We start from the raw sequence: 56651 nt of genomic DNA, 5'->3' as shown, positions 1-56651 counted from the left end.
GCCATTGTTTGCGTATATGCTGGTGGAAGCAATGGAACCAGTCGCACTGCCGATGGAGTAAAAAATCATATAAGCAGCAGTAAGCCGGCTTCTCGCCTCAGGCAGCACTGTGAAAATCATGCTTTGGTTGGTCACATGTACAGCTTGTACAGATAGGTCAAGAATGATAATACCGATGATTAATAAAATGAGTGAATATTCTGTGAAATAGATAAAAACCCATGAAATGAGTAATAGGACAAGAGCTATAAAAGTTGTTAATTGTCCTAAGCCTCGATCAGCAAGCCGTCCAGCCCGGGCAGCGCCTAATGCCCCGGCAACTCCGGCAAGACCAAATGCCCCGATCGCCGTATGTGAAAGATTGTGTGGCGAGCTGCTGAGAGGCAGCACGAGTGAAGTCCACAACGTACCAAACACGATAAAGATCAGAAAACCCAGTATGCCTCGGATGCGAAGAATTCGTTCTTGTCTGAACAATATAAACATTGAAGCGAGCAGCTTCATATAGGATATAGACGCTCTCTTGCTGTGAGCACGCGGGAGATACCGGTATAACACGCCGGTTATAATGAGCATCATAACGGCAGACACGAGATAGACTGACCTCCAGCCAGCGAGATCGGTTAGTACACCAGCAAACGTTCGTGCGAGAAGAATACCAATCACAATGCCACTTTGAACCAAGCCCACGATACGGCCTCGTTCTTCAGGGGCAGCCCATGTCGCTGCGAACGCTACGAGTACCTGAGTGACCACAGCAAGCATGCCGACGGCAGCCAGCCCTATGAACAGGACGGTGGCAGTAGGGGCGATGCCGACTAGAATCAGAGATAACACGAATACTAGCATCTGAGCCATGATGAGCCGCCTTTGATTAAACAGATCACCAAGTGGTACGATCAGTAGCAGTCCTAGTGCATAACAAAGTTGAGTAATCGTAATGACCATGCCAATGGATGAATAGGTGATACCAAACTCGGATGCGAGAGAGTCTAATAACGGTTGCGCAAAGTATATGTTTGCAACTGCCATCCCGCAGGCTGACGCAAACAGCAGAGCCATATAGCGAGTCATCGCTTGTTTCGGTTTGTTTTGTAAGTGAGCCGTTTCAAAATCAAGATGTTCAATGGAAGTGTTTTTTCTTTCACCATGCATGTCATCGTCTCCTTTTGTACTAAAAAGTATAATGTACTGATCGGTATATTATGATTCCTGTTAAGGATAACCAACAAAACATTTTAAAGTCAATACTTTCATTTTGAAAGAGGAAGGCAATTTGACAATCATACATCGATAAAATAAAATTATAATGTACCGATTGGTAATCAAATAGAGAATGATATCAAAAAATAGATGCCTGACTTTGTGAAGAAATTATAATGTTGAAATGAGGAATTGCTGATGGTTCGACAACGGGAATTTGACAAGGAAAAAGCATTGGATGAGGCAATGGTGCTTTTTTGGGAAAAGGGGTATAGGGCCGCTACATTAAGCGATTTGACTGAAAAAATGGGAATACAGCGGCCAAGTTTATACTCAGCGTTTGGAGATAAAGAGGAATTATTTGAGGCTGCATTACGCAAATACACAAAGCAGCATGCTGCCCATATTCGAACAAAACTTCAAAACAATCTTTCTGTCAAGGAAGCATTTCATGCATTATTTGCAGATTTAGTAGAAGAGGAATATAGAGATGGTCCGAGTAAAGGGTGTTTTTGCATCAATACAATAGTGGAACTTGCGCCACACGAAGAGAAATTTGAAATTCTGACAAGAGAGCATCAGATGTATCTTTCCGTCATTTTCGAAGAAAGAATTATTCAAGGTATTCGCTCGGGTGAGCTCAAAAGCAGCCTGAATGCGAAAGCTTTAGCACAAACACTGGTCGTTTCTTTCATAGGACTGACCGTTCTCATGAAATCTCGTCCAGAGCGTTCATTTGTAGATCATTCTGTAGCGACGATACTTTCCATATTAAAATAAAATGGACAACATACTATGGCATCCTCCTTCAATAAGAGTGATAGCGTATTTTGAACTAAATATCAAAATACGCTTTTTCTTTTAGGTCAGTGATGGACAAAATTCGATTTTGTGATATGATAAGAGAACAAACATTCGTATTTGTGGGTGTCACCACATTGTTAGTACAAATCAAAAAAGCGTGGTCATGCTGAAAGAAAGCAGGAGATAATTTGAAACCATTAACAAAAGAAGAAAAAAATCAAATGATGATTGCCATTCAGCGTTATTTTGCCGAAGAACGAGAAGAAGAAATTGGTGAATTAGCAGCCATCAATATACTAGAATTTATCACAAAAAATCTTGGAAGCTACTATTATAATCAAGGGGTTCGTGACAGCCGAAACATCGCTGTTCAGAGATCGCAATTGTTAGAGGAAGATTTATTCGCACTCGAAAAAAGATGATCATCAATGATGTGTGCCTTGCTAACTGATAAAGAGGAAAGAGACCCCCTTAATAAAGAACGCATATTCGTAACATATGTAATGATGAAAAGGTGGAACCAAAGGTCCATCTCAATCGTTATATAAGTAACCATTAATGGAAATCAGCTTTTTTGGTTTTATTTCAACAAAAGAAGGAATAAAACATACAAATAGGCGAAGTGCAGATGATGGAGGTTCTAAATATGGGGAAAATTAAATTGAAAATGGCCATTTTATTTGTTTTACTGCTTTTTTTAGGCGTAGGTTATTTATACATGAATGGCATGAAAATTGAAGATGTGCCAACAGCCATTGGTGAGAGCTTAACAAATAATGATAAAGATTATACCATCTATGAATATACCATTACGAAAATTGACGGAGATGAATATTACGGTCAAGCAAAAAACGGCACGAAAATCATTTTTAATGGAAAGAAATTCGAAGATGATGTGGCCGACTTGAAAAAAGGCGATCGTATTAAAGCCTACTTTAGTAATGAAAAAAGAATAGATGGTCTTATAAAAGTAGTAAAAGTCGTTAATTAACAAGTCTCCTTTCCTATAAGGAGGCTTTTTTTTGTGAAAAATCTTGATTGTTGCATTTGCCAACAAGGATCGCTATAATATCCCCTAAGGACAGCTGAATATCGATTGTATCCTTCGGGGCAGGGTGAAAATCCCGACCGACGGTAATAAAGCAAATGCTTTACAGCCCGTGACCCGTTAATTTATTAACGGTTGATTCAGTGAAAAGCTGAAGCCGACAGTGAAAGTCTGGATGGGAGAAGGATAAAGAAAGCTATGAACGAAAAATATTTGTTGATCATAGTTTTATTTCTAATGCAAAAAAGCCAAAGCCCCGGAATTTTTTCCGGGGCTTTCTGTATGTACATGTAGTGAATAGACCGGCATGCAGTGTTTATTAGGTGATCCCTCATCTACCTTGTATGGACCATAAAAAGCGACGAAGGTGCTCAATCGATCACATGTCCCTAACATCGCTTTTTTTAAAAGTGAGAAATACAAATGAAAAGAAAGGGAGGATCACATGTTTACGGGGATAATTGAAGAAGTAGGCACCGTTCAGTCATTAAGCAAAAAGTCAGCAGATGCCATGGAAATTGTCATTCAGTGCAGCCATGTGTTAGAAGATGTTCACCTTGGAGACAGTATAGCGATCAATGGTGTATGTCTTACAGTCACAAGCTTTACAAAAGCACAGTTCGCAGCAGATGTGATGCCAGAGACGGTCAAAGCGACATCACTGGATCAGCTGACATCAGGCAGTCCAGTGAATTTAGAGCGGGCCATGTCCTCGAATGGACGGTTCGGCGGTCATTTTGTCTCAGGCCATGTTGACGGGACGGCAGTCATTACCCGAATAGAAAAGAAAAGTAATGCCATTTACTATGATTTAGAAATGGACAAGACCCTCACAGATATGCTCACGCAAAAGGGTTCGATCGCAATAGATGGTGTCAGCTTAACCATTTTCGATTTGCAAGATTCACACGTCACAGTCTCTATTATTCCTCATACGCTTGAAGGAACTATTTTCCCGACTAAATCTATGGGAGAGACTGTGAATATAGAGTGTGACATGATCGGTAAATACATCTATCGCTTTTTCACAAAAGAACAAGGCGAAAAGCAGCCATCTCGATTGACCCCATCATTTTTAAAAGAGCACGGATTCTAGGAGGCGATTGTATGTATCATTCAGTAGAAGAAGCAGTAAACGCTCTAAAAGAAGGAGAAATCATTATCGTTGTGGATGATGAAGACAGAGAAAACGAAGGAGATTTTGTGGCACTTGCTGAGCATGCCACGCCTGAAGTGATTAACTTTATGGCTTTACATGGAAGAGGCCTCATTTGTACACCGGTTCAAGCGTCGATTGCTAAACATCTGAACCTGCATCCAATGGTAGAACAAAATACAGATGCACACCATACAGCTTTTACTGTGAGCATCGATCATGTGACAACGACGACTGGTATTAGTGCTTTTGAGCGCTCTATGACCATGCTTGCCATGTTAAATAAAGACGCAACACCAGAAGAATTTGCCCGCCCAGGTCATGTATTTCCGCTCATTGCAAAAGAAGGCGGCGTACTAGAAAGACCAGGTCATACAGAGGCAGCGGTAGATCTTGCGAAACTGGCAGGTTCAGAGCCAGCGGGTGTCATATGTGAAATTATGAATGTAGATGGCTCAATGGCGCGGGTTCCAGAACTAAAAAAAATCCAAAAACAGCACGGTTTAAAAATGCTGACAATAGAAGCATTACAGACATATTTAAATCATAAAGAAACAGCTTCTGTCGAAACAAAATAAAAAATCACAAAAAAGGATGATCAACATATGAATACAATACAAGGGCATGTAGTAGCAGAAGGACTAAAATTTGCAATTGTCGTCGCGAGATTTAATGACTTTATTACAAGTAAACTGCTTGACGGAGCAGAAGATACATTGCTCAGACACGGAGCAAACGGTGACGATATTGATGTTGTGTGGGTACCGGGTGCTTTTGAAATTCCGTACATGGCAAAAAAACTAGCTGAAACAGAGAAATACGATGCCGTCATTACACTTGGAACTGTAATCAGGGGCGCAACAACTCACTACGATTATGTTTGTAATGAAGCCGCTAAAGGAATTGCTCAAAGTGCCATGTCAACAGGTGTACCGATTATCTTCGGTGTACTAACAACAGAATCCATTGAACAAGCCATCGAAAGAGCCGGCACAAAAGCTGGAAATAAAGGCAGCGAATCGGCTGCAGCTGCCATTGAAATGGCGAATCTCAATCGTACCTTTCGTTAATTTAGTGAAAAAGAGTTTAAAAACGGTATAAAAATGTTTATAATGTGTGATGAGCAAATGATTCGTGAGACATTTGCTGGACATAAGGATAATTTGAATATTGAGGGGTATATATGTTAATTCGTTATAAGAGGTCTTTTGAAAAAATTGCCATGGGGCTACTTTCCTTCATGCCGGGTGAGAAAGACGTCAAACAGCTTCAGCAGACGATGAAGTCTTATGAAATGGATGAAAATCGGCAGCTGTTCCTTTGGAAAGATGGCGAGGATATCGTAGGTGCCATTGGTGTGTTGAAAACAGACGACCAAGTACAAATCGAGCATATTAGTGTGAATCCATCCCATCGTGATCAAGGAATCGGCAAGGAAATGGTATTAGCCGTGGAAGAGGTATTCAAAACCAAAACACTCATTCCAAATGAATTAACGCAAGGCTTCTTTCATAAGTGTCACAGCGAAACAAACTAAATATCACACATGTAAAAGCAGAGGCTACAGTCCTCTGCTTTTTTTACGTTCGATTTGCTTTTTTCGTTCAAGTAATACATCTGTCCGGTCGCGCAGTCTATGTTTTTCGATCAAAAATGTGTGGGATAAGTTGCTCTCCTGGCCAAAGGTCAGTCCTTCTTTTTGAGCCATTTCTTGGCATAGAAACAGAAGCGCTTCATCTTTAATCGGGAGCATCACACTTTCGTATGACATATCTTCAGCCATTTTCTTCTTCAGCGTTCTCAGAAGTATGAGAAACGCCTCATCATCCAGACCGAGGTTCGATAATACCGGCCGGTTTGCTTCCAGCAAGTGGAGGCTATTTGAAATGAGCCGTTTTGCTCCTTTTCCATTTCCCCGTCTTTGATGATACAAAGCAACGGCAAGCTGAATAAAGCCAACCCAATATTCTTTGCGCTGCTCAGGCGGGTCTTCTTTCCAATATTCCTCAAGAATTTCATGACACTCAAAATAATCTCTTGTCGTATGAAATTCATGTAAAAAAGCCACGTACGCTTCAGGATACACAGTGGTCATCTCCTTTTCCACTTTCAGTCTAACATATTGAAAAGAAAAGAAGAAAGAGCGCCCTTCGTGAAAGGACGCTCTGTTTCTTTAATAAACCCAAGCCGCGCCAACGATGATCAGCAAGATGAAAAGCACGACAATAAGCGCGAAACCTCCGCCAAAGTTATAGCCATCTCCCATAATGATACGGCCTCCTTTTTCATCAGTTCTGTTTACAATGGTATTCTATGTATAAATGCCCTGAGTGGTATGGGCGAATCCAATGTTTTTCTTATTTTGCCTAGGACATCATGGTCGAAATTATATTGGACGAGAGCTTTATCCTGTCTTATACTAAAGGTTAGCCGGTGAAACGGTACTTAGAAGACAGTAGAAATGGTGAGAAAAAATGCTGGAATATCAGGTGAAAATAGATTCGTTTGAAGGTCCTTTGGACTTGCTTTTACATTTAATCAACCGGTTGGAAATTGATATTTATGATATTCCCGTTGCTAAAATTACGGAGCAGTATTTATTATATGTCCACACCATGAGGGAGCTTGAACTTGATGTGGCAAGTGAATATTTGGTGATGGCTGCAACCCTCCTGAGCATTAAAAGCAGAATGCTCCTTCCGAAACAAGAGGAAGAGCTATTTGATGAAGACCTGCTTGAAGAAGAAGAGGACCCTCGAGAAGAACTGATTGGTAAACTCATTGAATACCGAAAGTATAAAGATGCAGCACAAGAACTAAAGGAACGCGAGGAAGAAAGGCAAAATGCCTTTACAAAACCCCCGAGTGATTTAAGCGAATTTGCAAAAGAATCGGAAGCGAAGGACACAAACTTGCATGTCACGGTGTATGATATGTTAGGTGCGTTCCAAAAGGTATTGAACCGAAAAAAAATAACGAAACCGGCACCATCTAGGATTACAAGACAAGAAATTCCGATTGAAGACAAAATGAATGAGATTATGAACCATTTAAGAAAAACGAAAAAGCGCACCAATTTCATGACTCTATTTCAACATGATCAAAAGGAGCACCTTGTCGTGACGTTTCTTGCTGTTCTTGAATTGATGAAAAGTCATCAAATCATGTTAGAGCAGGAAGGAAACTTTGAAGACATTTATATAATAGGGAGTGAAACGATTCATGACGCTTGATATCGTGAATTGGAAAGCCATCATAGAAGCGCTGCTTTATGCAGCAGGTGACGAAGGCTTAACAAAAAAACAGCTCATGTCTGTTCTTGAAGTAGAAGAGGCAGCGTTACTCGACATGATGTCTGCCGTAAAGGAAGAATATCAAAAACAAGAACGAGGAATTGAGCTCATTGAATATGCAGATTCTTATATGCTGCTGACGAAAAAAGAATACAGCATTTATTTGAAAAAATTAGTCGAGACCCCATCCAAAGGTTTGTCTCAAGCAGCCCTTGAAGTACTCGCAATCGTTTCTTATAAACAGCCGATCACACGCAGTGAGGTAGAAGAAATTAGAGGAGTCAAATCAGAGCGGGTGCTACATAGTTTAGTAGCCAAAGCGCTGCTCTGTGAAGTTGGACGTGCTGATGGACCTGGGCGAGCAATTCTTTATGGGACAACACCGACCTTTTTAGAGCAGTTTGGCTTAAAGGCATTGGATGAATTACCGCCGCTTCCAGAGAATGTAGAAGCAGATGGTGTACAAGAAGAAGCTGATCTATTTTTTGAAAACTTCAATCAAACATTTGAAGAGATAAAATAGTTCAAAAGAATGAAAAAGGTATGATAAAATATAAAAAAGATTTTAGGTCTAACATCTATTGATGTCAGATAAAATGGTCATAAAGCCATGAGGGGAAGGTAAACACAAAACAAATGGCACATATGAATGTAAAGGCTCAAGTTGATCAAGCAGGCGTCTTTTTATCAAAGGTTGCAACTGAAATGAATGGTTTTCTGAATGAAGCTACCTTATCAAGTATGAAACGATTAAACCCTGAAGCGGAAGCCTATTATTGTGACATATTGAATACATTACGGAAGCTTGCAGTGTACAGTGAGGATGCAGCGGCAGTTTGCAGGAAAATCAGCCAGCAGCAGACATTCCCGCAGCAAGCCGCGCAGCAGACGCTTCACCGTATTTATCATCGATGTATTGAAGAGTTTTTCACGCCGAAAAAGGATACATGGTATGAAGACAGCCGTTCCGCGTATACAGGAAAGAGCAGCATTGTTTTCCACCATGAAGTATCCGCTGAGATCAAACGATTATTTTCTTCATTAGAAAAAGATTTTTTAGCGATGAGAGAAGAGCTAGAATATACGACATCTCATCAGCAAATGAAAATGGTATAGCAAGAGGAAAAAGCGTCTCTACATATAGAGACGCTTTTTTTTATGGACGAGGCATCATAACTTTTTCAGCCGCGCATACACTTGTACAAAACGGACAAGGACGTGAATGAACATGCCCTATTTAAAAATTGGAACAGCAGTCCTTCTTCTATTTACACTCTTACTGCCCTTTTCCTCACATGCCAAAGCAGATATGTCATTATCGGTGAGTGCAAGAAGCGCCATTTTAATAGATGGACAGTCAGGCAGAGTCCTATTTGGAAAGGACGAGCATGAAAAAAGAAGAATCGCCAGTATTACAAAAATAATGACGGCGGTATTAGCCATTGAATCAGGGAAAATGAAAGACACCGTCAAAGTATCAAAGCGCGCGATTCAAGCAGAGGGCTCATCGATTTATTTAAAAGAAGGGCAGAAGGTGAGCCTAGAAGACTTGACATACGGGCTTATGCTGCGTTCTGGAAATGATGCAGCTGTTGCCATTGCAGAGCATGTGGGCGGCAGCTTAGAAGGATTTATTTTTATGATGAATCAAAAAGCATCTGAACTAGGAATGGAGAATACGAATTTTCAAAATCCGCATGGACTGGATGATCATAAACATCATTATTCATCAGCCTATGACATGGCCATCTTAACAAAATCCGCCATGGAGCATAAACAATATCAAAAAATTGCGGGCACGACTTTCTATAAAGCAAAAACGATGGAGGGCTATTGGAAAAATAAAAACAAGCTCCTTACTGGTTTATATCAATATTCTACTGGAGGGAAAACGGGATATACGAAGCTTGCGAAACGCACACTTGTCTCTACAGCTGCAAAAGGAGATGCGGCGCTGATCGCTGTGACCATTAATGCGCCAGATGATTGGAAGGATCATATCTCTATGTTTGAATATGCATTTGATCACTATAAAACGTACGTACTTGCTGAAAAAGGAAGACTCGCTTCATTAAAGGGAACCTTTTACGAAAAAAAGGCATTTATCAAACGTGATGTGGACTATTTTTTAAATGAAGATGAGAAAAAGCTAGTAGAAATTGAAACGGAAATGCTTACTCCTCAAAAAAAGTGGAAAAAAAACGCCGAAGCCATCCCGGATGTTGTAGGGAAAATGACGTTTTTACTAGATGGTCAGGTGATCGAGCAAGTACCGATTTTTTATGAAAATAAACGAAATCGAATGCCACAAAAAAGCTTTCAAGAAATGTTTAAGTCTGTCTTTCAGACATCTATAGGCGGATCTTCATGGTCAATCTAATTTGGGTATTCCTCACTGTCATCGGTCTTGTGTATGCGATGTTCAACGGAACGATGGAGGAAGTAAACGAAGCTGTATTTAAGGGATCAAAGGAAGCAGTGACCATTTCAATTGGTCTGATTAGTGTCCTCGTTTTTTGGCTCGGGCTGATGAAGATTGCAGAAGAGGCAGGTTTGTTAAATTTCTTTAGTAAATTGTGCCGTCCCTTTATTTCAAAGCTATTTCCGGAAATTCCGCCTAACCATCCTGCGATGGGATATATTTTGTCCAATCTGATGGCGAATTTCTTTGGTCTTGGGAATGCCGCTACACCGCTTGGGATTAAGGCGATGGAGCAGATGAAAGCATTAAACGGCGGGAAAAATGAAGCAAGTCGGTCCATGATTACATTTTTAGCGGTCAACACATCCTCTATCACACTCGTGCCAACAACCGTCATTGCGATTAGAATGACCTATGGTGCAGATCAGCCAACAGACATTGTAGGGCCAACCATTTTGGCGACACTCATTTCAGGCATTGGTGCCATTCTCATTGATCGCTATTTCCACTATCGCAGAAGCAGGCGGGGGTGATCTCGTGTCATTTATTAACTGGCTGTCACTTGCTTTGATCCCACTGATCATCGCAGGAATTTTAATTGCGGGAACCATTAAAAAGGTACCGACCTATGAAACATTTGTCGAGGGCGGGAAAGAGGGTATTCAAATTGCCTTTTCAATCATTCCTTATTTAGTCGGCATGCTCGTGGCCATTACGATATTCCGCGCGTCTGGTGCGCTTGATTTTGTCATGGGACTGTTAAAACCCGTGTTTACAGCGATCGGCTTTCCGGCAGAAGTGGTGCCGCTTGCGTTTATTCGTCCGATATCAGGCACGGCTGCACTTGGGATGACATCAGACCTCATTGCGACATATGGACCAGATTCTTTTATCGGACAGCTCGCAGCTGTCATGCAAGGGTCAACTGATACCACTCTCTACGTTTTAACGGTCTATTTTGGGGCAGTCGGTATTAAAAAAATGGGAGATGCGCTGAAAGTAGGTCTGTTAGCGGACCTTATTGGAATCATTGCATCTGTCATCATTGTCAGTTTGTTATTTAGCGGCGCCTAAAGAGGCGCTTTTTTGTCTTTCAATGGATGGGAAAATGCTTTTTAGCTGAAATTAAACAGACGAATCGCTTATTTTTCCACGAATGCTTGTTTGTTTTAAGTCAAGCAAGTAAGATAGTACATGAGGTGAAAGACAAAATGGAACGTTTACAGAAAGTAATTGCACATGCCGGCGTCGCTTCAAGACGAAAGGCAGAAGAATTAATTAAAGAAGGACGAGTTACCGTTAATGGTCAAACAGTGACAGAGCTCGGAGTAAAAGTGGGCTCTTCAGATAAAATTGAAGTCAACGGATTAAAGCTTGAAAGAGAAGAACCGGTTTACTTTATGCTTTATAAACCGCGCGGCGTCATTTCAGCTGCCGAGGATGATAAAGGACGTAAGGTGGTCACAGATTTCTTTGATGACATCCCGCAGCGCCTTTATCCAATCGGCCGGTTAGATTATGATACGAGCGGTTTGATTTTAATTACAAATGACGGGGAATTTGCCCATAAGCTCATGCATCCGAAATACGAAATTGATAAAACATATGCAGCGAAGCTAAAAGGAATCCCATCAAAGGAATTGCTGAGAAAGCTAGAAAAAGGGATTATGTTAGATCATAAAAAAACTGCACCTGCCCGTGCGAAAATGCTTTCGATTGATAAACGAAAGCAGACATCTATTGTTCAATTAACCATTCATGAAGGCAGAAACAGACAAGTGCGCCGCATGTTTGAAGCGATCGGTCATGATGTGCTAAAGCTAAAAAGAGAGCAATATGCGTTCCTTCATATTGAAGGCATGAGACCAGGAGACCGCAGAGAATTGTCTCCACATGAAGTGAAGCGTCTGAGAGCGATTGCGGATCACGGAAAAAGCGCTTTTTAATTTTCACATAAACTTCAAAAAATGAAGAAGCATCAAAAGAAGGAGAATGCTATAATTTACCTGAATGTCTATGGGGAAGGGGTACTTCAGATGAAAAAAAGACGGTTTTTCATACGGACGGGCATTCTCCTCGTGATGCTTGCTGCATTATGTTATACCATGTATAACTCAGTATTTGCCAAACAGGATCGGGTGAAAGAAGGATCTATTGCGCCAAACTTTGTCCTTCAATCTGTGGATGGGGAACGGATTGAACTAAAGGACTTAAAAGGCAAAGGCGTCTTTCTTAATTTTTGGGGGACCTGGTGTGGTCCGTGTAAACAAGAATTCCCTTACATGGCAAATCAATATGAAGTGTTCAAGGATCGCGGTGTGGAAATTGTTGCAGTGAATGTTGGGGAATCCAATATTGCCGTGAAAAATTTTATGGAATCCTATGGCGTGAATTTTCCTGTTGCCATGGACAAAGATCGTCAAGTGACAGAGGCATATGATATTACGCCGCTGCCAACCACATTTTTAATTAATCCTGAAGGCAAGGTAATCAAAGTCATAAAGGGAACCATGACAGAACGCAATGTCTATGAATATATGAATTTGATTAAACCAAAGGGGTCATAGAATGAAAGAGGTAAAATGCGAGTGTGGACATATTAATCCAATCGGTACTGTTTTATGTGAATCCTGCGGGAATCCTATTGCGGCTAAAGAGAAAAACTCTTCAAAGCTGCTTGATATGAGATACGACGGCAGTGCGAGGCGCTCGCAAACATACAACAAAACGATTGTTGATAAAGTATGGAACTTTTTTTCTTCCGTTAAGGTGGGTGTGTGGCTGATTGTCATTACACTGCTTGCTTCCTCATTAGGAACGATTTTTCCGCAGGAGCGATTTATTCCGCCAGGTGCATCTGCTTCCACTTACTATGAAGAGCAATATGGGTCGTTTGGCAAGCTGTATTACACACTTGGATTCCATGATCTTTATAATTCTTGGTGGTTTTTAGCTCTAGTTGCATCCATCGGAATCTCCCTTGTCATTTGCAGTCTCGACCGGGTTATTCCTCTTTATCGAGCACTCAAAAACCAAGGGGTTATCAAAAAAGAAGGCTTTATGAGAAGACAGCGTCTGTTCAGTGAGACAGACAAAACGTTAGATCAGCATACATATGAAGGCATCATGAAAGCAATGAAACAAAAGCGTTACCGAGTACGAGAAGAAAACGGACATATTTTAGCGGAAAAAGGCCGCTTCTCACGCTGGGGCCCTTACGTCAATCACATTGGATTAATCATCTTTCTCATTGGATCAATGCTCCGGTTTGTCCCAGGCATGTATGTGGATGAAACGCTGTGGGTTAGAGAGGGTGAAACTGCCCCAATTCCAGGCACAGATGGTCAATATTTTTTGAAAAATAATGCGTTTTCAATTGACCGCTATGAAACTGAAAATGAAAAAGAAGTGTTTGAGAATGCGATTGAAAGAGCTGGCGACGGTCAAGTAGTGAAAAGTTATAAAACCGATGCCACTTTATACAAACGTGAAGGGGAAGTTGTGTTTGGTGAAAAGCCCAAGCTGAAGCAGGTATCAGAACACGATATTAAAGTGAACGAACCGCTCAAGTTTGATCATTTCTCATTATATCAAGTGGATTTTAAACAAAATGAACTCGATCAAATGGTCTTTCAGCTGATTCGTAAAGATACTGAAAAATCTTTCGGAACAGTGAAGATTAATCTGCTGGAGCCTAAGTCAGAATATGATCTTGGTAGCGGTTACAAAGTCAAGGTGATGAGCTATCTCCCTGATTTTTATTTTGACGATGATGGAACGCCGAGTACGAAAACAAGGAATCCGAATAATCCTGCTTTCGTGTTTGAAATGGTTTCTCCTGAAAAGCCTAAAGGTGAAAAAAGCTTTGTGGCGATTCAAGAGACAGTTGAGGGTTCTGATAACAACCTATATAAAATGAAGTTTGATCGAGTGGAAACCAAAAACGTCACGGGATTGACGGTGAGAAAAGATTTAACTCTTGGGGTGCTCATTGTAGGTGGGATCATCTTCATGATTGGTGTCGTGCAGGGGATGTATTGGCAGCATAGAAGAATTTGGCTGTCTGCAAAGGATGGAAAAGTATTCGTGGCAGGACACACAAACAAAAACTGGTTTGGCTTAAAGTCTGATCTTGGTGTGATCCTAAGTGACAGTGGCATCAAACAGCCAGTTGATCAAAAAGAACTGCCTGATACAACAAGTATCAGCAAAAGCAAGGGGGAAGGATTAGATGGCAGCAGTCAGTGAAAACCTGTTATTTGCAGCTTTTCTATTGTATTTAGCGGCAGTTCCTTTTTTTGGTGGTGCCATTAAAGGAAAAAAGAAAGTTGATGGACCGCGCAAAAATAAGGCGGCACTTATCGGTATTACGCTCACCATCATCGGTTTTTTAAGTCAATTTGGCTACTTTATTTCAAGATGGATGGCGTCTGGTCATGCACCAGTCAGTAATTTGTTTGAATTCACAACGGCTTTTGGCATGATGCTTGTGCTCGCATTCATCATTTTATATTTTGTGTATCAAGTGTCGGTACTTGGTTTATTTACACTTCCAATCGCTTTATTGATTATTGCCTATGCAAGCATGTTCCCATCTGATATATCACCGCTAATTCCTTCATTACAAAGTAATTGGCTTTATATTCACGTGACAACAGCAGCACTAGGGCAAGCTATTTTAGCGATCAGCTTTGTGGCGGGTGTCATCTTCTTATTAAAGCATGTCGATCAAACTAAACCAGGTAAGAAGACATTTGGTTTAGAGCTTGTCATGTTTATGATTGTTGTGACACTTGCATTTATCGCAGTCACGTCCATCTTTAGAATGACAGGATACGAAGCGAAATTTAATTGGGTCGATAAAAATAAAGAGGAAAGTGTGATGGTCTATGAGCTGCCAGCTCTAGTTGGACCTCATAAAGGAGAGCTTGTGACGCAAGATCGTTTGGAACCGTTTGTTGATTTGCCGCCTGTTTTTTCAGGAAGAAAGGTCAATACGGTGTTATGGTCATTCGGCACGGGGCTGATCTTGTATGGGCTGATTCGGTTGATCATTCGCAAACGACTGAGCGCTCTACTTCAACCGCTCGTGAAACAGGTGAACCTAGATTTAGTCGATGAAATTGGATACAGAGCTGTTTCCATTGGTTTCCCTGTATTTGCGTTAGGCGGACTCATTTTTGCAATGATCTGGGCGCAAATTGCATGGACTCGGTTCTGGGGCTGGGACCCGAAGGAAGTATGGGCATTGATTACGTTTCTCTTTTATGCAGCCTACCTTCATCTTCGCTTATCCAGGGGCTGGCATGGCGAAAAGTCCGCTTGGTTAGCTGTCATCGGATTCGCCATCATTATGTTTAATCTCATCTTTGTCAATCTCGTGATTGCAGGGCTTCATTCTTACGCGTAATCACATGAAAAAGGCCAACTTTTTATGAATCGATTCGGCTTTTTGCTAAAATGAATGTAACAACGGAGAAAGCAGGAGGATTGTCTAATGGAACACACAACTCAAACGAAAATATTAGTCGTAGATGATGAGGCAAGAATTCGCCGCCTTTTAAAAATGTATTTAGAACGTGAAAATTATGAAATCGATGAAGCTGAAAATGGAGATGAGGCCATTCAAAAAGGACTCCAAACAGATTATGACCTCATTTTGCTCGATTTAATGATGCCTGGCACAGATGGGATCGAAGTGTGTAATCAAATTCGAGACAAAAAAGCAACTCCAATCATTATGCTGACGGCAAAAGGAGAAGAAGCCAACCGCGTGCAAGGGTTTGAAGCAGGAACGGATGACTACATCGTCAAACCTTTTAGCCCGCGTGAAGTTGTTTTACGTGTGAAGGCATTGCTCAGAAGATCTTCTCAAACGTCTTATCTCAATACTGGGACAACAACAAAAGATGTACTTGTGTTTTCTCATCTTTCAATTGACCACGATGCGCATAGAGTGACAGCTGATGGCAAAGAAGTCAGTCTCACGCCGAAGGAATATGAGCTTTTATATTTCCTTGCGAAAACACCGGATAAGGTTTATGACAGAGAGAAGCTGTTAAAAGAAGTATGGCAGTATGAATTCTTTGGAGACTTGAGAACAGTCGATACCCACGTCAAACGACTACGCGAAAAGCTGAATAAAGTGTCACCAGAAGCTGCGAAAAAAATCGTGACGGTATGGGGTGTCGGGTACAAATTTGAGGTCGGCGCTGAATGAAACTGTGGAAAAGTGTCGTTGGAAAGCTATGGTTAACCATTCTCTTCCTCGTCCTCATTGTTTTATCTATTTTAACCGTGCTTCTTTTAGAGTTCATTGAAAATTACCATGTAGAAGAAGCAAAGTCAGATTTAACGCAAATGGCAAATAAAGTGGCGGTCATTTTAGAAAGCCATGACGATCAATCACTCGCAAGGTCGATTACATCAGAGCTTGCTGACAAATTGACGAGTATTGCGATTATCCAAGAGGACGGGCTAGAGTGGTACTCGTCTGAAAAAGACGGGAAGCTTCCTGCGATTACAAAGAAACAAATTGAAGCAGACAGTGATTTGAATCAAGCGCTAAAAAATCGTAAAAAAATCAGTAAACGTGCAGAACCAAATGCAGGCAATCATAAAGATGAACGAATTGTCGTCGGTGTTCCATTTGAGGCAAACGGGAAAAAAGGCATGGTCTTTCTTTCTCAATCATTACTCGCTGTAGAGCAAACAACAAAACATACGACGCGTTATATCTTCCTAGCAGCCGGAATTGCCATTGTTCTGACCACTATATTCGCTTTCTTCTTATCAACTCGTGTCACCTATCCTCTTAGAAAGATGAAAGAGGGAGCACAGGATCTGGCGAAAGGGAAATTTGATACAAAGATTCCTATATTAACGCAAGACGAAATTGGAGAACTGGCCATCGCCTTTAATCAAATGGGCAAGCAGCTTAAATTTCATATCACAGCCTTAAATCAAGAAAAAGAGCATCTGTCCAATATTTTAAGCAGTATGGCTGATGGTGTCATCACCATCAATATTGATGGAACGATCCTCATGACGAATCCTCCTGCAGAACGATTCTTGCAGGCATGGTATTACGAGCAAAATATGAAGATCAAAGATGGAGATGAACTGCCTCCAGAAGCGCGAGAACTGTTTCATACAGCCGTCAGCACGGAAAAAGAGCAAATGATCGAAGTCACGCTGCAAGGGCGTACTTGGGTTCTTCTCATGTCTCCGCTTTATAATCAGCAGGACGTTAGGGGAGCAGTTGCGGTCCTTCGTGATATGACAGAGGAACGAAGACTTGATAAGCTGAGAAAAGACTTCATTGCCAATGTCAGTCATGAACTTCGTACTCCAATTGCTATGCTGCAAGGATATAGTGAGGCGATTGTAGATGATATTGCAGGCTCAGAAGAGGAAAAGAAAGAGATTGCGCAAATTATTTACGACGAATCGCTTCGAATGGGACGTCTTGTGAACGATCTTCTAGACCTAGCGAGAATGGAAGCTGGCCATATTACACTGAATCTTGAATCAACGGATACAGAAGAGCTGATCGAGAAGATTTACCGCAAATTTCTCGGTATTGCAAAAGAAAAGCAAGTTGATCTCACATATGACATTCAAGTGGCTGAACCCCACTTTGTACTCGATCCAGATAAGATTGAGCAGGTGTTTACGAATCTTATTGATAACGCCATTCGTCATACACCAGAGGGCGGAGAGGTTCACTTCTCGGTTCAATCGGTGGAAAGCGGTCTGAAAATGGATGTAAAAGATTCAGGAAGCGGAATCCCAGAAGAGGATCTGCCATTTATTTTCGAACGTTTCTATAAAGCGGATAAGGCAAGAACAAGAGGGCGTTCTGGTACCGGACTTGGTCTTGCGATTGTGAAGAACATCGTAGAAGCGCATCAAGGCTCCATTCATGCACATAGCAAAGCGGGTACAGGTACACACTTTACCTTTTATATTCCGAGAAAAAAGCAGGAACTCGTCTAATCCTGACGAAGAATCTTGTTACATGAGAAACACTTCTTTTCGAAAGAAAAAGAAGTGTTTTTTTTATTTTCATATTTTTAAGGAGAAGTTAAACAAAAAGCCCTTTCAAAATTGTCGAACTTGTAATATATTTGTCATAAAGTTGTAATGTAACGTTTTGTAAGAGTCACTCGACAAAAATAAGTGAACGGAGGGGTTTCCTATGCATGAAACCTTTCAAAAAATATATGATTCGTACCATCAAGATTTGTACCAGTTTTTATTTTATATGGTTAAAGATAAAAATCAGGCAGAGGATCTCGTTCAGGAGGTTTACATCCGGGTACTTCACTCATATAAAACTTTTGAAGGAAGAAGCAGCGAGAAAACATGGCTGTTTTCGATTGCAAGGCATGTGGCAATTGATTGGTTTCGCAAACAGCAAACCATTAGACAACGGGTACTCGGCACGTTTGATTGGGATAAGCAGGATGTAAAGGACCCAGACTTGCTCCCAGACGAACTGGCTGTGCAGGATGAAAATGTAAAAGAAATCTATGCCGCACTTGATCAGTGCACGATTGATCAACGAGCTGTCATCATTTTAAGATTTATCCAGGGCTACTCAATCATGGAGACGGCAAAGGCGCTAAAGTTCTCGGAAAGCAAAGTCAAAACAACCCAGCACCGAGGCCTGAAAGTGCTCCGAAAACATATGGAGCTTTTGAAGGAGGAGCTAGTGAATGAAAACGAACAGGTCCGATTGGAGCGAAGAACGAATCAAGGTGTTACTAAGTCAGCTTCCAAAGGTGGAGGACAACCGTTCATCTAAGCAAATATACCAGAAGATGCTGATGGCAAGCGGGCAGAAAAAGAAAAGTGCCAAATGGATCGGTCCAGCGGTCGCAACCGTTGTGGTTTTATTTATGGCGTTTTTAATTTCTCCTCATTTATTTCAGCCGGCTGCTCAAGATCATCAACAGCAAATGAAAATGGATTCAAGTGCTGACAAAAGTCAGGTGAACGCCACATTAGAGGCGGTCAAGCAGACTGATGGGCCCTCACACGTTGTTTCTTATAAGCAGCAGCAAAAGTATATGACCATTGCATACATAGATGAATCGACCTCTCAAGTGGTTCCAATTAGCATTGAAAAAGAGGATGGGTACGATCATTTGCAGGATATGGTGAACACATATGAACAGGTGCAGCTGCCTGAAATGACAAAGCCCCTTCAATCTTATATGGATATGGTGGACCTTCGCGAAAAAAGAGATACACTTATTTTTCAATTAAAAAGTGATTTGTCCCTTGATACGTTAAAAGAAGCCAACCGGTTTAAGGATATGGTAAAAGAAACGCTAAAATGGAGCAAATATAAGCAGGTGCAAGTCAAGACAGCCAAAGGGTCTCACCTTCAACTGGGAGCAAATGGAAGCATTGGAACAATATCGATTGAAAAACAAACAAAGCACGCTTATTATGTTTTAGAGAATAAGAGCGGGACTTTTTTGGTGCCGTCAAAAGCGCATTATTCATCGTATGAAGATGCGGTAGAAGCCATGAAGCGTACAAGCGATGCAGGACTTGATCCATTAATTAAAGACGAACCGATTAAAGAAGTGACGTCTAAAGGAAAACATGTGACCATTACGTTTGGAGCAACAGCGCGATTATCGGACTCAAATGATCATATTTTACTCATTGAAGGTCTGCTGCTCTCAGCGAAAGATTTTGGTTTTACAGAGGTTACCATTCAACAGGCAGGAACAGATCAAGTGGGGCCGTATGAATTAGAAGAACCGATAGAGGTGCCGGCTCTGCCGAATCCAGTTGTCATAAAAGACCGTTAAAGGACGCGAGAAATTGCGTTCTTTTTTGATGTATAGAAAATAGCTTCCTTGCTGTATACTAAGCTGTCATAAAAAGAACCTCAAAGAAGGGGAGTCACTGATGAAAAGGTATTGCTTCATATGTGCCAGCTGTTTTTTGATGATCTTTTCGCCTTTTGCTCATGCACAGGAAACAAGCGAATGGGTGGAGCCGATAAAAGGAGAAGTCACGGATTTGTTTGGGACAAGAGGCGGCTCGCACATGGGATTAGATATAGCTGCGCCAGAAGGAGAATCCATCTTTGCTGCAAGTGAAGGTGTGGTCTCGCGTTCGTATGTATCTGCTACATATGGCGAGGTTGTGTTTATCCAGCATCCAAATGGATATGAAACTGTCTATGCACATCTACATGAGCGTTTTGTTAAAAAGGGTGACCATGTAGAAACAGGACAGCCAATTGGCATTATCGGCAACACAGGGGCGTCTAGAGGCACTCATTTGCATTTTGAGGTGCACAGGGGTCATTGGTCAGCCAGCAAAGAAGATGCGGTAGATCCACTCACAATCATTGCGATGGATCGCTTCCAAGAGCCGGCTCTACATGTAAACGGACAAGAGAACAATACATATCTCATTAAACAAGGAGATACCCTTTGGTCGATTGCAAAGGCGCATGAGATGACTGTGGAACAATTGAAAAAGATCAATGAGCTGTCTACTCATCTCATCCGAACGGGAGATCGTTTAATGATTTCAAAACAATAAACCTCATGCATTTGCATGAGGTTTATCATGATTTTTTATAGGTCGATCAGACGCACAGAAAGTATATCTTGCACTTCGGTTAATTCTTTGACAATTTCGTCCTCAAGATGCTTGTCGAAAGAAAGCATCATGATGGCTTCGCCGCCTTTTTCTTTACGTCCTACCTGCATTGTCGCAATGTTGACATCATGGTCGCCTAAAATTTGTCCAACCTTTCCAATCACACCAGGTGCATCAGTATGCTGGATGTAGACAAGGTGTCCATCTGGATAAAAATCAATATTAAATCCATTAATGGAAACAACGCGTTCTCCTAAATGCGGGATATAGGTTGCTTTTAGAGTAAAGGTTGAAAGGTCGCCTTTGACTTCAATAGAAATGCTGTTTTCGTAACCAGATTCGCTGGAAGAAATCTTTTCACTAAAGCTAATGCCGCGTTCTTTTGCCACCATTCCAGCATTGACTTCATTTACAGTCGAATCAACACGCTCTTTTAAAAAGCCTGACAGGAGACTTTTTGTAATAAAGGATGTTTCGAGTTTTGAAATAGAGCCTTCGTAAGAGATGCCTACTTCTTTTACCGGTTCTCTCATTGATTGAGAGACAAGACGTCCGAGCTTACCTGCAAACTGATGATAAGGCTGAATTTTTTTGAACTCATCTTTTGTCATCGCTGGCAGATTAATAGATGACATAACAGGGAGTCCTTTTGCAAATTGAAGTACTTCTTCAGATACTTGCGCCGCTACATTTAATTGTGCTTCCTTCGTCGATGCGCCAAGATGCGGAGTTGCAATGACGAGCGGATGATCTACAAGCGGATTATCAGTAGGAGGTTCTACCTCAAATACATCGAGTGCAGCTCCTGCAACATGGCCGCTTTCAAGCGCTTCAAGAAGGTCACGCTCGTCAATAATACCACCGCGTGCACAGTTCACTAGGCGGACGCCTTTTTTCGTTTTTGCAATTGTTTCTTTATTGAGAAGCCCTCTTGTTTCTTTTGTTAACGGGGTATGTACAGTGATGATATCTGATACTTCGAGTACTTCATCAAGTGACTTGGCATTGACACCAATTTTTTCTGCACGTTCCTTTGTCAGAAATGGGTCAAATACGTTGACTGTCATGCCAAATGCTCTTGCGCGCTGGGCAATTTCGCTTCCGATTCTGCCAAGTCCAACAATCCCAAGAGATTTTCCATAAAGCTCAGCACCAACATATGCACCTCTGTTCCATTCTTTTGATTTCACAGAAATGTTGGCTTGTGGAATATGACGCATGAGTGAAGAGATCATCGCAAATGTATGCTCAGCTGTGGAGATCGTATTACCGTTTGGTGCATTGATCACAATGACGCCATGCTTGGTTGCTTCATCAATATCAATATTGTCTACTCCCACACCGGCACGGCCGACAATTTTTAATGAAGTCATTTTTTCATAAAGCTCTTTGGTTACTTTCGTCGCACTTCTGACAAGTAAAGCATCAAATGTGTGTAATTCATCTGCTGCCTCTGTTACATTTTTTTGGACAATTTCAACAAAATCTGATTCTAAAAGTGGTAAAAGACCGTCATTGCTCATTTTATCTGAGACTAATACTCGAAACATCGTAAGATTTCCTCCTAAAATAAACGTCATAAATATCTGATAATTTACCATATTCCTTTTCACTGTGTCAATCAAATTAAAGCAGTAAAGCGAAAAAGAAAACACGAACATTTCTTGGTGTCTTTATCAAGAATGGACACCTTTAAACAAAAGATAACCAATTTTTTCGCATTTGTCATTATAATTTTTAAGTTTTTTGCGATTTCTTAAAACTGATGAAATTGCTCAGGATTTTTATCTGTACAAATGCTCATATATCATATATAATGATGTCGAATTGAATAATGATCAATCTTCGGGGCAGGGTGCAATTCCCTACCGGCGGTGATGAGCATAGTCTCTAAGCCCGCGAGCCTTTTTTGGCAGGATTCGGTGTGATTCCGAAGCCGACAGTATAGTCTGGATGGGAGAAGATGGAGGTTCGTAAACGTTGAAAACTTGGTTTTTCACACGTTTATTTGTCTAGCCTAAATTCCCCGCTCCTGTTTTCATGAGCGGTTTTTTTGTGGCTGAAATTGAACAATCCTCTTTTCGAAAGATTTGATCGAAAAGGAGAGAGAATATTGAATCAAAGTAAAGTAAAACGTTTAGTCGTCACCAGTATGCTTAGCAGTATTTCGTTCGTGTTAATTTTATTGGATTTCCCTTTCCCAGGGCTTCCAGCGTATTTGAAAATTGATTTCAGCGATATCCCAGCGATTATTGCGATTTTAATTTATGGGCCAGGTGCAGGAATTGCCGTTGAGGCATTAAAAAATGTTCTGCATTATCTCATTCAAGGCAGTATGTCCGGCGTTCCAGTTGGGCAAGTCGCGAACTTCATTGCAGGCACACTATTCATCTTACCAGTCGCCTTTATGTTCAAAAAAATTAAATCAGCAAAAGGAATGGCTTGGTCAATGATCATGGGTACATTACTTATGACTGTGATGATGAGCATTTTAAATTACTTCTTATTCCTGCCAGCTTACACATGGTTTTTAAACGCACCAGAACTATCAGATCATGCGCTCAAGACGACCATTACAGCAGGGATTTTACCTTTTAACTTTATTAAAGGAATCATCATTACCATCGTATTTAGCTTCATTTTTGTGAAAATGCGTCCATGGTTTGAAAATAAGCGCCGACTTCAAAATAGTTAATATAAAAAAAGCCCCTGCATAAGGGGCTTTTATACTATTCATGCTTAAGTGGGTCACCCTCGAAAGATTCGTCCGCAACTTTGATTGAGTCAGTTGGACATCCTTCAAATGCATCAAGCATATCTTCTTCAAGTACTTCTGGAACTTCTACAGTCCCTTGGTTGTCGTCAAGCGTAACAAATGCAATGCCTTCATCATCATAATCATAAATGTCTGGAGCAGCTGCACCGCATGCACCGCAAGCAATACATGTGTCTTTGTCTACAATTGTATATTTTGCCATGTTAAAAAAATACCTCCCAAATAGTTCGATGGAACACATGGTTTAACCTTTTTAGTTTCACCGATAAAAAACGATTTCCTCAAACCTTATTGTAATGATTTTAAATTCACATTTCAACTGTAAAGTGATTGAGAATGCTTATCACATAAGGGTTTGTTCATAACTTTCCCCCATAAATTGAGTTTAAACATTTCTTCTTGTATGAAATCTGTTAAAATAAAGGGAGAAAATATTCGAATTTTGTCAGGAAGACAGGTGCTTTGATGAATGACTCTTCATTATTTGGATGTCATGTTAATGGACAGCGTATATAAATTGAACGGCGAACGCTCCATTAGTGCTGTCTACCATCTTTTTAAAGGAAAAAAATCATCACAAACCATACAGGACGCCAGCTTGTTTGAGCTTTCCAGGTACTTCGGCTGTTACCCGGGGTTTACGAGGGATCAGCTGAATCGTTCTGCTTTAAAGCTTGAAGAGAAGCACTACATTAGAAAAACCGATGAGACACTCAGCATCACTGAAGCAGGGAAGCAAATGCTGCACCAGCATTTTTCTGAAAAACCGATGCCTGCTTATTTTCATGGTGCCAAATACCATGATAAAGCAAAGATGCTATGGATGAGGCTCTCTTTACTTGTACAAGTACTTTCTCACCATATGGCTGGATCGCATCAATATGTTCCAATACAAAGAGATGTCTCGGTTCAAAGCTGGACGAAGTCTTTTTTGAAACAGCATCAGCAGAAAAGCAAGCTTTCAGAAGATCTGCATCATGAAATAGAACACCTCCTAATCAACCTAAGTGATCAAGAGGCACTGATTTTTGTTTACTCATTGACCTCAAATGAACGAATCGGGCGTACGTATCAGCAAATGGCGGAGTGGATGAAAGAAGATGTGTGGTATGTGTACATACTTTTTTGGAATGTACTCCATTATTTTATTCAATCTGCCCAAAAAGGTGAGGCGCCGATTTTGCAGCAGCTCGTAGGTGACCTTGAATTCAAACGCGTGTTAACAACTTCTACTCACAAAACACTTGAGCTTGTCCAAAAAGGATTTGATATTGAACAAATTGCTCACATTCGTTCATTAAAAAAGGCAACGATTGAAGATCATATCGTGGAGCTGTCGATACATGAGCCAAGCTTTTCAATAGATCCCTATGTGAGTATAAAAGAGCAGCGGGAGATCCTTGCTGTAGCCAGAGGGCTGCAAACAAATAAAATGAAGCTGATTAAAGAAAAACTCGAGCATCCATTTACTTATTTTCAAATACGATTGGCACTGACAAGGATGGTGAAAGCAAATGGATAAGCTTCATCAGACGCTCATGCGATACTTTGGCCATGACACATTTAAAGCAGGTCAAGAGGACATTATTCGAAGTGTACTGCAACAAAAAGATACGGTTGCCATGCTGCCTACTGGTGGAGGGAAGTCACTTTGCTATCAAATTCCCGGTTATATGACAGACGGGTTGGTTCTGATTATTTCGCCGCTTTTATCGCTTATGGAGGACCAAGTCGAACGAATGAAAATGCGCGGAGAAAAACGAGTGGCGGCGCTTAATAGCACATTGTCTTTTCAGGAGAAGCGACATATCATTCGGCATTTGCCATCATATAAATTTCTATTTGTCGCACCTGAGGCATTAATGTCAGAAGTGCTGCTTGAACAGCTCAAATCGATGCGTATTGGTCTGTTTGTCGTCGATGAAGCGCATTGTATATCAGAATGGGGGCATGATTTCCGTCCTGAATATTCGAAGCTCGGAGAATGGAGAGAAGCGTTAGGTCATCCTGTGGCTTTAGCTCTTACAGCTACAGCAACGAAACAAACACTAAAAGATACTGTACAAACGCTAAGATTACAGCATCCAGACTTTCATATTCATTCTGTCAACCGTCCGAACATTGCCTTAGTCAAAGAAGTGCACGAATCGAAAGAAGCAAAAGAGAAACGGGCCATTGAGCTTGCGGATTTTCTGCAAGGACCAGGCATTATTTATTGCCCAACCCGGCAAATGACAGAAGAGCTTGCTCTCTGTATGAAACAAAAAACCAATCAGCGTGTTGAGTTTTATCATGGCGGAATGGATGCAGGAGACCGTATGCTCATTCAGCAGCAATTTATCAGCGGTCAGCTTGATCTCATTTGCTGTACGAGTGCTTTTGGCATGGGAATTGATAAAGCGAATATCCGATTTGTCATTCATATGAGCCCTCCGCAATCGATTGAAGCATTTATGCAAGAGATTGGAAGAGCGGGAAGGGACGGGAAAAACAGTGTGAGCATTCTTCTATATACAGAAGAAGATGCAGATATTCAGCAACACTTGATCCAAGCAGAAGGATTTGACGAGCCAGAAATTGATTTCTATTTAGCCCAACTGACACAAATGCAGACAAATGATGAAAAAAAATTACGTGAACGATTGATGGAAACAGGGCTTCAGGAGACGCGTGCAAGAATGCTGACGCATTATTACATGATGCATGAGTCCGAACAGCGCCTGGCAATCCTTATGAATCTAAAAGAAAAATTACAGGACAGACAAACAGAAAAGCTGAGAAAAGTGTGGCAATTTAAAGAGCTGATCATGGATCATGACTGCTTTAGACAATCTCTGTTATCATATTTTCACGAACAGTTTGATCAAACAGAGCGCGAATCCTCTGATTATTGCTGCTCTTCTTGCGGGCTGAACCTGTCTGATTATGAAAAAAAAGAACAATCATTGGAGCTGAATGAAATGAAACACTGGAAGACTGTGCTGGATCGTATGTTTCATCTGACAAAAGAGGCGCAGCATTGATTGAACAACATCGCCGAATCATTGAAAAATTAACCGATCGACAAGTCGTAGAACAGCTGTATTTCACTCAGTTGCTCATGCTTATCGTTTCTTTTTTACTAGGCATATTTATGTTCGATCAATGGACGGAATTTACAGCCCTTTGGCAGATTCGTGATATGCGCATTCTGACATATGGAATTGGCGGTGCTTTGCTCGTCATTATTGTGGATGCAATTGTCATGAAGGTGTTTCCTGCTCATATGTATGATGATGGCGGTTTAAATGAAAAGATGTTCAAAAACCGAAGCATCCCGCATATTGTTTGGTTAGCACTTCTCATTGCCTTTTCAGAGGAAATACTATTTCGCGGAATTGTTCAACAGCAATTTGGACTTGAGATTGCCAGCATCGTGTTTGCGCTTCTTCACTTTCGCTATTTATCAAAAATACTCTTGTTTATCCTCGTGGTTTCCATTAGTATTTTTTTAGGACTTTTATACGAGTGGACGGGGAATTTGTTTGTTCCTGTCATGACACATTTTGTCATTGACTTAGTCTTTGCTTGTCAAATTCGTTTGAAATATAAGGGGAGGGATGAACATGGAAGAAATGTCGAGAATGCAGAGAAAGAAGGCGCAGCTGACAAACAATCATGACGACAATGTAGAGGAAATTCTTGAAGAAAAAGTACATCCTTCTGATGACTCTCACTTTCCTACGCGAGAAGACTTTCATGAATATAAGAAGCAGCGTACGAAAAAAGTGCGCAATCCTTTATTTACGACATTGGCTATTATTTTTCCAATCATCGTCATCACTGTTTTCTTTCTATTGATCTACTACACTTCAAAGGAAATTAACGATAATAACAATCAAGGTGTATACATTGATAAAACCTCAAGTGCTGACACAGACCCAGTTCCGTCAGCACTAGCCGAAACAAAAAATGACGCAACCGCTGATAAAGCGGATGCGTCTGATGAAGAGAAGAAAAAGAAAGATGAAGAAAAAGAAAAGCAGCGATCAAAAGAAAAAGCAGAACAAAAGAAAAAAGAAAAAGCTGCTAAAGAGAGAAAAGAGCGCGAAAAAGCCGCAGCTGCGAAAAAGCGTGAACAGCAGCAGCTAGCTCTCCAAAAACAGCAAGAAGAGAAAAAACGAAAAGAAGCCGAAGAGAAAAAGAAGCAGGAAGAAAAGCCAGTCCGTGTCGTGCAGCACACTGTTGGACCAGAGGAAAACCTGTATCGAATCTCGATGAAATATTACAAAAGCCGATCAGGTGAAGAGAAAATAAAAGCCTACAATCATTTAAATGGGAACAGTGTATACAGTGGTCAAGTGCTCAACATTCCATTGGAAAACTAATTACCTGACATGAACGAATGAAAAAGCACATACATATGTAGAAAAAAGGGACAGGGTGTATGTGATGACGTTGCACGCAATCAGCCGCTATATGGATCAGCCGACACTGAAAATGATGGAAACATTGATCAAAAGAAAGCACAAATATGAGGGCTTTGCCAAGCAGTGCAAAAGGTGGCAATGGACAGCCCTTTTGTCACTGGCGATTCTTTTGTTTTATTTTGTGATAACGGCAAATAAGGGAGGCTCTCTTCAGCCAGAAGCGATGATTGCAACACTGCTCGGTCATGAGGTTTTTCTATTTTGGATAATGGCTGAGGTGTTTGCTTTTTATGCTTCTTATTATTATAAGAAAAAAGAAGAAAAGGCTGAGGATGAATATCATCGCCTCAGATGTGAGATTATACAAAAAAGCACAGACTTATGGCCGCAATCAGACCAGTGGAAAGAGCGTGAAGCGGTTTTTCACTATATGCAGCAGCAATATGACATTAATCTCTATTATGAAAGTAAATAAATGTGTAAAAAGACGTTTTAATAGTTGAAACGTCTTTTTTCATTCAAGCGTCTTATGAACGACACATATGCAAGGGAGCCATTTATGATGAAATATGCCATCGGATTTACTGCCGCCATTGCGGCTGTTACAACAGGTGTGTGTGTAACGGCAAAAATGGTGAAAACGGCAAAACAAAACAACATCAAAAAGCATTACTTTACAATAGAAGCACTTCAATCAGATCGACCAGCAGTGATTTTCTTTATTTCTGATACACACCGGCGGCTGATTAGTGACTCATTATTAGCGGAAGTCACACAAGAAAAACCGGATGTCATTATGATAGGCGGGGACTTAGCAGAAAAAGGTGTACCCTACGCCAGAATTGAAGAAAATGTGAAACGTTTATCAAGAATTGCACCCGTTTATTTTGTTTGGGGAAATAATGATCACGAGCTGCACCAGCAAAAGCTTAAAGAGATTCTTCATGCTTGCGATGTGACGACTCTACAAAATGAAACAGCTGTGTGGGATTTCGAAAGACAGCCAATCAAAATTGGAGGCATCGACGATATTCGGCTTGAAAAGGCGGATTATGAAGCGATACGACCTGAGTTTGTAAAAGATGACGTAAATATTCTCTTATCACACAACCCAGATATACATCATTTAATGAGTGAAGATGAGGGGATCGACCTTGTTCTGAGCGGTCATACGCATGGAGGTCAGATCAGAATTGGGAAATTTGGTCCGTATGAAAAAGGAAGAACAGGTCAGGTCAAAGGCGCATTTTTTCTCATTAGTAATGGCTATGGAACAACAAAGATTCCAATGCGTCTCGGGGCAGAACCAGAAACTCATCTGATCTATTTAATGCCTGTCAAAACGCGATAACTTGCTGCGCCCTCAGTATTTTCCATAAAAGTCACCGGAAGCATAGCTTCATGCTTGTCTTCCGTCTTGACACAGTGTAAACTGAATACAAAATTAAGAACCTATGACTCATCATCTCATATACTACAGTATGATGTGTGTTTAGAAGAGGCAGGAGGGAACGTTATGCGACTGGAGCGTCTGAATTATAATAAAATCAAAATTTTTCTCACACTAGATGACCTGACAGACCGGGGTCTTACGAAAGAAGACCTTTGGAAAGATTCGTTCAAAGTCCATCAACTGTTTAAAGACATGATGAACGAAGCGAATCAGGAGCTCGGTTTTGAAGCGAGTGGACCGATTGCTGTTGAAGTATTTTCACTTCAGGCGCAGGGGATGGTCGTCATTGTCACAAAGAGTCAGCAGGATGAGGATGATGATGAAGAGTTTGATGAAGATTACATTGAGATGCAAGTCAAGCTCGACGAGAGTCATCATGTGCTCTATCAATTTGCCTCGTTTGAAGATGTGATTCAACTGTCCCATAGTTTAAGTCGTATTGGACTTTTAGGGGGTACAGTTTACCATTATGAAGGTCAATATTTTCTCAGCCTAGATGATTTTGAAGAACTGTCTGCTGATACCGTCATTTCCATTTTAGCGGAGTTCGGTTCTCCTACGACATTAACGATCCATCGACTAAAAGAATACGGAAAAGTGATCATGCAAGATGATGCAGTGAAAACGATTCAAATGTATTTTTAATCACTTTTTTCTATTATATTTAATACTGTTGTGATGAAACAACAGTATTTTTTTATATCCTTTTTATATTTATAAACGCTGATATTTTATTTTGATAAAAAACGTTTTTTACCTTTGCTTTACCAGTACGAAGGTGTATACTATTGCTTGAAAGGGAGCAGTAGATCATGAAAGATTTCTAGGGGGTTTATTTTAATGGCAGCCGATCAAAACGCCGCTCATAACGCAGAAGATAAGCTAGATGTTTTAAAGTCAACTCAAACCGTCATACATAAAGCGCTAGACAAATTAGGGTATCCGCAAGAAGTGTATGAATTGCTGAAGGAGCCAATTCGTCTATTAACTGTGAAAATTCCAGTACGAATGGATGATGGATCAGTGAAAATTTTCACTGGTTACCGTGCGCAGCACAATGATGCTGTCGGACCGACAAAAGGCGGTATTCGTTTCCACCCGAACGTTACTGAAAAAGAAGTAAAAGCGCTTTCAATTTGGATGAGTTTAAAATGTGGTATTGTGGATCTTCCTTATGGCGGAGGAAAAGGCGGTATTATCTGTGATCCAAGAGAAATGTCATTTAGGGAGCTTGAAAAACTAAGCCGCGGCTATGTTCGTGCAATCAGTCAAATCGTTGGTCCAACGAAAGATGTACCAGCACCAGATGTGTTTACAAACTCTCAGATTATGGCATGGATGATGGACGAATATTCTAGAATGGATGAATTTAACTCGCCAGGATTTATTACAGGAAAACCAATTGTGCTTGGAGGATCACACGGACGTGATACTGCAACAGCAAAAGGTGTGACGATCTGCATCAAAGAAGCGGCGAAGAAAAAAGGAATTGACATTAACGGAGCACGTGTTGTCGTACAGGGATTCGGAAATGCAGGAAGCTACTTGGCTAAATTCATGTATGATGCCGGAGCGAAAATCGTAGGGATTTCAGATGCTTACGGCGGGTTATACGATGAAGATGGTCTTGATATTGACTACTTGCTTGACCGACGTGACAGCTTTGGAACCGTTACTAAATTATTTAACGATACCATCACAAACAAAGAGCTGCTTGAGCTCGATTGTGATATCTTAGTACCTGCAGCCATTGAGAACCAGATCACTGAAGATAACGCGGCAAACATTAAAGCTAAAATTGTCGTAGAAGCAGCAAATGGTCCAACGACACTTGAAGGAACCAAAATTCTTTCAGATCGTGGAGTACTGCTTGTCCCAGACGTACTTGCGAGTGCGGGTGGTGTAACGGTTTCTTACTTTGAATGGGTGCAGAATAACCAAGGGTTCTACTGGACTGAAGAGGAAGTCGAAACTCGTTTAGAAGATATGATGGTGAAATCATTTAATAATATTTATGAAATGGCGCAAAATCGCCGCATCGATATGCGTCTTGCTGCATATATGGTCGGCGTACGTAAAATGGCTGAAGCTTCTCGATTCAGAGGCTGGATTTAAGCGGCTCATTTGCATCGTGCCTTAAAATCTCCTATCCTTAAATAGGAGATTTTTTTATGGAATGGAACAACTCATAAACAGCTAGCAATTGTTATTGCATTGAAACGACAGGAGTGGAACAAATGAAACAAGAAAAAGCGATCATAATAGGAGGCGGCCCATGCGGGCTATCAGCTGCCATCGCATTCAAGCAAATTGGAATTGATGCACTTGTCATTGAAAAGGGGAATGTCGTCAACAGTATTTATCATTACCCAACACATCAAACCTTTTTTAGTTCAAGTGAAAAGCTTGAGATTGGTGATGTCGCTTTTATTACTGAAAATCGCAAGCCCGTTCGTATCCAGGCACTTTCTTATTATCGAGAAGTAGTCAGACGAAAAAGCCTGCGTGTACATGCTTTTGAAAAAGTGAACGCTGTGACGAAAAAAGACGGTCATTTTACCGTGAGCACATCAAAAGACGACTATGTATGTGATTATGTCGTGATTGCTACTGGCTACTATGATCATCCAAACTATATGAACGTTAAAGGAGAAGACCTTCCACATGTGTATCATTATTTTAAAGAAGGACACCCATACTTTGATAAAGATGTAACGGTGATCGGCGGGAAAAACTCGAGTGTCGATGCTGCGCTAGAACTTGTGAAATGTGGAAGCAGAGTCACTGTACTTTATCGAGGCACTGAATATTCATCTAGCATCAAACCGTGGATTTTGCCAGAGTTTGAAGCGCTTGTGCGGAATGGAACGATTCGAATGGAGTTTGGAGCGCAGGTGAAGGAAATCACAGAAGAAGAAGTGATTTTTACTAACCAGCAAGAGCAAACAGAGCGAGTGAAAAGTGATTATGTTTTTGCCATGACAGGCTATCATCCAGATCATTCTTTCTTAGAAAAAATGGGTGTGACAATTGATCAAGAATCAGGTCGTCCAGCATTTGATGAAGAGACGATGGAGACAAATGTAGAAGGTATTTTCATCGCAGGAGTGATTGCAGCTGGAAACAATGCCAATGAAATTTTCATTGAAAATGGAAGATTTCATGGGGGGCTTATTGCAGAAGAAATCAACAAAAGAATGAACGGATAAATAAAGAACTGGATCCTTCTAAGGGATTCGGTTCTTTTTGATATAAAATGGGATTATATAGAAAGTAATTTTCATAAAAATGGGCTCGAGTCATATAAAAAAAGGGTAAATCATGGTACGATAATGAAGGATAATGTAGGGAAAGAGGTCTGGTTATGATCGCAATCATCTCAGCAGGATTAGCTCCCGGCATCGCACTTTTAAGTTATTTTTATTTGAAAGATCAATACGACAATGAGCCGGTTCACATGGTCATCAGATCTTTTATGCTAGGCGTTATTCTTGTGTTTCCAACCATGTTTATTCAATATGTCCTTCAAGAGGAGCATATCGCAACGAACCCTATCTTGATTTCATTTGTGACGTCGGGCTTTTTAGAGGAATCTTTAAAATGGTTTATTTTAATGGTCAGCGTCTATGCGCATGCCCAATTTGACGAACACTATGATGGGATTGTATATGGAACAAGTGTCTCACTTGGTTTCGCAACACTTGAAAATATTCTTTATTTGGTCGGTCACGGGGTTGAATATGCGTTTACTCGTGCTTTATTACCCGTCTCAAGTCATGCTTTATTCGGTGTTGTGATGGGGTTTTATATCGGCAAAGCCCGCTTCTCTGAAAAAAAGGAGCAGCGCAAATGGCTGATCCTTTCTTTAACGCTTCCTGTGCTTTTTCACGGCCTTTATGATTTTATATTGTTAGGGATGAAAAATTGGGGATATATCATGCTGCCATTCATGATTTTTTTATGGTGGTTTGGCCTGCGAAAAGCAAAAAAGGCTCGTTCCGTGAAAATGGTGCAGATTTAATGTGGAAAAACGTCCTATCAGTTGATAGGGCGTTTTTTTTGTCTTTTCATCCCATTCTCTCCTGTGATGAATGTATAAAAATAGGGATCGGAAGAAATATATATTCAAACATCAAAAGTACAGGAGGATCAAATATGGACAAAGCTCGTTTCATGAAACAAATCGTCCTTATCTTCTCAATCGTTCTACTCGCAACCTCACTGATGACAGCTGAAAAAAGTGAAGCCTTCACCAGTCAAGTTATCCAGCGAGGTGCAACAGGAGAAGATGTCGTCGAGCTGCAAGCACGGCTCCAATACAATGGCTTTTATAATGGCAAAATTGATGGTGTATATGGCTGGGGGACGTACTGGGCCGTACGCAACTTTCAAAGTCAATATGGTGTAAAGAAAGTAGACGGACTTGTAGGTAAACAAACAAAAAGCCTATTAGTTCAAAAGACAAAATACTATAAAGACTTTGTTCAGCAGCAGCTGCAAAAGGGGAATGAGTTTACCCATTATGGCGGGAAGCCTCTTGATCAGCAAACAAAAGCTCCTGCGAAAAGAAGCTCACAAAAAAAGACAGCTCAAGGCGCAAAAGAGAATCAAAAAAGTCAAAGCGGAGCATCTGGAAAGCCTGCGAAACAGTCAGGCAATCAGCAAGCAACTCAAACACCGAAACAAACGGCAGCCAACATGCCAGGTGGTTTTTCTAGTAATGATATTCAGCTCTTATCACAAGCGGTTTATAGCGAAGCAAGGGGCGAGCCGTATGAAGGACAGGTGGCGATCGCTGCCGTTATCTTAAACCGATTGAACAACCCGACTTTTCCAAATACAATCGCAGGTGTTATTTTTGAACCGCTTGCGTTTACAGCTGTGGCGGATGGCCAATTTTATATGTCACCAAATGAAACTGCAAAAAAAGCTGTGTTTGATGCCATTAATGGCTGGGACCCTTCTGAGAGTGCCGTCTATTACTTTAATCCTGATACAGCAACAAGTCCATGGATTTGGGGAAGACCACAAATTAAACGCATCGGGAAACATATTTTCTGCGAATAAAAAGAGGTGTAAATAAATGATCAGAGGAATATTGATTGCCATTTTAGGAATTGCTGTCATCTCAACAGGTTATTGGGGCTATAAAGAGCATCAAGAAAAAGACGCAGTGCTGCTGCACGCAGAGAACAACTATCAGAGGGCTTTCCACGATTTAACGTACCAAGTGGATCAGCTGCACGACAAACTTGGGGCAACGCTTGCGATGAACAGCCAATCGTCGATTTCACCAGCACTTGCAGATGTATGGAGAATGTCATCAGAAGCACATAACAATGTGAGTCAGCTTCCGCTCACATTAATGCCTTTTAACAAAACGGAAGAATTTTTGGCGAATGTCGGAGACTTTAGCTACAAATCATCAATCAAATCCTTATCAGATGAACCATTAAACAAAAATACGCACAAAACCATTACGTCTTTATATCAACAAGCATCTGATATTCAAAACGAACTGAGACAAGTGCAGCATCTCGTCCTCAACAAAAATTTAAAATGGATGGATGTTGAAATGGCACTTGCTGATGGTGACCGAAAGAATGATAACACCATCATTGACGGGTTGAAAACAGTCGAGAGAAATGCAGATGCATTTGCAGATGTCGATCTCGGACCGACAAATGTGTCCACAGAAGCAGAAACACGCGGCTACAATCATTTAAAAGGTAAAAAAATTTCAAAGAAAGAAGCGATACGCATTGCCCAGCAATTCGCACCTGATCATAATCAACATTTTAAGGTGAGAAAAAGCGGAAGCAAAACCAATCGAGATGTGTACAGCTTATCGATGTCAGATCCTGATAGTAAAGCGAATTTCTATTTAGACTTGACTGAAAAAGGAGGACACCCAGTTTACCTTCTTCAAAATCGTGACGTGAAAAAACAGAAAATCAGTTTAAATCAAGCATCAGAAAAAGCACTCAGCTTCTTAAAGAAGCAAGGATTTGATGCAGAGTCGTTCCATTTAGATGAAAGTGCGCAATTTGATAATATCGGTGTATTTACCTATGTTCCTCTTCAAAAAAATGTACTGCTTTATCCAGATAGTATACGAATGAAGGTCGCATTAGACGATGGTGAAGTGGTTGGATTTTCAGCGAAAGACTATTTAACGAATCATAAAACAAGAGACATCAAAGCACCTAAAATCTCACAAAAAGAAGCGAAGAAAACGCTCAATCAGCATGTGAAAATCGAAGATGTTCATATAGCGATTGTTCAAAACGATATGTCAGAGGAAGTTTTATGCTATGAGTTCCTTGGGACGATAAAAAATGATACGTATCGAATGTTCATTAATGCAGATACTGGAAAAGAAGAGCGAGTAGATAAACTAAAAAATGCAGAATCTATATATAAAGACCTATAAAAAAGAGAGCAAGGAAAAGGCGAATAAGCCTTTTCCTTTTGTTTTATACATGGTTTAATATAGGAGAGGATATGATTTCACAGATGAAAAGAGTGATGAGGAATGTTACAAATAGGGGATGCAATCACAATTGAATATGTCAATGAGAACAAAGAAGTGAAAACTGCAAAATCGAAAGTTTTGGAAAATAATAACGATGATATTTGCATTAATTATCCAGCTGATAAAGAAACAGGACGCACAATCTATTTAAACCAGCAAACAGAAGTCACCGTTTTCTTTTTCGATGAAAATCAAGTTCCATACAAATGCACAAGCGAAGTCATCGGCAAGAGGAAAGAAGATGTTCCGATGATCGTCATTTCCATTCCGCCAAAAGAAGAAATGATTCGCCTTCAGCGTAGAGAATATCTGAGAGTCGATACAATGGTCAAAGCCTCGATTACGCAAACGGATGAAGAATCCTTTGACACGTTTATTGTCAATATGAGTGCTGGCGGCTTAGCCATTGCTGTTCCTGAAGGTGTCTCAATGAAAGAATACGGAGAAGTGATCACAGAGTTTGAACTTCCGCTGAAAGAGCCTGTCAAAATTAAAGCGGTTGCAGAGATGAGCCGAGTCTATCAAGATGAGCAGACTGGCAAAACAAGAGCGATCATGGAGTTTTCTGAGATCACAAATGATCAGCAGCAGCACATTATGAAGTACTGCTTCCAGCAGCAGCTTTTAACACGTGTGAAAAAAGCATAAAGAATAAAGGATGTTAAAAGCTTCCATACTAGAGGTAATAGAATCTAGCGTGGAGGCTTTTTGTATGAAGACAATGGAAAGATGGTTATTGAAAGCGGTGCTCATTCAGCTTGTCTTATTATTAGCCGTTCAGATCACACTTCATTTGACAAAAGGAGAGCTATTTTTGTCAAAAGTCGTGCAATACGAGGGTGTAAATAACATGAGCATTGAAGATTGGATCGAGACGTTTAAGCAGAAGGATTAATAGAAAATTCCCCCGTTTGACCGGTGATCGTGTTACAATTCATAAGGGAGATTCAATCAAGGAGAGGTATTATGAAAAAGAAATTATCTATTGCAATTGACGGTCCTGCAGCAGCAGGAAAAAGCACTGTGGCAAAAATTGTCGCAGCAAAAAAATCTTATATTTATATCGATACAGGTGCCATGTACCGCGCGATTACGCTTGCGGCACTTCACCATGGTGTAGATCTTGAAGACGAGCAGGCGCTTGATGCACTACTGAAGAAAACAGTGATTGAACTTGTCTCAACAGGCGAGGGTCAAAAAGTTCATCTAGACAATACCGATGTGACAGAGGAGATCCGCACAGACCGCGTGAGCAACCAAGTATCGGTTGTTGCAAAGCACAGAGCTGTTCGGGAAGAAATGGTCCGCAGGCAGCAAGAGCTTGGTAAAAAAGGCGGTGTCGTGATGGACGGAAGAGACATAGGTACGCACGTTCTTCCTGATGCCGAAGTGAAAATTTTCTTACTTGCATCTGTAGAAGAAAGAGCAAAACGCCGCTTTGAAGAGAATCAGAAAAAAGGCTACGATGTTAATTACGATCAGCTGATCGAAGAGATTGCAAGACGTGACAAGCTTGACTCTGAGCGCGAAGTTTCACCGCTTAAGAAAGCGGATGACGCCATTGAAATTGACACCACTTCTCTTTCCATTCAAGAGGTAGCAGGTAAAATTTTAGATGCAGCAGACCGCGTGGAGAAACAGTAAGAAATTTTAGAAAACTTTTATAAGTTAGAGGTTTATCTCTTGACAAACAAGGTCTTTTATTAGAAGTTTATACTAATACTATTTTTATTGATCATTCAAGCAATTCTGTTGATTTGAATGTTTCTATAATACATACTCGGCTGGCAATCATCATGCTTAAGACACATATTCACCCAGTCGTTTTAACTAAGCTGTGTAGGTTTGGACCAAGGAGGTTATCGAAATGACAGAGGAAATGAATCAAATCGATGTTCAGGTACCAGAGGTTGGAGATGTAGTGAAAGGGATTGTTTCTAAAGTTGAGGACAAGCATGTCAATGTAGATATCGTCAATGTGAAACAGCCTGGGATCATCCCAATCAGTGAATTATCAAGTCTTCACGTTGAAAAAGCATCAGATGTCGTGAAAGATGGCGACGAATTAGAGCTTAAAGTAACAAAAGTCGAAGACGATGCTTTGATTTTATCGAAACGTGCTGTTGATGCAGACCGCGCTTGGGAAGACCTAGAGAAAAAGTTTGAAACAAAAGAAGTATTTGAAGCTGAAGTAAAAGACGTTGTAAAAGGTGGTCTTGTCGTAGATATTGGTGTGCGTGGATTTATTCCTGCATCTCTTGTAGAAGCGCACTATGTTGAGGACTTTTCAGACTACAAAGGTAAAACACTCTCACTTGTCGTGGTTGAACTGGACCGCGAAAAAAATCGTGTGATTCTCTCGCACCGTGCAGTAGTAGAGCAAGAGCAATTAGACAAAAAGCAAGACTTCTTGCAAAAACTTGAGGTAGGCAGTGTGATTGATGGTAAAGTGCAGCGCCTTACTGATTTTGGTGCATTTGTAGACATTGGCGGAATTGATGGATTGGTTCACATTTCTCAACTATCCCATTCGCATGTTGAAAAGCCATCTGACGTAGTGGAAGAAGGCCAGGAAGTCCAGGTCAAAGTACTTGCTGTTGATCGTGATAACGAGCGTATCTCACTATCTATTAAAGAAACATTACCAGGACCTTGGAGCCAGATTGGCGAAAAGGTAAAACAAGGTGATGTGCTTGAAGGAACTGTCCAACGTCTTGTGAGCTTTGGTGCATTTGTTGAAATTCTGCCAGGCGTCGAAGGACTTGTGCATATTTCCCAAATCTCTCATAAACATATCGGTACACCACATGAAGTCCTTGAAGAAGGGCAGACTGTGAAAGTAAAAGTGCTTGATGTGAATGAAGATGAAGAGCGCATTTCACTAAGCATCCGTGATTTAGAAGAAAATCCTGAAAAACAAATCGAAGAGAATTATCGTCAATATCAGGCGAAAGAAGAAAATACAAGCGGATTCCAGCTTGGTGACCTGATCGGCGATAAGCTCAATAAATTAAAATAATTTGGTGATCAAAATTGACGCGAGCAGAAAGAAAGAAACAGCATATTGAACATGCCCTGTCCACTGGACAGCATGCAGAAACAGGTTTAAAAGATGTTTCCTTCGTTCACGTCGGTTTACCAGATCTTGCGACATCACAAATTGATACACATACAACAATTGGCGGACTGATTTTCGGTTCGCCAATTTTTATCAATGCAATGACTGGCGGGGGCGGAAAATCGACCTATGAGATAAATCGCTCTTTATCAATCGCAGCGAAGGAAACCAATATTCCGGTGGCAGTTGGATCACAAATGGCTGCGCTGAAAGATAAAGAGGAAAGACGTACGTATGAAGTTGTTCGAAAAGTGAATCCAAATGGAATTGTCTTTGCGAACTTAGGCAGTGAGGCAACGATTGAGCAAGCGAAGGAAGCCGTTGAGATGCTGGAGGCCAATATGCTCCAGATTCATTTAAATGTGATTCAAGAGATTGTCATGCCTGAGGGAGACCGTGATTTCAGGGGGGCACTTGAGCGTATCGCAGCCATCAATGAATCAGTTGGTGTGCCAGTTGTCGTCAAAGAAGTTGGATTTGGCATGAGCAAGGAAACGGCCAAAAAGTTATTTCAAGCTGGGATTGCCGCAGTTGATGTAGGCGGATTTGGTGGTACGAACTTTTCTAAGATCGAAAATCTTCGCCGCCAAAAAGCACTTCATTATTTTAATCAATGGGGGATTCCAACTGCAGCGAGTCTTGCTGAAGTACATACAAGTTTTCCGGACCAAACGGTTTTAGCCTCGGGAGGTATACAAGACGCCCTTGATGTCACAAAATCAATTGCTCTTGGCGCATCCGCTGCTGGTCTAGCTGGTTTTTTCTTAAAATCACTGACTGACGGAGGGGAGAGCGGCCTCATCGGTGATATCATAGATCTTCAAGAAGATGTGAAGATGATGATGACAGTCCTTGGCGTGAAGACCATTGAAGAGCTGAGACAAACCCCATTAGTCATTTCAGGTGAAACGAGTCATTGGCTCAAAGAAAGAGGCATCGACACAACGTACTATAGTTTAAGATCAAATAAGAAAAAGGACTAAAAGCAAGTTTAGCCCTTCATCATTTAAGGCATGTGGTCATCACATGCCTTTTTTTATTGATTTCTTTTTCGCGCGCTATCTGGACCTTCTAATGCTGTTGCCCCTTTATGATGAATGGATTGATCACGGTCAGATTCCACTCTTTTTGATGCCTTTAAGCGTTTTTCCTGTCTATCTTTTCCCATCATGCATCCCTCCTCAACTATTAGGGTGTCACCTCTTGTTTATTTCATACAATGCCCAAAGCGATCCCTTACGTTTAAAAATTGGGGATTTTCCCATAATGTAATTGAGGTGATGAGACGTTGGAGGCTTTGTACTATTATTGGTCCATATGGTTCGTTTGGATTATCGTGACATTTATTATGGAAAAAAGCTTATGGCGCAATGTGCTAGGCATCTTTGTCCTTGTCCATATTATATGTAGTCATTTCATGATATCTATATTTGATATGATCCTGAATGCGGGGTACTTAATGACCTTTTTATATGCATGTGCGTGTTTTGTTATATTCCGGTCTGGGCATCAAATAATGAGAATCATACAATTAGGTTCTATGGTGAGCGCATATGCCTTTTTTATGATTTTTGCATTATATGACCCAGTTTGGTTCACGCTAATAAAAGTGGATTGGGTCGTATTTGCCTTGCTGATCTTGATGTCTTTGACATATGGACATCATTTCACAGAACGTGTCACCTTATGGATGATGGCTGTATGTCTTGGCGAAGCCCTTTATGCGCTCACGATTCACCGCCTGACATCATCGATTGTCATAGGAGATCTCTCTTTTCTGTCCCTTGTTGTTCAAGGGTCCATCTTCCTATTAGGTGTCGATCAGCTTGAAAAACTCTTGAACGCCCATTCATCAAGAAAACCAGTAAAAGGGGCTGCAAAATCAACATGACGGATTATACGTTTCCTGTGATTATTGGTGTCATCTTTGGGATGGCGGCAAGGCTTTACATGTTAAGAACAGATTACCGGCAATACCCAACATATATTCATGGACAAGTGATTCACATTGCGCTTGGTTTTATCGCTTCAGGACTTGGTGCGATCATTATGCCTGCACTCATTCAGGAGGAATTTACGGCGATTACCTTTCTCACGCTGGCAGCCACACAATTCCGAGATGTCCGCAATATGGAAAGAAATACGTTAACTCAAATGGATTCATATGAGCTAGTCTCAAGAGGAAGTACATATATAGAAGGCATTGCCATTGCCTTTGAAAGCCGAAATTATATTGCGATTCTCACGGCACTGATTACGACCACAGCTTGTATTTTCTTCTCGCTCGTTATTGGGACAGTGGTCGGTATTCTTTGTTTTTTCTTGGCAAAGCTATTAATGTCTGGAAGCCAATTAAAGGATATCGTCAACATACAAAAAGGAGAGCTTCGCTTTGATGGGGCAGGGCTTTATGTGAACGATATTTACATCATGAATATCGGACTGCCTGAAAAGCAAAAGCTCATTTTGGAGCATGGGATGGGCTTTGTTTTGACACCAAAAAATTTCAACGCAGCCACAACGATTGCCAACCTTGGGCAGCGGCAGGCCATTTTATTTGATTTATCCAATGTACTTGGTGTGTATCGCGACTCTGGTGAACCATCACTCTGTCCGCTCGCAAAGCGTGATTTGAATAACGGTACACTTGGTGTGTTCATTTTACCGCAATGGTATCGTGAAGATCTCGCTGTCCGTGTATTGGAAGAAGTACCTATTTTAGAAAATGCCATCAGAATGCCGACAGAGTTCATAAAAAAGAAAGTGAGGTAATAGGGCATGGCGAACACCATTGAACAATTTATACTCGCTGTGGCTACAACAAATAAAGAGCGGGTCATGGGCGGAACAGCCGTTTTTTTCTGCGAAAATAAAGAAGAACTCGACATGTACGCCATGAATTTAGAGGCCATTTTAGATGGAATTGCACACGGAATTGGAGAAGATCTTTACTTGATTGTCAAACATTTTTAAGTTATTCATTGTGGTCTGATTAAAAATTGATATAATATATAAGTTGAACCCTTCATGTTTGAAGGGTTTATTTCATAAAACTGAATGAAAATTTTAAATCCCGGTTGAAACATGATGATGAACATATTGAATCGCGGCTGGATTGAAAGGAAGGGTACTATGGGTAAACCTGTCGTAGCCATTGTTGGAAGGCCCAACGTTGGAAAATCTACAATTTTTAATCGAATCGCAGGCGAAAGAATATCGATTGTAGAAGACACACCTGGTGTAACAAGAGATCGTATTTATAGCTCTGCTGAATGGTTAAATTATGACTTTAACTTAATAGATACTGGTGGAATTGATATTGGAGATGAGCCATTTTTAGCGCAAATTCGCCATCAAGCAGAAATTGCAATGGATGAAGCGGATGTTATCATCTTTATGGTGAATGGCCGAGATGGTGTGACATCTGCGGATGAAGAAGTCGCAAAAATTTTATATCGCACGAAAAAGCCAGTTGTACTTGCTGTCAATAAACTGGACAACCCTGAAATGAGAAGTGATGTGTATGACTTTTATGCACTAGGATTTGGCGATCCATTTCCGATTTCTGGAACGCATGGATTAGGTCTTGGTGATCTTCTTGATGCAGTTGCAGAACACTTTAAGAACTTACCAGATACGCAGTATGATGAACAAGTTGTCCAGTTCTGCTTAATCGGTCGCCCGAATGTAGGGAAATCTTCTTTAGTGAATGCGATGCTCGGAGAAGACCGAGTCATTGTCAGCAACATCGCTGGTACAACAAGAGATGCTGTCGATACGATGTTTACGTACAATCAGCGTGACTTTGTCATTGTTGATACAGCAGGTATGAGAAAAAAAGGAAAAGTATACGAAACAACAGAAAAATACAGTGTGCTTCGTGCATTAAAAGCCATTGATCGTTCTGATGTTGTCGCTGTTGTTCTTGATGGTGAAGAAGGCATTATTGAGCAGGATAAACGTATTGCAGGCTATGCACACGAAGCTGGTAAAGCCGTTGTAATCGTTGTGAACAAATGGGACGCTGTTGAAAAAGATGAGCGTACGATGAAGGAATTTGAGCAAAACATTCGTGAGCATTTTCAATTCCTAGATTATGCTCCTGTCTTGTTTATGTCTGCTCTCACGAAAAAGAGAATTCATACGTTAATGCCGTCCATTATTACAGCTAGTGAAAATCATGCGATGCGCGTTCAAACGAATATTTTAAACGATATCATCATGGATGCAGTAGCCATGAATCCAACGCCGACTCATAATGGACAGCGCCTGAAAATTTATTATGCGACACAGGTGGCAATTAAGCCTCCGTCCTTTGTTGTGTTTGTAAACGATCCAGAGCTTATGCACTTTTCTTATGAACGTTTCCTAGAAAACCGCATTCGAGATGCGTTTGGTTTTGAAGGAACACCGATTAAAATATTTGCGAGAGCGAGAAAATAAAAAGGGTGAGCAGAATGAAGAAAATTTCAGTACTTGGAGCAGGAAGCTGGGGAACAGCTCTTGCTCTTGTATTAGCTGATAATCATCATAATGTACACATGTGGGGACATAGACAAGAGCTCATTGACCAAATCAATGAGAAACATGAAAATCATGATTACTTGCCAAATGTCGCACTGCCAGCGTCTATCCAGGCGACGACAGACATGAAGCAGGCGTTAGAGGGGACAGACGCTATTATTGTTGCTGTGCCAACAAAGGCCATTCGTGAAGTGTTGAAGCAGGCAAATGAGCTGATTACGTCGAAAGTGCCGTTTGTCCATGTAAGTAAAGGAATTGAACCAGATACACTTCTCAGAATATCTCAAATGATTGAACAAGAAGTCCCGGATGAGAAAAGAGAAGCTGTCATCGTCTTATCAGGACCGAGCCATGCTGAGGAAGTAGGCTTGCGTCATCCGACAACTGTCACTGTCTCATCAGAAAATATTGAAGCGGCTCAATTTGTTCAAGATTTGTTCATGAACAACAACTTTAGAGTATACACAAACCCTGATGTGATTGGTGTAGAAATTGGCGGCGCACTGAAAAATATCATTGCTCTTGCGGCAGGGATCACAGACGGGCTTGGATATGGTGACAATGCAAAAGCGGCGCTCATCACTAGAGGACTCGCTGAAATCGCACGTCTCGGTACAAAAATGGGGGGGAATCCTCTGACATTTGCCGGCTTAACGGGCGTTGGAGATTTGATCGTGACATGTACAAGTGTTCATTCACGTAACTGGCGCTGCGGAAATTTGCTTGGTAAAGGGTATAAGCTTGAAGAAGTGCTTGAAAAAATGGGGATGGTTGTCGAAGGCGTCCGTACAACAAAAGGCGCTTATCAGCTCTCCAAAGAATACAAAGTCAGCATGCCGATTACAGAGGCACTTTACCACGTCCTGTTTGAAGGGAAAAAGGTCGACGATGCTGTAGAATCATTGATGGCACGTGTGAAAACACATGAAATGGAAGACCTTGTGAACATGTTTGAAAATCAAACAAAATAAATGGAAGACTGAACTTAGGCATGTAGAGGATGCAAGAAGGGGAAGACTTGCATAACATAGCAATGAAGTTTGAATAGAGCTTTGCCTCTACAGAATGAGGAAAAATAGTCGACCTAATGACTGAAGCGGAGTCCCCCTCTTTGCTTCAGTTTTTTTTATACGCTTTTTTCTGAATGATTGGAAAAATGATTGATATTTACCTTATTTTTGGTTTAGAATGAAATATAAACGCTTACAATTTGTTCGTTTTAAAGGGGGACAGGCACGATGAGTTTTGCTTTAATCAAGATGTGGTTTGCACTTGGTTCGATGGGGCTCATGTTTTTAGCTGTAGTTACCATTTATTTCAGTCGATTTAAGCTGAAAAGCCGGTTTCTTAAAATAACAGCCTCGACCGTCGCATACAGCTTGATGCTGATATCAGGTATCATTGTGTTTTTAGTTGTATTTAGCGGGCCGGTCAATGAATAAAGAAAAAGGAAGAATGTGATGATCAAAGCAAAAGTCAGTGTCACGTTGTTAGCATTTATATTACTCACAGGATGTCTGTATCCAGAAAATCGCAAAACTGAAAACCGTGTGCCGTACGTAGAGCAGCTGCAAAGCGTTCAGACAGCGATTGAGGAATTTCAAAAAGCAACCAATGGTCTTTTGCCGATTGAAACGAAAGAAGCAGACACGCCGGTTTATCAGAAGTACGTCATCGACTTTAAGCGCTTGTCACCAAGATATTTACACGATGTACCGTCTACTTCCTTTGAAGGCGGGGGGGAATATATTTATGTCCTCACAGACGTCGAAAAAAACCCAACTGTGAAACTGCTTGATGTCAAAATGACGCAAACCATCAGTGAATTACGGCTTAGAATCAAAATATATCAAGATGAACATACATATCCGCCATACGGCAAAGTAGTATCAAACAATTTATATACGTTAAATGAAAAAAAGCTAGGCTTAAAATCACCGCCTACGGTCATGAGTCCTGTGACAGGGAATTCCCTCCCATTACTGATTTCATCAAATGGCGAAATCTATGTGGACTACCGCAGTGATTTTGCTCATATTTTGAAGAATACGAAACAAAAGCTGAAACCAGGTGAAAACATTCAAGATGTCTATTGGCAGGAAACCCCGTTTGTACCCGCGTTTTCTGTTCCTTATACCATAAACAAAAAAGGTGAGCCTGACTTTTTAGAAAAAAAGACGTCATAAACAAGAATGAACCTTTTTCCTCTGCATATAAATGAGGAGAAAGGTTTTTTTATGGCTAAACATACTCTCAAAACAAAAAAGGTGTCATATTCAAATAGGACAACGTCATACACATATATTGTCCAGACACCTTTCAAGCAAGTTTGATTGAAGAATAGAGTATTTTATTTGAAAACGAGGATAGCAAGTCCGGGAGGGGATCACTTGGAAAAAGTCGATATTTTCAAGGATATCGCTGAACGAACAGGAGGCGATATATATTTAGGAGTCGTTGGCGCTGTTCGTACAGGGAAATCTACGTTTATTAAAAAGTTTATGGAGCTCGTGGTGCTCCCGAATATCAATAATGAGGCAGATCGTGCAAGAGCACAGGATGAATTGCCGCAAAGCGCAGCAGGAAAAACCATTATGACCACTGAGCCAAAATTTGTACCGAATCAAGCGGCATCGATTCATGTGAGTGACGGCCTTGATGTCAACATCAGGCTTGTCGATTGTGTAGGATACACAGTCCCTGGTGCGCGCGGGTATGAAGATGAAAATGGTCCAAGAATGATCAACACGCCGTGGTATGAAGAGCCAATCCCGTTCCATGAAGCAGCGGAAATTGGTACACGCAAGGTCATTCAAGAGCATTCAACCATCGGTGTTGTGATTACAACGGATGGTTCCATTGGGGAAATCCCAAGACATGATTATATTGAATCTGAAGAACGTGTGATTGATGAGCTCAAAGAGGTTGGAAAGCCGTTTATTATGGTGATCAACTCTGTGAGACCCTATCATCCTGAAACAGAAGCGCTGCGGCAGGAGCTCAGCCAAAAATATGATATTCCAGTACTCGCCATGAGTGTAGAAAGTATGAGAGAGCAAGACGTCCTTAGTGTACTTCGTGAAGCATTATATGAATTCCCAGTCCTAGAGGTGAATGTGAACCTTCCAAGCTGGGTCATGGTGCTGAAAGAAGATCATTGGCTGAGAGAAAGCTATCAGGACTCAGTGAAGGAAACCGTAAAGGATATTAAAAGATTAAGAGATGTTGACCGTGTTGTTGGCCAGTTCAGTGAATTTGACTTTATTGAAAGAGCGGGCTTAGCAGGGATTGAAATGGGTCAAGGGATTGCGGAGATTGACCTGTACGCCCCGGATGATCTATATGATCATATTCTAAAAGAAGTGGTTGGCGTAGAAATTAGAGGGAAAGACCATCTTCTAGAGCTCATGCAAGATTTTGCACATGCGAAGACAGAATATGATCAAGTATCAGATGCTTTAAAAATGGTGAAGCAGACGGGATACGGAATTGCGGCTCCGGCCTTGTCAGATATGAGTTTAGATGAGCCAGAAATCATCAGACAGGGCTCAAGATTCGGCGTAAGACTAAAGGCGGTTGCGCCATCTATTCATATGATTAAAGTAGATGTAGAAAGTGAATTTGCACCGATTATCGGAACAGAGAAACAAAGTGAAGAACTCGTCCGCTACTTAATGCAAGACTTTGAAGATGATCCGCTTTCGATTTGGAATTCAGATATATTTGGGCGCTCACTCAGCTCCCTTGTCAGAGAAGGCATTCAGGCAAAGCTGTCGCTGATGCCAGAAAATGCAAGATATAAACTGAAAGAAACACTTGAAAGAATCATCAACGAAGGATCAGGCGGTTTGATCGCGATTATTCTATAGCATGTGAGACCTCTCATTGACAGGGGTCTTTTTTTGCGTATGGAATGAGTCATAAAAAGACAATTGTATAAAGATTAGTCAGATTCAGGCTGAAATTAGGAATATTCGTTCGCAAAAGTGCCCTTAATCCTTGACGAATAAGGATTCTTCCCTTTAAAATGCTTGATATGGTATTTCATATGTGTTAATCTACTTACAGAAAATCTTCACTTTGTTGGACAAACATTCCTTCAAAGAGTTGTTTTCTAATGAAAAGCCATGTATACCGCTTTCTAGACGCTCTTTTTTTCAAAAAAAGTGTATAGAAAGAAGATGAATTGTGAAGAAATGATAACAATCTATTGAATGCATATTTTTGGGAGGAGGTGAAAGGCATGAACAAGACAGAACTTATTAACGCGGTTGCTGAAGCAAGCGAGTTATCTAAAAAAGATGCGACAAAAGCAGTTGATTCTGTTTTTGATACAATTTTAGATGCACTTAAAAATGGTGACAAAATCCAACTTATCGGTTTTGGTAACTTTGAAGTACGTGAGCGTTCAGCTCGTAAAGGACGTAACCCACAAACTGGTGCAGAGATCGAAATCCCTGCAAGCAAAGTACCTGCTTTCAAACCAGGTAAAGCACTTAAAGACGCGGTGGCAGGTAAATAATCGTTATGTGTAATGATCCTATTGCAGGAGTTATACATATACAGTTTCACACTGGTCTAGAAAAGCCCCTTTCATAAGGGGCTTTTCCTTTTGAAACAAAAGGTTCGTTTAGAACGCTCTCCTTTGCTTTTAGGATCTGAAGTGTGCTAGAATCTGATTGAAATGTAATCGCCTTTGGAGGATATAATACATGAGTGAAATAAATAAAGAACTAATTGAACACGCAGTACGCGATATATTAAAAGCCATCGGAGAAGATCCAGATCGTGAAGGACTTCTTGATACCCCTAAACGAGTAGCAAAAATGTATGAAGAAGTGTTCTCGGGATTAAATGAAGATCCAAAAGAACATTTTAAAACCATTTTTGGTGAAGACCACGAAGAACTCGTTCTTGTAAAAGATATTGCTTTCCATTCAATGTGTGAACACCACCTAGTACCTTTTTACGGAAAAGCTCATGTCGCTTATATTCCGCGCGGCGGAAAAGTGACAGGACTTAGCAAGCTTGCAAGAGCTGTAGAGGCTGTTGCCAAACGCCCGCAGCTTCAGGAACGCATCACATCAACCATTGCAGATAGTATGGTGGAAACACTCAATCCGCATGGCGTGATGATTGTCGTTGAAGCAGAGCATATGTGTATGACGATGCGCGGAGTGAAAAAGCCAGGCGCAAAAACAGTAACTTCAGCAGTACGCGGTACATTTGCAAATGATGCAGCGGCAAGAGCAGAAGTGCTTTCCTTTATTAAAAACGACTAATTCAATAGATGGAAGGTGAACAGGTTGAGTGAAAATAAAGCATCTGATTTTGTAGTGATTAAAGCCAATGAAAATGGTGTAAATGTCATCGGCCTAACTAGAGGCTCTGATACAAGATTTCACCATTCCGAAAAGCTCGATAAAGGTGAAGTCATCATTGCACAATTTACTGAGCATACGTCAGCAATCAAAGTAAGAGGCGATGCTGTCATTCAAACAAGCTTCGGGGAAATTCAAAGCGAAGCAAAGAAATAAATACTTGAGTGCACTTGATAGCATAAAAGTGAGAGCTGATATGGTATAATAAATCTCTATACAATGTGCAGGGCTACATATGAAACTGTAATTTTTGGGACAAGGGTGATATCTTTGCAAGACATCTACGGAATTTTATCTAATCTAAATATAAAATTAAATAAAAAGCTTTCTCATCCTTATTTGGCGAAACATTTACGTGCGCCACTCATCGATGAAGATAAGCTCCTTCTTTTTCATGCAATGTTTGATGAAGCTCAAATTGATGCAGAGAAAAAAGAAAATTATATTTTAACGGCGATGCTCGTGCAAATTGCCCTTGATACCCATGACGAAGTCACAACTGCTGCAGCGATCAAACAAGACGAATTCAAAAATCGTCAGCTGACTATCCTGGCAGGAGACTATTTCAGCGGTCTCTACTATTCTCTTCTCTCTGACATGAAAGACATCTACATGATTCGCACCCTCGCAACGGCGATCAAAGAAATCAATGAACATAAAATTAGACTGTATGATCGATCCATTCAAGATGCAGCGCACTTTTACAAAAGTGTAGCAACGGTTGAGTCTGCGTTATTCCAAAGGGTTTCTGAGCATTTTCAATTAACGCATTGGAATGAGATTGCAAGTCGTTTCCTTGTTTATAAACGTTTCATGAAACAAGCAGAAGACGACAAACATTTAAAACTTTTTTTGAACGATAGCTATACGGACGCCTATACATGTTTTGACAACTTTGAGAATGAAGGCTATGAAAAGGCCAAACGATCAATCAAGGAGCATCTTGTTTCATCTCCGGTCGTTCAAAAAGAGCTATTAAATCGCCTGGATCATATGAAAAATGAACCTGCGTATCATCAGAAAGTGGAAGAAGGGTAAGTCATGCAGCAATCAAAAGAACAGCGAGTACACGGTGTATTTGAAAAAATTTATAAAAACTATGATCAAATGAACTCTGTCATCAGCTTTAAGCAGCATAAAAAGTGGCGCGATAAGACAATGAAACTGATGAATGTTCAAAAAGGAGCCAAAGCATTAGACGTATGCTGCGGAACAGCCGATTGGACCATTGCGCTTGCTGATGCTGTTGGAGAGAAAGGCGAAGTCAAAGGCCTTGATTTTAGTAAAAATATGCTGAGTGTTGGAGAAACGAAGGTGAAAACTGGGGGCTATAATCAAATTGAATTGCTTCACGGCAATGCGATGGAGCTTCCTTTTGAGGACAGCACATTTGATTATGTCACGATCGGTTTTGGCCTACGGAACGTGCCTGATTACTTGACGGTGCTAAAGGAAATGACAAGAGTCGTGAAGCCTGGTGGAATGGTTGTATGTCTAGAGACATCGCAACCTGAAATGATTGGATTTAAACAAGGCTACTATGTCTATTTCAAATACATCATGCCGCTCTTCGGTAAACTGTTTGCCAAAAGCTATAAGGAGTATTCATGGCTTCAAGAATCAGCCAAAGCGTTCCCTGGCATGAAAGAACTGGCGGCTCTTTTCGAAGAGGCGGGTCTGTCTGATGTCTCGTATCATCCATTTACAGGCGGTGTAGCAGCAACACATATCGGAAAGAAGCTTTGAATAAACGATATTTGGGTGAAAATAATGAAACTAAAAGCAATGATCTCTTTTTTAAATCATGATATCGATATTATTGAAAAAGAGCTTGAACAAACAGTTCGCTCTGATTATGCATTATTAAGTGAAGCGGGTCTTCATTTGCTGCAAGCGGGCGGAAAACGAATCCGCCCCGTTTTTGTTCTCCTTTCAGGCATGTTTGGCGACTATGACATTAATAAAATTAAATATGTTGCCGTTGCGCTTGAGCTCATTCATATGGCATCGCTCGTTCACGATGATGTCATTGATGATGCAGAGCTGAGAAGAGGCAAGCCAACGATTAAGGCAAAATGGGACAATCGAATTGCCATGTACACAGGAGATTATATGTTTGCAAGATCGCTTGAGTATATGACAAAGATCAATCACCCAATGGCGCATGAAATTTTGTCAAAGATGGTTGTCGAGCTCTGTCTTGGTGAAATCGAGCAAGTGAAAGACAAATACAATATGGATCAAAACCTGCGTACATATTTAAGAAGAATCAAACGAAAAACAGCCTTGCTTATTGCAGGCAGCTGTCAGTTAGGTGCGATAGCAGCAGGTACAGATGAGAAAACACATAAAGCCCTTTACTGGTTTGGCTACTATGTCGGGATGTCCTATCAGATCATTGATGATGTGCTTGATTTCACATCAACTGAAGAAGAGCTTGGTAAGCCTGTTGGAGGAGACCTTTTACAAGGAAATGTCACACTTCCGGTCTTATATGCACTGAAGAATCCTACACTCGAAGGCCAATTAAAGCTGATTAATAGTGAAACAACAGAAATGCAGCTAAAGCCTGTAATTGAACATCTCAAACAAACAGATGCGATCGACCGCTCGATTCGAGTGAGTGAAATGTATTTGAAAAAGGCATTCGAACAGCTGGACAAACTTCCTCGAGGACGAGCAAGAACGTCACTCGCTTCCATTGCCAAATATATTGGAAAACGAAAATTCTAATCAACATATTGTTGATTGGTTTTTTTGTGAAATTTTTTGTCAAAAATTGATTATTGTATAAAAAAATGATACGATCACTTTGTAACAATGTAAGCCTATACATACATAAACGACGGGGTGGAGAACGTATATGGACAAAACATTTCTTATGGTCAAACCTGATGGTGTGGAAAGACAATTAATCGGTGAAATTGTGTCAAGATTCGAAAAAAAGGGGCTTCAGCTTGTTGGAGCAAAACTAATGAGTATTCCAAAAGAAGTAGCAGAAACACATTACGGAGAGCATAAAGAAAAACCATTCTTCGGGGAATTGGTTGACTTTATTACGTCAGGACCAGTATTTGCAATGGTATTGCAAGGTGAGCAGGTAGTAGATGTCACAAGACAGATTATCGGCAAAACAAACCCGAAGGAAGCGCTTCCGGGCACGATAAGAGGAGACTATGGATTGACGGTTGGGAAAAACATTATCCATGGCTCAGACTCACCAGAAAGTGCTGAAAGAGAAATCAACTTATTCTTCAAACAAGAAGAACTCACAAACTGGGATCAAACCATCTCAAGTTGGATTTATTAAAACTCAAGCCAAGGTGTTCATCAAATGAGCACCTTGGCTTTTTTATATGAATATTTCTATACGAAATTTCGCATGAGAAGATACAAATTTTCGATAAAAACAGCTATACTAGGACAAAGATAGATGAGACAGGAGAGGACTTTGATGGATCAATATCAAGTATTTGTCGGGAAATGGAAAAAACTAACCGGGGTGGATCTGAATTTATATAAAGAAGCGCAAATGAAACGAAGATTAACGTCACTTTATGATAAAAAAGGATATAGAGATTTTGAAGCGTTCGCGGCTGCCCTTGAAAAGGATAGAGCACTATTAGATGAGACGATGGATCGAATGACGATCAATGTGTCAGAATTTTACCGAAATTATCAGCGCTGGGAAGTGCTTGATCAAAAAATTCTTCCGCTGCTTTCGAAAAACAGTGGGACCCTAAAAATATGGAGTGCAGCATGTTCGACAGGAGAGGAGCCGTATACACTCTCAATGCTGCTATCAAGTCACCCACTTGTAAAGGACTTCCAAATTATTGCGACTGATATTGATGATAAAGTGTTGCAATCAGCTCAAAAAGGAAGATATCATGAACGATCACTGCAAGAGGTGCCAGAACAAATCAAGCAAAAATATTTCACAAAAGAAGATTCTTCATTTTACACTGTGAAAGATGAAGTGAGAAAGCACATTCAATTTAAAAAGCACAACCTTTTAGCAGATCCTTATGAAAAACAGCTTGATCTTATCGTGTGCCGAAATGTCCTTATCTACTTTACAGAAGAGGCAAAAGAAGAGATTTACATGAAAATGAGCAGCAGTTTAAAGCCAAATGGCGTATTATTTGTTGGTTCAACTGAACAAATTTTTCACCCAGAAAAGTTTGGACTGACATCTGCTGATACTTTCTTTTATCAAAAGAAGGGTATGTAGCTGACTTTTTAGTAGTAAGTGTGTTATTATAGTTTTACTTAAAAGCGTTAATGCGATGAAGGGAGATCGAGTCATGAGATACTTAACAGCAGGTGAATCACATGGTCCACAATTGACCACAATTATTGAAGGCGTTCCAGCGGGACTTTACATAGAGCAGGATGACATCAATTATGAATTGGCTAGAAGACAAAAAGGTCACGGCCGCGGCAGAAGAATGCAGATTGAAAAAGACCAAGCGAAAGTGTTAAGCGGTGTTCGCCACGGGAAAACATTAGGTTCTCCGATTGCACTTGTCGTTGAAAACAACGACTGGAAGCATTGGACAAAGGTGATGGGGGCAGAGCCGATCACAGAAGAAGAAGAGAGTGAAATGAAACGTCAAATTTCACGCCCTAGACCAGGACATGCGGATTTAAATGGTGCGATTAAATACGGACATCGTGATATGCGAAACGTATTAGAGCGTTCATCAGCCCGTGAGACTACCGTTCGCGTAGCAGCAGGCGCAGTCGCTAAACAAATCCTGGCTCATTTAGGGATCAAGGTAGCTGGTCACGTTCTTGAAATTGGCGGAGTGAAAGCAGCTCAAACGGCATATGAATCAATTGAAGATTTGCAAAAGGTAACGGAAGAGTCACCTGTTCGCTGCTACGACAGTGAAGCAGGTCAAAAAATGATGGATGCCATTGATGAAGCGAAGAAAAACGGTGATTCCATTGGTGGAATTGTGGAAGTCATCGTTGAAGGAATGCCGGTTGGAGTCGGAAGCTATGTTCATTATGACCGCAAATTAGACAGCAAGCTTGCAGGTGCTGTTCTGAGTATTAACGCTTTTAAAGGGGTCGAATTTGGTATCGGCTTCGAGGCTGCTTCTAAAAATGGCAGTGAGGTCCATGATGAAATCATCTGGGATGAAGAAAAAGGCTATACGAGAAAAACAAATCGCTTAGGTGGTCTTGAAGGCGGAATGTCAACTGGAATGCCAATTGTCGTAAGAGGGGTCATGAAACCAATCCCAACGCTTTACAAACCGCTTCAAAGCGTTGACATTGAAACAAAAGAACCTTTCTCCGCAAGCATTGAGCGTTCTGACAGCTGTGCTGTTCCTGCCGCAAGTGTTGTCGCAGAAGCAGTCGTGGCTTGGGAAATCGCCAATGCTGTAGTTGAGCAGTTTGGCCTTGATCAAATTGACCGCATTAAAGAAAATGTTGACAAAATGCGCCAGCTTCAGAGGGAATTTTAATGAAAACACTGGAAGTTAAGACGTCCTCAGCCACTTATCCTGTATATATCGGTGATGGGATTAAACGCAATATCGTCGACTTGATAACTTCCACGGGGCATTCCTATACGAAGCTCTTAATCGTGACAGATACAGCGGTTGATGCCATTTACGGTGATGAAATGGTTCGATTACTTAAGCAGAAGTGGTCTGTGCATAAAGTGGTTGTGCCAAGCGGAGAGCAGTCGAAATCTTTTGCTGAGTTTGAGCATATTCATACGAAGGCCATTCAATTTCAGCTGGATCGCTCCTCGTGCATCATTGCGCTTGGAGGCGGCGTAATTGGCGATTTGGCTGGCTTTGTTGCTGCTAGTTATATGAGAGGTATTGATTTTATCCAAGTTCCGACGACGCTATTGGCGCATGACAGTGCAGTTGGCGGAAAAACAGGGATTAACCACCCGCTCGGTAAAAATTTAATTGGTGCCTTTCATCAGCCGAAAGCCGTGATCTATGATACGAGCATGCTTGAGACACTATCTCAAACTGAAATGAGGTCAGGCTTTGCTGAGGTCATCAAACATGCCCTCATTTCAAGTGAAGACTTTTTATCAGAACTGATGTCTATTCGTTCTTTGGCGGAATGTTCAAAGAGCGAGCTGGCATATATACTGTATCAAGGGATTAAAGTCAAAGCGTCGATTGTTCAAAAAGACGAAAGAGAACAAGGCGTGCGTGCATTTTTGAATTTAGGTCATACACTTGGGCATGCCATTGAAGCAGAGTATGGATATGGCGTTATTACGCACGGAGATGCTATTGCAATCGGCATGCAGTTTGCGCTATATGTGAGCGAAAAGAAGCTGGGACTCAGTCTCAATCGTACGAAACTAAAAGAGTGGATGAAAGAACTCGGATTTCCGGTACAAGTCACTCAAGATATTTCCACGAAAACATTTGTTGACCGGATGATTGGTGATAAAAAGGCAAGAGGCGGAACCGTTCAATTTGTTTTATTAAAACAGGTTGGAGATGCTGGCTTGCAGTCTTTCACAAAAGATGATCTGCATCAATGGCTCGAAGAATGGAAACAGGAGGAGGGATGTCTATGATGTTTCGCGGGATACGTGGGGCTACAACAGTGAAAGAAGATACAGAAACAGAAGTATTAAATAAAACGAAACAGCTGCTAGAAGCGATTATTTCAAGAAATCAAGTAGATCCAGAACGTGTCGTGCAGATCTTAATTTCAGCTACACAAGATATTCACTCCGTTTTTCCGGCAAAAGCCCTTCGTCAGTTTGAAGGGTGGACGTATGTGCCTGTTACTTGTATGCAGGAGCTGGACATTCAAGGCGGCTTAAAACATTGTATTCGTGTGTTAATGACGGTCCAAACAGACACAAAGCAGGAAGATGTGCAGCATGTGTACTTGGAAGAAGCTGTGACGCTTCGCCCTGATTTACAGTTGACAAAAAACAAGGAATTATAATACGATATGAACAGCCGAAGTTTACACACAGGTGTAAACGGCATTGCAAGTTTAGAGAAGATGAGAATGAGACTAGGGTAGTTGAGATGAGTAGAGTTGAGCAGAGATACGATACTTCTATTTAATCATACTGCCTAAAAGAGCACCCCTCTTTTAGGCTTATTTCGTATACTCATACAAACCCTCTATATGTCCCCTCATTCTCCTTAATCCCATTTAAGGAGTGTGCTTATGAATTCCCAATCAAATTTGACCCGATTTCTAAGGGACAGCGAGTCCCACAAAACGATCCCGATTGTTGAAACCATTACAGTTGATACGCTCTCACCGATTCAAATTGTCGAAAAACTCAAGGCAGATATTGTGTATTTACTAGAAAGCAAAGATGAGTCTTCTAGCTGGTCGAGATATTCCTTCATCGGATTGCATCCTTTTTTAACCTTACACGATGACCAAAACGAATATATTGCACGTGATGCGGCAGGGCAAGAGATCATGAAAAAGCAAGAACTAAAAGACTTATTAGACTGGATGAAAGAGCAATATCAAATCAAGACACCAGACGTTGACATCCCGTTTACAGGCGGGGCAGTTGGGTACTTAAGTTACGATCTTATTCCAAGCATTGAACCTTCTGTCAGGCCTCACCGAAGCGCATCAACGACAGACAATTGTACGCTATTTGTTTGCCAAACGATGATTGCCTTTGATCATGAAACGAATCATGTTCATTTTATCCAATACACCCAGCTAACCGGGAATGAAACAGAAGACGAAAAAATACAAGCTTACAAGGAAAATCAAAAGCAGCTTGAACAGATGATTCACAAACTCCATACAAGGATCGATATGAAAGAACTGATTTTATCAGGGAATATGAACGAATCACCGTCGTTTGAACATGTGACATCAACCTATGAAAAAGAGCAATTTTTACAGGACG

General features: G+C 40.9%; 65 protein-coding genes, 1 pseudogene and 2 riboswitches (2 of these 68 running past the window's edge). Of the genes and pseudogenes, 60 read left to right on the top strand and 6 right to left on the bottom strand.

Features of this window, described 5'->3' with window-relative positions:
• Window positions 1-1155 carry the 5' portion of an MFS transporter gene (locus MHI16_RS10745; protein WP_061408416.1) on the bottom strand. It extends 105 nt beyond the left edge of the window, so 1155 of the gene's 1260 nt are visible here — the first part of the coding sequence; it begins with the start codon at window positions 1153-1155; its stop codon lies beyond the left edge, outside the window.
• Window positions 1156-1401: 246 nt separating this feature from the next.
• On the opposite strand from MHI16_RS10745, the gene MHI16_RS10740 reads away from it, so the two are divergent.
• The 7 genes and pseudogenes from MHI16_RS10740 (at window position 1402) to MHI16_RS10710 (ending at window position 5748) form a co-directional block, all read left to right on the top strand.
• The gene (locus tag MHI16_RS10740) at window positions 1402-1983 is read left to right on the top strand and encodes a TetR/AcrR family transcriptional regulator (RefSeq protein WP_061408413.1); all 582 of its coding nucleotides are present in this window, start codon (window positions 1402-1404) and stop codon (window positions 1981-1983) included.
• A 212-nt stretch (window positions 1984-2195) separates the two neighbouring features.
• A complete protein-coding gene (locus MHI16_RS10735) occupies window positions 2196-2429 on the top strand; it encodes a DUF2164 domain-containing protein (protein WP_003215556.1) in 234 nt (77 codons plus the stop codon).
• A gap of 224 nt (window positions 2430-2653) precedes the next feature.
• Window positions 2654-2998 carry a hypothetical protein gene (locus MHI16_RS10730; protein ID WP_058014778.1) on the top strand — a complete coding sequence of 115 codons (345 nt, stop codon included), beginning with the start codon at window positions 2654-2656 and terminating at the stop codon, window positions 2996-2998.
• A gap of 106 nt (window positions 2999-3104) precedes the next feature.
• Window positions 3105-3246, top strand: a riboswitch (FMN riboswitch).
• A 254-nt stretch (window positions 3247-3500) separates the two neighbouring features.
• Window positions 3501-4151, top strand: coding sequence for a riboflavin synthase (ribE, locus tag MHI16_RS10725; RefSeq protein WP_268465980.1), 651 nt, complete (start codon window positions 3501-3503; stop codon window positions 4149-4151).
• Between the two features lie 11 nt (window positions 4152-4162).
• Window positions 4163-4741 (top strand): annotated as a pseudogene (gene ribB / locus MHI16_RS10720) (3,4-dihydroxy-2-butanone-4-phosphate synthase); the annotation flags it as partial.
• Between the two features lie 75 nt (window positions 4742-4816).
• Complete coding sequence (gene ribE, locus MHI16_RS10715; RefSeq protein ID WP_012010433.1) at window positions 4817-5281, top strand: 6,7-dimethyl-8-ribityllumazine synthase; 465 nt, start codon at window positions 4817-4819, stop codon at window positions 5279-5281.
• Window positions 5282-5394: 113 nt separating this feature from the next.
• Window positions 5395-5748: a GNAT family N-acetyltransferase gene (locus tag MHI16_RS10710; RefSeq protein WP_003215830.1), complete on the top strand. Its 354-nt coding sequence runs from the start codon at window positions 5395-5397 to the stop codon at window positions 5746-5748.
• 24 nt (window positions 5749-5772) lie between these two features.
• Here the strand turns inward: MHI16_RS10710 and MHI16_RS10705 are convergent, their stop codons facing one another.
• Both MHI16_RS10705 and MHI16_RS10700 read right to left on the bottom strand, forming a co-directional pair.
• On the bottom strand, window positions 5773-6297 hold the full coding sequence (locus MHI16_RS10705) for a DUF309 domain-containing protein (RefSeq protein ID WP_058014780.1): 525 nt from the start codon (window positions 6295-6297) through the stop codon (window positions 5773-5775).
• 87 nt (window positions 6298-6384) lie between these two features.
• Window positions 6385-6477 (bottom strand): YjcZ family sporulation protein, encoded by a 93-nt coding sequence (locus MHI16_RS10700; RefSeq protein WP_012010430.1) that lies wholly within the window; start codon window positions 6475-6477, stop codon window positions 6385-6387.
• 208 nt (window positions 6478-6685) lie between these two features.
• Here MHI16_RS10700 and MHI16_RS10695 point away from each other — a divergent pair, with 208 nt between their 5' ends.
• The 15 genes from MHI16_RS10695 to MHI16_RS10625 all read left to right on the top strand — a co-directional run bounded on the left by MHI16_RS10695 (window position 6686) and on the right by MHI16_RS10625 (window position 20501).
• The gene (locus MHI16_RS10695) at window positions 6686-7444 is read left to right on the top strand and encodes a segregation/condensation protein A (RefSeq protein ID WP_012010429.1); all 759 of its coding nucleotides are present in this window, start codon (window positions 6686-6688) and stop codon (window positions 7442-7444) included.
• On the top strand, window positions 7434-8027 hold the full coding sequence (scpB, locus tag MHI16_RS10690; RefSeq protein ID WP_034661126.1) for an SMC-Scp complex subunit ScpB: 594 nt from the start codon (window positions 7434-7436) through the stop codon (window positions 8025-8027). The genes MHI16_RS10695 and scpB overlap by 11 nt, the downstream gene beginning before the upstream one ends.
• A 113-nt stretch (window positions 8028-8140) precedes the next feature.
• Complete coding sequence (locus tag MHI16_RS10685) at window positions 8141-8620, top strand: YpuI family protein (protein WP_058014781.1); 480 nt, start codon at window positions 8141-8143, stop codon at window positions 8618-8620.
• Between the two features lie 112 nt (window positions 8621-8732).
• The gene (locus tag MHI16_RS10680) at window positions 8733-9884 is read left to right on the top strand and encodes a D-alanyl-D-alanine carboxypeptidase family protein (RefSeq protein ID WP_268465977.1); all 1152 of its coding nucleotides are present in this window, start codon (window positions 8733-8735) and stop codon (window positions 9882-9884) included.
• Window positions 9872-10459 (top strand): nucleoside recognition domain-containing protein, encoded by a 588-nt coding sequence (locus MHI16_RS10675; RefSeq protein WP_106037951.1) that lies wholly within the window; start codon window positions 9872-9874, stop codon window positions 10457-10459. Before MHI16_RS10680 ends, MHI16_RS10675 begins: the two co-directional genes overlap by 13 nt.
• A gap of 4 nt (window positions 10460-10463) precedes the next feature.
• Entirely contained in the window at window positions 10464-11000 is a 537-nt protein-coding gene (locus MHI16_RS10670) for a spore maturation protein (RefSeq protein ID WP_061408402.1), read from the top strand.
• 137 nt (window positions 11001-11137) lie between these two features.
• A complete protein-coding gene (gene rluB, locus MHI16_RS10665) occupies window positions 11138-11872 on the top strand; it encodes a 23S rRNA pseudouridine(2605) synthase RluB (protein WP_061410248.1) in 735 nt (244 codons plus the stop codon).
• A 90-nt stretch (window positions 11873-11962) separates the two neighbouring features.
• Complete coding sequence (locus tag MHI16_RS10660; RefSeq protein WP_058014783.1) at window positions 11963-12493, top strand: thiol-disulfide oxidoreductase ResA; 531 nt, start codon at window positions 11963-11965, stop codon at window positions 12491-12493.
• Window position 12494: 1 nt separating this feature from the next.
• Window positions 12495-14174, top strand: a complete 1680-nt coding sequence (locus tag MHI16_RS10655; RefSeq protein WP_058014784.1) for a cytochrome c biogenesis protein ResB — start codon at window positions 12495-12497, stop codon at window positions 14172-14174.
• Window positions 14158-15336, top strand: a complete 1179-nt coding sequence (gene ccsB / locus MHI16_RS10650; protein ID WP_058014785.1) for a c-type cytochrome biogenesis protein CcsB — start codon at window positions 14158-14160, stop codon at window positions 15334-15336. Before MHI16_RS10655 ends, ccsB begins: the two co-directional genes overlap by 17 nt.
• 87 nt (window positions 15337-15423) lie before the next feature.
• Window positions 15424-16146, top strand: coding sequence for a response regulator transcription factor (locus tag MHI16_RS10645; protein WP_003215596.1), 723 nt, complete (start codon window positions 15424-15426; stop codon window positions 16144-16146).
• Window positions 16143-17924, top strand: a complete 1782-nt coding sequence (locus MHI16_RS10640) for an ATP-binding protein (RefSeq protein WP_058014786.1) — start codon at window positions 16143-16145, stop codon at window positions 17922-17924. The genes MHI16_RS10645 and MHI16_RS10640 overlap by 4 nt, the downstream gene beginning before the upstream one ends.
• A gap of 202 nt (window positions 17925-18126) precedes the next feature.
• On the top strand, window positions 18127-18735 hold the full coding sequence (sigX, locus tag MHI16_RS10635; protein WP_003215976.1) for an RNA polymerase sigma factor SigX: 609 nt from the start codon (window positions 18127-18129) through the stop codon (window positions 18733-18735).
• Complete coding sequence (locus MHI16_RS10630) at window positions 18647-19756, top strand: hypothetical protein (protein WP_058014787.1); 1110 nt, start codon at window positions 18647-18649, stop codon at window positions 19754-19756. Before sigX ends, MHI16_RS10630 begins: the two co-directional genes overlap by 89 nt.
• Window positions 19757-19856: 100 nt before the next feature.
• Complete coding sequence (locus tag MHI16_RS10625) at window positions 19857-20501, top strand: M23 family metallopeptidase (RefSeq protein WP_058014788.1); 645 nt, start codon at window positions 19857-19859, stop codon at window positions 20499-20501.
• Window positions 20502-20536: 35 nt separating this feature from the next.
• On the opposite strand, the gene serA is transcribed toward MHI16_RS10625, so the two are convergent.
• Window positions 20537-22111 (bottom strand): phosphoglycerate dehydrogenase, encoded by a 1575-nt coding sequence (gene serA / locus MHI16_RS10620; RefSeq protein ID WP_058014789.1) that lies wholly within the window; start codon window positions 22109-22111, stop codon window positions 20537-20539.
• A gap of 287 nt (window positions 22112-22398) precedes the next feature.
• Window positions 22399-22530, top strand: a riboswitch (FMN riboswitch).
• Window positions 22531-22674: 144 nt separating this feature from the next.
• On the opposite strand from serA, the gene MHI16_RS10615 reads away from it, so the two are divergent.
• Complete coding sequence (locus MHI16_RS10615; protein ID WP_012010414.1) at window positions 22675-23256, top strand: ECF transporter S component; 582 nt, start codon at window positions 22675-22677, stop codon at window positions 23254-23256.
• A 34-nt stretch (window positions 23257-23290) separates the two neighbouring features.
• On the opposite strand, the gene MHI16_RS10610 is transcribed toward MHI16_RS10615, so the two are convergent.
• The gene (locus tag MHI16_RS10610) at window positions 23291-23539 is read right to left on the bottom strand and encodes a ferredoxin (RefSeq protein ID WP_003215700.1); all 249 of its coding nucleotides are present in this window, start codon (window positions 23537-23539) and stop codon (window positions 23291-23293) included.
• A gap of 267 nt (window positions 23540-23806) precedes the next feature.
• Between MHI16_RS10610 and MHI16_RS10605 the strand changes: the two genes are divergently transcribed.
• From MHI16_RS10605 to fni, 17 genes are all read left to right on the top strand, one after another.
• Entirely contained in the window at window positions 23807-24859 is a 1053-nt protein-coding gene (locus MHI16_RS10605; RefSeq protein WP_058014790.1) for a helix-turn-helix domain-containing protein, read from the top strand.
• Window positions 24852-26360 carry an ATP-dependent DNA helicase RecQ gene (locus tag MHI16_RS10600; RefSeq protein ID WP_058014791.1) on the top strand — a complete coding sequence of 503 codons (1509 nt, stop codon included), beginning with the start codon at window positions 24852-24854 and terminating at the stop codon, window positions 26358-26360. The genes MHI16_RS10605 and MHI16_RS10600 overlap by 8 nt, the downstream gene beginning before the upstream one ends.
• On the top strand, window positions 26357-26998 hold the full coding sequence (locus tag MHI16_RS10595) for a CPBP family intramembrane glutamic endopeptidase (RefSeq protein WP_058014792.1): 642 nt from the start codon (window positions 26357-26359) through the stop codon (window positions 26996-26998). The genes MHI16_RS10600 and MHI16_RS10595 overlap by 4 nt, the downstream gene beginning before the upstream one ends.
• Window positions 26943-27704, top strand: coding sequence for a LysM peptidoglycan-binding domain-containing protein (locus tag MHI16_RS10590; protein WP_058014793.1), 762 nt, complete (start codon window positions 26943-26945; stop codon window positions 27702-27704). The genes MHI16_RS10595 and MHI16_RS10590 overlap by 56 nt, the downstream gene beginning before the upstream one ends.
• Before the next feature lie 64 nt (window positions 27705-27768).
• Window positions 27769-28221 carry a DUF2663 family protein gene (locus MHI16_RS10585; protein WP_058014794.1) on the top strand — a complete coding sequence of 151 codons (453 nt, stop codon included), beginning with the start codon at window positions 27769-27771 and terminating at the stop codon, window positions 28219-28221.
• Between the two features lie 87 nt (window positions 28222-28308).
• Window positions 28309-29097 carry a metallophosphoesterase gene (locus tag MHI16_RS10580; protein WP_058014962.1) on the top strand — a complete coding sequence of 263 codons (789 nt, stop codon included), beginning with the start codon at window positions 28309-28311 and terminating at the stop codon, window positions 29095-29097.
• A gap of 165 nt (window positions 29098-29262) precedes the next feature.
• Window positions 29263-29844 (top strand): genetic competence negative regulator, encoded by a 582-nt coding sequence (locus MHI16_RS10575; protein ID WP_058014795.1) that lies wholly within the window; start codon window positions 29263-29265, stop codon window positions 29842-29844.
• Window positions 29845-30039: 195 nt separating this feature from the next.
• Window positions 30040-31314 carry a Glu/Leu/Phe/Val dehydrogenase gene (locus tag MHI16_RS10570; RefSeq protein WP_058014796.1) on the top strand — a complete coding sequence of 425 codons (1275 nt, stop codon included), beginning with the start codon at window positions 30040-30042 and terminating at the stop codon, window positions 31312-31314.
• 122 nt (window positions 31315-31436) lie between these two features.
• Entirely contained in the window at window positions 31437-32408 is a 972-nt protein-coding gene (locus tag MHI16_RS10565) for a YpdA family putative bacillithiol disulfide reductase (protein WP_058014797.1), read from the top strand.
• Between the two features lie 155 nt (window positions 32409-32563).
• Window positions 32564-33220 carry a glutamic-type intramembrane protease PrsW gene (prsW, locus tag MHI16_RS10560; RefSeq protein WP_169057080.1) on the top strand — a complete coding sequence of 219 codons (657 nt, stop codon included), beginning with the start codon at window positions 32564-32566 and terminating at the stop codon, window positions 33218-33220.
• 134 nt (window positions 33221-33354) lie between these two features.
• Window positions 33355-34266: a spore cortex-lytic enzyme gene (sleB, locus tag MHI16_RS10555; protein ID WP_268465967.1), complete on the top strand. Its 912-nt coding sequence runs from the start codon at window positions 33355-33357 to the stop codon at window positions 34264-34266.
• A 16-nt stretch (window positions 34267-34282) separates the two neighbouring features.
• Window positions 34283-35632, top strand: coding sequence for a germination protein YpeB (gene ypeB, locus MHI16_RS10550; RefSeq protein ID WP_268465965.1), 1350 nt, complete (start codon window positions 34283-34285; stop codon window positions 35630-35632).
• A gap of 102 nt (window positions 35633-35734) precedes the next feature.
• Complete coding sequence (locus MHI16_RS10545) at window positions 35735-36382, top strand: flagellar brake domain-containing protein (RefSeq protein WP_268465963.1); 648 nt, start codon at window positions 35735-35737, stop codon at window positions 36380-36382.
• A gap of 64 nt (window positions 36383-36446) precedes the next feature.
• On the top strand, window positions 36447-36629 hold the full coding sequence (locus MHI16_RS10540) for a YpfB family protein (protein ID WP_034661090.1): 183 nt from the start codon (window positions 36447-36449) through the stop codon (window positions 36627-36629).
• A gap of 71 nt (window positions 36630-36700) precedes the next feature.
• Window positions 36701-37378, top strand: coding sequence for a (d)CMP kinase (gene cmk, locus MHI16_RS10535; protein WP_058014802.1), 678 nt, complete (start codon window positions 36701-36703; stop codon window positions 37376-37378).
• 223 nt (window positions 37379-37601) lie between these two features.
• Window positions 37602-38753: a 30S ribosomal protein S1 gene (gene rpsA, locus MHI16_RS10530; protein ID WP_058014803.1), complete on the top strand. Its 1152-nt coding sequence runs from the start codon at window positions 37602-37604 to the stop codon at window positions 38751-38753.
• A 14-nt stretch (window positions 38754-38767) separates the two neighbouring features.
• On the top strand, window positions 38768-39835 hold the full coding sequence (gene fni, locus MHI16_RS10525) for a type 2 isopentenyl-diphosphate Delta-isomerase (RefSeq protein WP_268465961.1): 1068 nt from the start codon (window positions 38768-38770) through the stop codon (window positions 39833-39835).
• A gap of 53 nt (window positions 39836-39888) precedes the next feature.
• Here the strand turns inward: fni and MHI16_RS10520 are convergent, their stop codons facing one another.
• A complete protein-coding gene (locus MHI16_RS10520) occupies window positions 39889-40020 on the bottom strand; it encodes a YpzI family protein (RefSeq protein ID WP_081042314.1) in 132 nt (43 codons plus the stop codon).
• A gap of 348 nt (window positions 40021-40368) precedes the next feature.
• Here MHI16_RS10520 and MHI16_RS10515 point away from each other — a divergent pair, with 348 nt between their 5' ends.
• From MHI16_RS10515 to trpE, 20 genes are all read left to right on the top strand, one after another.
• Window positions 40369-40743, top strand: coding sequence for a hypothetical protein (locus MHI16_RS10515; RefSeq protein ID WP_235567050.1), 375 nt, complete (start codon window positions 40369-40371; stop codon window positions 40741-40743).
• Window positions 40740-41624, top strand: a complete 885-nt coding sequence (locus tag MHI16_RS10510; RefSeq protein WP_058014805.1) for a YIEGIA family protein — start codon at window positions 40740-40742, stop codon at window positions 41622-41624. Before MHI16_RS10515 ends, MHI16_RS10510 begins: the two co-directional genes overlap by 4 nt.
• A 6-nt stretch (window positions 41625-41630) precedes the next feature.
• A complete protein-coding gene (locus MHI16_RS10505) occupies window positions 41631-41825 on the top strand; it encodes a hypothetical protein (protein ID WP_003215794.1) in 195 nt (64 codons plus the stop codon).
• 159 nt (window positions 41826-41984) lie between these two features.
• On the top strand, window positions 41985-43295 hold the full coding sequence (der, locus tag MHI16_RS10500; protein ID WP_058014806.1) for a ribosome biogenesis GTPase Der: 1311 nt from the start codon (window positions 41985-41987) through the stop codon (window positions 43293-43295).
• 14 nt (window positions 43296-43309) lie between these two features.
• The gene (locus MHI16_RS10495) at window positions 43310-44347 is read left to right on the top strand and encodes an NAD(P)H-dependent glycerol-3-phosphate dehydrogenase (RefSeq protein WP_058014807.1); all 1038 of its coding nucleotides are present in this window, start codon (window positions 43310-43312) and stop codon (window positions 44345-44347) included.
• Window positions 44348-44614: 267 nt separating this feature from the next.
• Entirely contained in the window at window positions 44615-44818 is a 204-nt protein-coding gene (locus MHI16_RS10490; RefSeq protein WP_034318888.1) for a DUF2768 domain-containing protein, read from the top strand.
• A gap of 18 nt (window positions 44819-44836) precedes the next feature.
• Window positions 44837-45562, top strand: coding sequence for a hypothetical protein (locus MHI16_RS10485; RefSeq protein WP_268465960.1), 726 nt, complete (start codon window positions 44837-44839; stop codon window positions 45560-45562).
• A 204-nt stretch (window positions 45563-45766) separates the two neighbouring features.
• On the top strand, window positions 45767-47245 hold the full coding sequence (gene spoIVA, locus MHI16_RS10480) for a stage IV sporulation protein A (protein WP_008344534.1): 1479 nt from the start codon (window positions 45767-45769) through the stop codon (window positions 47243-47245).
• 374 nt (window positions 47246-47619) lie between these two features.
• Window positions 47620-47898 (top strand): non-specific DNA-binding protein Hbs, encoded by a 279-nt coding sequence (gene hbs, locus MHI16_RS10475; RefSeq protein WP_003215863.1) that lies wholly within the window; start codon window positions 47620-47622, stop codon window positions 47896-47898.
• 190 nt (window positions 47899-48088) lie between these two features.
• Window positions 48089-48658, top strand: a complete 570-nt coding sequence (gene folE, locus MHI16_RS10470; RefSeq protein WP_003215789.1) for a GTP cyclohydrolase I FolE — start codon at window positions 48089-48091, stop codon at window positions 48656-48658.
• A gap of 24 nt (window positions 48659-48682) precedes the next feature.
• Entirely contained in the window at window positions 48683-48913 is a 231-nt protein-coding gene (gene mtrB, locus MHI16_RS10465) for a trp RNA-binding attenuation protein MtrB (RefSeq protein ID WP_003216082.1), read from the top strand.
• A 114-nt stretch (window positions 48914-49027) separates the two neighbouring features.
• Complete coding sequence (locus tag MHI16_RS10460) at window positions 49028-49795, top strand: heptaprenyl diphosphate synthase component 1 (protein WP_003215666.1); 768 nt, start codon at window positions 49028-49030, stop codon at window positions 49793-49795.
• Window positions 49796-49798: 3 nt separating this feature from the next.
• On the top strand, window positions 49799-50503 hold the full coding sequence (locus MHI16_RS10455; protein ID WP_342497953.1) for a demethylmenaquinone methyltransferase: 705 nt from the start codon (window positions 49799-49801) through the stop codon (window positions 50501-50503).
• A 24-nt stretch (window positions 50504-50527) separates the two neighbouring features.
• The gene (gene hepT / locus MHI16_RS10450; RefSeq protein ID WP_012010386.1) at window positions 50528-51490 is read left to right on the top strand and encodes a heptaprenyl diphosphate synthase component II; all 963 of its coding nucleotides are present in this window, start codon (window positions 50528-50530) and stop codon (window positions 51488-51490) included.
• 130 nt (window positions 51491-51620) lie between these two features.
• Complete coding sequence (gene ndk, locus MHI16_RS10445; protein ID WP_342497952.1) at window positions 51621-52067, top strand: nucleoside-diphosphate kinase; 447 nt, start codon at window positions 51621-51623, stop codon at window positions 52065-52067.
• A 144-nt stretch (window positions 52068-52211) separates the two neighbouring features.
• Window positions 52212-52991 (top strand): protein-glutamate O-methyltransferase CheR, encoded by a 780-nt coding sequence (locus MHI16_RS10440; RefSeq protein ID WP_058014810.1) that lies wholly within the window; start codon window positions 52212-52214, stop codon window positions 52989-52991.
• 73 nt (window positions 52992-53064) lie between these two features.
• Window positions 53065-54237 carry a chorismate synthase gene (gene aroC, locus MHI16_RS10435; protein ID WP_050943842.1) on the top strand — a complete coding sequence of 391 codons (1173 nt, stop codon included), beginning with the start codon at window positions 53065-53067 and terminating at the stop codon, window positions 54235-54237.
• Entirely contained in the window at window positions 54237-55328 is a 1092-nt protein-coding gene (gene aroB / locus MHI16_RS10430; RefSeq protein ID WP_268465959.1) for a 3-dehydroquinate synthase, read from the top strand. Before aroC ends, aroB begins: the two co-directional genes overlap by 1 nt.
• Window positions 55325-55708, top strand: coding sequence for a chorismate mutase (gene aroH / locus MHI16_RS10425; protein ID WP_058014812.1), 384 nt, complete (start codon window positions 55325-55327; stop codon window positions 55706-55708). The genes aroB and aroH overlap by 4 nt, the downstream gene beginning before the upstream one ends.
• A gap of 231 nt (window positions 55709-55939) precedes the next feature.
• Window positions 55940-56651 carry the start of an anthranilate synthase component I gene (trpE, locus tag MHI16_RS10420; RefSeq protein WP_058014813.1) on the top strand. Its footprint extends 836 nt past the window's final position, so the window shows 712 of its 1548 coding nt (coding positions 1-712); the start codon lies at window positions 55940-55942; the stop codon falls past the right edge of the window.

This window comes from Bacillus sp. FSL K6-0923, from assembly GCF_038630825.1.
Classification (GTDB): Bacteria; Bacillota; Bacilli; order Bacillales; family Bacillaceae; genus Bacillus; species Bacillus pumilus.
The sequence above is the reverse complement of the archived record's forward strand: the minus strand, read 5'-3'. Positions and strand labels throughout refer to the sequence as shown.

What these genes read in the sequence shown, in the direction of transcription:
- rpsA (WP_058014803.1), top strand. Translation starts at nt 37,602, where the DNA reads ATGACAGAGGAAATGAATCAAATCGATGTTCAGGTACCAGAGGTTGGA.
- MHI16_RS10640 (WP_058014786.1), top strand. Translation starts at nt 16,143, where the DNA reads ATGAAACTGTGGAAAAGTGTCGTTGGAAAGCTATGGTTAACCATTCTC.
- MHI16_RS10545 (WP_268465963.1), top strand. Translation starts at nt 35,735, where the DNA reads ATGTTACAAATAGGGGATGCAATCACAATTGAATATGTCAATGAGAAC.
- MHI16_RS10695 (WP_012010429.1), top strand. Translation starts at nt 6,686, where the DNA reads ATGCTGGAATATCAGGTGAAAATAGATTCGTTTGAAGGTCCTTTGGAC.
- rluB (WP_061410248.1), top strand. Translation starts at nt 11,138, where the DNA reads ATGGAACGTTTACAGAAAGTAATTGCACATGCCGGCGTCGCTTCAAGA.
- MHI16_RS10490 (WP_034318888.1), top strand. Translation starts at nt 44,615, where the DNA reads ATGAGTTTTGCTTTAATCAAGATGTGGTTTGCACTTGGTTCGATGGGG.
- MHI16_RS10495 (WP_058014807.1), top strand. Translation starts at nt 43,310, where the DNA reads ATGAAGAAAATTTCAGTACTTGGAGCAGGAAGCTGGGGAACAGCTCTT.
- MHI16_RS10625 (WP_058014788.1), top strand. Translation starts at nt 19,857, where the DNA reads ATGAAAAGGTATTGCTTCATATGTGCCAGCTGTTTTTTGATGATCTTT.
- MHI16_RS10710 (WP_003215830.1), top strand. Translation starts at nt 5,395, where the DNA reads ATGTTAATTCGTTATAAGAGGTCTTTTGAAAAAATTGCCATGGGGCTA.
- prsW (WP_169057080.1), top strand. Translation starts at nt 32,564, where the DNA reads ATGATCGCAATCATCTCAGCAGGATTAGCTCCCGGCATCGCACTTTTA.
- MHI16_RS10590 (WP_058014793.1), top strand. Translation starts at nt 26,943, where the DNA reads ATGGAAGAAATGTCGAGAATGCAGAGAAAGAAGGCGCAGCTGACAAAC.
- MHI16_RS10655 (WP_058014784.1), top strand. Translation starts at nt 12,495, where the DNA reads ATGAAAGAGGTAAAATGCGAGTGTGGACATATTAATCCAATCGGTACT.
- MHI16_RS10540 (WP_034661090.1), top strand. Translation starts at nt 36,447, where the DNA reads ATGAAGACAATGGAAAGATGGTTATTGAAAGCGGTGCTCATTCAGCTT.
- MHI16_RS10730 (WP_058014778.1), top strand. Translation starts at nt 2,654, where the DNA reads ATGGGGAAAATTAAATTGAAAATGGCCATTTTATTTGTTTTACTGCTT.
- MHI16_RS10580 (WP_058014962.1), top strand. Translation starts at nt 28,309, where the DNA reads ATGAAATATGCCATCGGATTTACTGCCGCCATTGCGGCTGTTACAACA.
- MHI16_RS10660 (WP_058014783.1), top strand. Translation starts at nt 11,963, where the DNA reads ATGAAAAAAAGACGGTTTTTCATACGGACGGGCATTCTCCTCGTGATG.
- scpB (WP_034661126.1), top strand. Translation starts at nt 7,434, where the DNA reads ATGACGCTTGATATCGTGAATTGGAAAGCCATCATAGAAGCGCTGCTT.
- MHI16_RS10510 (WP_058014805.1), top strand. Translation starts at nt 40,740, where the DNA reads ATGACGGATTATACGTTTCCTGTGATTATTGGTGTCATCTTTGGGATG.
- MHI16_RS10605 (WP_058014790.1), top strand. Translation starts at nt 23,807, where the DNA reads ATGACTCTTCATTATTTGGATGTCATGTTAATGGACAGCGTATATAAA.
- der (WP_058014806.1), top strand. Translation starts at nt 41,985, where the DNA reads ATGGGTAAACCTGTCGTAGCCATTGTTGGAAGGCCCAACGTTGGAAAA.
- MHI16_RS10645 (WP_003215596.1), top strand. Translation starts at nt 15,424, where the DNA reads ATGGAACACACAACTCAAACGAAAATATTAGTCGTAGATGATGAGGCA.
- aroC (WP_050943842.1), top strand. Translation starts at nt 53,065, where the DNA reads ATGAGATACTTAACAGCAGGTGAATCACATGGTCCACAATTGACCACA.
- MHI16_RS10455 (WP_342497953.1), top strand. Translation starts at nt 49,799, where the DNA reads ATGCAGCAATCAAAAGAACAGCGAGTACACGGTGTATTTGAAAAAATT.
- MHI16_RS10700 (WP_012010430.1), bottom strand. Translation starts at nt 6,477, where the DNA reads ATGGGAGATGGCTATAACTTTGGCGGAGGTTTCGCGCTTATTGTCGTG.
- ypeB (WP_268465965.1), top strand. Translation starts at nt 34,283, where the DNA reads ATGATCAGAGGAATATTGATTGCCATTTTAGGAATTGCTGTCATCTCA.
- MHI16_RS10630 (WP_058014787.1), top strand. Translation starts at nt 18,647, where the DNA reads ATGAAAACGAACAGGTCCGATTGGAGCGAAGAACGAATCAAGGTGTTA.
- MHI16_RS10570 (WP_058014796.1), top strand. Translation starts at nt 30,040, where the DNA reads ATGGCAGCCGATCAAAACGCCGCTCATAACGCAGAAGATAAGCTAGAT.
- MHI16_RS10740 (WP_061408413.1), top strand. Translation starts at nt 1,402, where the DNA reads ATGGTTCGACAACGGGAATTTGACAAGGAAAAAGCATTGGATGAGGCA.
- MHI16_RS10440 (WP_058014810.1), top strand. Translation starts at nt 52,212, where the DNA reads ATGGATCAATATCAAGTATTTGTCGGGAAATGGAAAAAACTAACCGGG.
- MHI16_RS10600 (WP_058014791.1), top strand. Translation starts at nt 24,852, where the DNA reads ATGGATAAGCTTCATCAGACGCTCATGCGATACTTTGGCCATGACACA.
- MHI16_RS10485 (WP_268465960.1), top strand. Translation starts at nt 44,837, where the DNA reads ATGATCAAAGCAAAAGTCAGTGTCACGTTGTTAGCATTTATATTACTC.
- MHI16_RS10565 (WP_058014797.1), top strand. Translation starts at nt 31,437, where the DNA reads ATGAAACAAGAAAAAGCGATCATAATAGGAGGCGGCCCATGCGGGCTA.
- sleB (WP_268465967.1), top strand. Translation starts at nt 33,355, where the DNA reads ATGGACAAAGCTCGTTTCATGAAACAAATCGTCCTTATCTTCTCAATC.
- ndk (WP_342497952.1), top strand. Translation starts at nt 51,621, where the DNA reads ATGGACAAAACATTTCTTATGGTCAAACCTGATGGTGTGGAAAGACAA.
- cmk (WP_058014802.1), top strand. Translation starts at nt 36,701, where the DNA reads ATGAAAAAGAAATTATCTATTGCAATTGACGGTCCTGCAGCAGCAGGA.
- MHI16_RS10685 (WP_058014781.1), top strand. Translation starts at nt 8,141, where the DNA reads ATGGCACATATGAATGTAAAGGCTCAAGTTGATCAAGCAGGCGTCTTT.
- MHI16_RS10505 (WP_003215794.1), top strand. Translation starts at nt 41,631, where the DNA reads ATGGCGAACACCATTGAACAATTTATACTCGCTGTGGCTACAACAAAT.
- MHI16_RS10515 (WP_235567050.1), top strand. Translation starts at nt 40,369, where the DNA reads ATGAGAATCATACAATTAGGTTCTATGGTGAGCGCATATGCCTTTTTT.
- MHI16_RS10610 (WP_003215700.1), bottom strand. Translation starts at nt 23,539, where the DNA reads ATGGCAAAATATACAATTGTAGACAAAGACACATGTATTGCTTGCGGT.
- serA (WP_058014789.1), bottom strand. Translation starts at nt 22,111, where the DNA reads ATGTTTCGAGTATTAGTCTCAGATAAAATGAGCAATGACGGTCTTTTA.
- MHI16_RS10575 (WP_058014795.1), top strand. Translation starts at nt 29,263, where the DNA reads ATGCGACTGGAGCGTCTGAATTATAATAAAATCAAAATTTTTCTCACA.
- ccsB (WP_058014785.1), top strand. Translation starts at nt 14,158, where the DNA reads ATGGCAGCAGTCAGTGAAAACCTGTTATTTGCAGCTTTTCTATTGTAT.
- MHI16_RS10520 (WP_081042314.1), bottom strand. Translation starts at nt 40,020, where the DNA reads ATGGGAAAAGATAGACAGGAAAAACGCTTAAAGGCATCAAAAAGAGTG.
- folE (WP_003215789.1), top strand. Translation starts at nt 48,089, where the DNA reads ATGAGTGAAATAAATAAAGAACTAATTGAACACGCAGTACGCGATATA.
- aroB (WP_268465959.1), top strand. Translation starts at nt 54,237, where the DNA reads ATGAAAACACTGGAAGTTAAGACGTCCTCAGCCACTTATCCTGTATAT.
- MHI16_RS10680 (WP_268465977.1), top strand. Translation starts at nt 8,733, where the DNA reads ATGCCCTATTTAAAAATTGGAACAGCAGTCCTTCTTCTATTTACACTC.
- MHI16_RS10585 (WP_058014794.1), top strand. Translation starts at nt 27,769, where the DNA reads ATGACGTTGCACGCAATCAGCCGCTATATGGATCAGCCGACACTGAAA.
- hepT (WP_012010386.1), top strand. Translation starts at nt 50,528, where the DNA reads ATGAAACTAAAAGCAATGATCTCTTTTTTAAATCATGATATCGATATT.
- sigX (WP_003215976.1), top strand. Translation starts at nt 18,127, where the DNA reads ATGCATGAAACCTTTCAAAAAATATATGATTCGTACCATCAAGATTTG.
- hbs (WP_003215863.1), top strand. Translation starts at nt 47,620, where the DNA reads ATGAACAAGACAGAACTTATTAACGCGGTTGCTGAAGCAAGCGAGTTA.
- MHI16_RS10675 (WP_106037951.1), top strand. Translation starts at nt 9,872, where the DNA reads ATGGTCAATCTAATTTGGGTATTCCTCACTGTCATCGGTCTTGTGTAT.
- aroH (WP_058014812.1), top strand. Translation starts at nt 55,325, where the DNA reads ATGATGTTTCGCGGGATACGTGGGGCTACAACAGTGAAAGAAGATACA.
- ribE (WP_012010433.1), top strand. Translation starts at nt 4,817, where the DNA reads ATGAATACAATACAAGGGCATGTAGTAGCAGAAGGACTAAAATTTGCA.
- ribE (WP_268465980.1), top strand. Translation starts at nt 3,501, where the DNA reads ATGTTTACGGGGATAATTGAAGAAGTAGGCACCGTTCAGTCATTAAGC.